The sequence below is a fragment of the Klebsiella sp. CB_Kp196 genome, assembly GCF_040061575.1.
GTDB classification, from domain to species: domain Bacteria; phylum Pseudomonadota; class Gammaproteobacteria; order Enterobacterales; family Enterobacteriaceae; genus Klebsiella; species Klebsiella michiganensis.
In genome coordinates this window covers 1-40,793 of record NZ_JBEAFH010000069.1, presented here as the reverse complement: position 1 = coordinate 40,793, position 40,793 = coordinate 1, and the positions used below count along the sequence as shown (strand labels likewise).

Sequence of the window (40,793 nt, the reverse complement as noted above, 5' to 3'; positions counted from 1 at the left end):
GCGGCCTGAGTTTTTTAAGTGACGTAAAACCGTGTTGAGGCCAACGCCCATAATGCGTGCACTGGCGCGACATCCGACGCCATTCATGGCCATATCAATGATTTTCTGGTGCGTACCGGGCTGAGAGGCGGTGTAAGTGAACTGTAGTTGCCATGTTTTACGGCAATGAGAGCAGAGATAGCGCTGATGTCCGGCAGTGCTTTTGCCGTTACGCACCACGCCTTCAGTAGCGGAGCAGGAAGGACATCTGATGGAAATGGAAGCCACGCAAGCACCTTAAAATCACCATCATACACTAAATCAGTAAGTTGGCAGCATTACCAATCATCTGTTCTCCAATGACTGGTCTAAAAACTAGTATTAAGACTATCACTTATTTAAGTGATATTGGTTGTCTGGAGATTCAGGGGGCCAGTCTAGTGATCTTGACCCTCCATCTCCGAACAGCTTTTGTATCTTAAGTTAACGATGTCCGCTGCCGCCGGTATTCCCTCGGGGAGTGATATCCCAGCGCGCTGTGCGGGTGGTTTTCATTGTAATGCGTGAACGCTACTGCAAGGTTTCGCAGTGCTGTTCTCACATCCGGTTTTGGCATGAACGCGATATAGTCTTCTTTCATCGTTTTCACGAACCGTTCGGCCATGCCATTACTCTGCGGGCTGCTCACCGCTGTTGTGCAGGGCTCCAGATTCAGCTCTCTCGCGAACCTCCACGTTTCATACGCGGTATACGCTGAACCGTTGTCCGTCAGCCACTGCACCGCTGTATCGGGCAACCTGTCGCCGAAGCGCTTTTCCACCGACCTCAGCATCACATCCTGCACGGTTGAACTGTCATAGCCTCCCGTGCTTGCTGCCCAGTCTATGGCCTCACGGTCGCAGCAGTCCAGCGCGAACGTTACCCGCAGTTTTTCGCCGTTGTCGCAGCCGAACTCGAAGCCATCTGAACACCAGCGCATATCGCTTTCTGCCACCGCTATCTTGCCCTTATGTTCACGCTTCGGTCGCTCTGGTTTGTCATGCAACAACAACAGGTTATGCTCGCTCATTATCCTGTAAAGCCGTTTGGCGTTCACAGGTGGCTGTCCCTCTGTGCGACGTTGCTTGCGCAGGATGCCCCACACGCGTCGATAACCATAACTCGGCATATCGCTGATGATGTCGAGGATAGCCGACAGTATTTCTTCGTCTGCTTCGTCATTACGCCGGTTACAGCGCTTGTCCTGCCAGTCGGCAGAACGGTTAATCCGCAGTGACAGCTGCGCACGCGACACGCCCATGGTGCGGCTGACCAGGGCTATTCCCCGTCCTTTGGCAACAAGGGCGCGTGCGCTATCCATTTTCGCGACTGGCCGTACTCCACGGCTTCTTTCAGGATCTCAACTTCCATCGTCTTCTTGCCCAGAAGGCGCTGAAGTTCCCGGACCTGCTTCAGAGCAGCAGTAAGCTCAGAAGCAGGAACGACTTCCTCTCCGGCCGCAACGGCGGTGAGGCTGCCTTCCTGATATTGCTTCTTCCACTTAAACAGCAGGCTGGGCTGGATACCATGCAGGCGGGCGACATGGGAGACATTCATGCCCGGCTCCATCGTCTGCTGGATAATGGCGATCTTCTCCTGAGGAGTTTTACGTTTACGGGCTTCTTGCCCTAACAGGATCCCGGTCATCTCAAAATTGGCGTTAGTGTTAGACATATATTCAAGCCTATCTCTTATCTGGAGATACAGCTACTGTCCGGTGTTTCAGGGGGCTACATCATTATGGGCGTTGGCCTCAACACGGTTTTACGTCACTTAAAAAACTCAGGCCGCAGTCGGTAACCTCGCGCATACAACCGGGCAGTGATGTGATTGTCTGCGCTGAAATGGACGAACAGTGGGGCTACGTCGGTGCTAAATCACGTCAGCGCTGGCTGTTTTACGCGTATGACAGGATACGGAGGACGGTTGTGGCGCACGTCTTCGGTGAACGCACTCTGGCCACACTGGAGCGTCTTCTGAGCCTGCTGTCGGCCTTTGAGGTCGTGGTATGGATGACGGATGGCTGGCCGCTGTATGAATCACGCCTGAAGGGAAAGCTGCACGTTAACAGCAAGCGTTACACTCAGCGCATTGAGCGACATAACCTGAATCTGCGACAACATCTGGCAAGGCTGGGACGGAAGTCACTGTCGTTCTCAAAATCGGTGGAGCTGCATGACAAGGTCATCGGGCATTATCTGAACATAAAACACTATCAGTAAGTTGGGGTCATTACCCAGGCACAGTTAAGCAAAGAAGATCGCATTTACGTCAAAAAGTCCATTCGCTGGCTTACCCTGAAGCGACCCGGCAACCTGACGCCCGCAGAGCAAAAGGCGCTGGAGGTTGTAAAGCAGGCGATCCCAGCACTTGCCATGGCCTATGACTTCAAGGAAGCCTTCTTCTGCATCTACGACGAACCCGACAAGCAGAGTGCTCAGAACGCCTTTGAGGCTTGGAAGAACAGCCTGCCGCCTTATGGCATGGAGCCTTTCAAAAAACTGGTAAAAACGGTACACAACCATTACGACGACATCTTTGCCTACTGGGATGCGCCGTTCTCACTCACCAATGGCTATACCGAAGGGCTCAACGGTTTGATCAAGATGTCCAACCGGTTAGGTCGGGGTTATAGCTATGAGATCATCCGTGCAAAGACGTTGTACTCCAAAGAAGCCCGCAAGGTTGGCAGTGGTATTCGAGCAGGACGAGGCAAGGTCGAGTATGGACCGCACATTCCGACATTGTTGAAGCAGGCAGAAGGTGGAGAGTTGGATTAACGCGAGAGAGGGCGCGTCTGAGAATCCAACCAATGTTAGATTTTCGCAGGGTGGTGAAAAACAGAAAAATCCAACCAGAAGCAGCTTTTTGTCCGACTAAGAATCAAGGGTTAGAATGGATGAATTCCAACCCTAGAATGCAAATAGCCCATATAATAATTCCTTTCAGACAGGTACCGGTTAAGTGTAGCTGAGTCAGACAAAAAAGCCCCCTGACGGGGGGCAAAAATGTAGCAACGTTGTTTCAGGAAAATCTATCAGGGAAAAGGTAACAGCACGGATACTACCGTCGCATTCAGCCTGCATTGATCATGCGGCGGTGCGCTTCGGCCATGGCCTGATGTGGGCCGGATTGCCCGTTATTCATGAATTCATGAGCAACCGCTGCTCTTTCATGCTCATTCATCGCCGCGTAAGACGTTGACGGGACGGTCGTGGATACCGTGTTATTTCCCATCATCTTCTGATGACTTTCCACCATTTTCTGGTGAGCATCCGCCGAGCCGTTCGTCATGGTTTCATGAGCAATAATGGCCTGTTCATGCTGGTCCATACCGGTCATACGAGGAGCAGTCCCCTGGATCCCGACAGGAGCCTCAGCAGACTGCATCTGGTGAGCAGGAGCCTGTGCATTGTTGACGCGATCATGGATATTCACGGTTTCAGTGGCCCAGGCCGATGAAATTAAACCAAAGCCCAGCAAAGATGCTAATACGATATTTTTCATGATAACTCTCCATTTCTGAATTAGTGATGTCCGGGGAAGTACAACCGGTGTTTTCAGTTCCATAACTGAAACAAGTTCGGCAGCGTTTATTTCTCCGGAAGAGGGCTGGATATTCATTTCCTGGCGTACTCTGACGCCGGGTATTGATGAAGCAATCCAGCCTTCCTGATAAGTTGCACTAATTATATCGAATGGCTTCTGTTTGCTGCATGACAGGCTAATGACATCTTTGTCATTTACATCTTTATTTTCAGCATTGGGTTTCCGGGATCATTTTCTCCAGTCTGGGCACGGATAAGATAAAACGCGTGGAGCGTACGTCTGATTCCACCTGCACTCTTCCGTGATGTGCTTCCACGATTGACTTCACAATCGCAAGGCCGATGCCGCTGCCTTCTCCTTTTCGTTGTCTGGATGGATCCACCCGATAAAAACGGTCAAACAGCCTTGATAAATGTTCTTCAGGGATCGGTTTCCCCGGATTTTCAATCACAAGGTCAAAAAAGCTCTCCTGCTCTCTTATTGAGACGGTGATTGCCTGTCCCTCCGGGGTATAACGCAGGGCATTGGATAACAGATTATTGATCGCCCTTCTGAACATTTGTGGATCTCCCTCAACCAGGCAGGGCATCCCGTTAAATTTGAGCGTGATATTGCGTTCTTCGGCCCAGGCTTCGAAAAACTCGAAGACTTTCATGACTTCCGCTCTGAGGTCAAACATGACCCTGTCAGGTATCAGCTGATTATTATCTGCCTGTGCCAGGAACAGCATATCGCTGACCATTTTGGTCATCCGGTTATACTCTTCAAGACTGGAATAGAGGACATCCTCAAGTTCCCTCTGTGTTCGATCCTGACTCAGTGCGATTTCAGTCTGCGTCACCAGATTGGTGATGGGCGTTCTGATCTCATGCGCGATATCGGCAGAGAAATTGGCCTGGCGGGTAAAGACATCCTCAATCTTTCCAATCATATGATTGAACGAGATAACCAGTTGCTCCAGCTCAATGGGAACGCGTGTCGGTTCCAGTCGCGCATCAAGATTCTCGGAGGTGATGTTTTTAATGGCATTGCTGACATTACGAAGGGGCAGGTGCCCCTGACGGACAGCGATTCGAATGATCAGAACAATCAACAGGCTTATCACGACGGCAATCGCAATCAGGTTCTTTTTCAGCGCATCGAGGTAATGGAGATGGAAATTAATGGATAGGCCAGTCAGCATGACATAGTTCTGCTGTTTGCCCTGAAATATCGCCTGACCAGAGGAGGCGATAATCCTGTATGTTTCCATCTTCATTTCGGACCCGGTATCCATCGGTCCCGCAGGATCCTCCACCGTCCAGAGAAAGACATCCCGTGCGCGGCTGTGCTCGCTAAAATCTGCTGAATTCACTGCCGGGCGTAGTGCCGCCCCCTGAGCTGAGCTAAAGAGCACTTCACCCCTGGGATTGAGGAGCAAAAGGGCAACGTTGCGGTAGCTGGCAATTGATTCCTTTATTTTGCTTACTTTTTTTTCATCCGGATCTGCCGGGGACTGGAGTATACGGCTCAGTGTGGTGCTGATTTGTTGCAGATCGCTGACATCCTGCTCGGCAAAATGCTTTTCAACAGAATGCAGCATAAACCAGGTGAAGGCGATAAACGCCAGTATTGTGGACAGGCTGATAAAAAAGGTCAGCCGCAGAGCGAGTGAGAAAGGTCGTCTGGACGGTTTGCTATGCATCCGGGATCTCCAGCATGTAGCCCACGCCCCGCACTGTCTGGATCAGTTTTGTCCCGTAATCGTTGTCTATTTTAGCGCGGAGTCGCTTTACTGCGACATCAATCGCGTTAGTGTCGCTGTCAAAATTCATGTCCCAGACCTGAGAGGCAATCAGGGAGCGGGGAAGAACTTCTCCCTGATGGCGAATGAAGAATTCCAGCAAGCTGAACTCTTTACTGGTGAGCACAATGCGGTTCCCGGCGCGGCTGACTTTTCTGGATACGAGATCAACCGAGAGGTCAGCCACTTTAAGCTGGCTTTCCGTGATCATCGTGTTTCCCCGCCTGAGGAGGGTTCTTACCCGGGCGAGCAGTTCAGCAAACGCAAAGGGCTTCACCAGATAATCGTCCGCACCCAGCTCAAGTCCTTTGACCCTGTGTTCAATCGTGCCAAGGGCCGTCAGCAGTAATACCGGCATCCCCTTTCCGGCACTGCGCAGCATACGGATGATATCCCAGCCGTTTACATCAGGCAGCATGATATCCAGGATGACTAAATCATACTCGGCTGTCATGGCAAGATGATATCCGGTCAGACCATTATCAGCGTGATCCACGACGAACCCCGCCTCTGTCAGCCCCTTGCTGAGATATTCACCTGTTTTAATTTCGTCTTCAACGATTAATATTTTCATCATGCTCCCCGGCTGGCTGCTAATGTCATTTTATTGCGCCCACGATCGTTATCAACGGATTACAGCAAAAATGACAACATTGTCATTATCCTGTCACCCGGCAAACAGAGAGCGTTCGGTAAAGTATCCCTATCAATACTCTGGATTTCGTTTGAACCATTTACCAGGTCTGCCTGTACGAGAAGCGTTATGTTCAAATTAAAATTACTCAGCATCAGTACCATATTCATCCTGGCTGGTTGTGTTTCTCTGGCACCTGAATATCAGCGTCCGCCAGCTCCGGTTCCCCAGCAGTTTTCATTGTCTAAAAACAGTCTGACGCCTGCGGTAAACAGCTATCAGGATACGGGCTGGCGAAACTTTTTTGTCGATCCCCAGGTCAGCAGGCTGATCGGTGAAGCCCTGAATAATAACCGTGATTTGAGAATGGCTGCCCTGAAGGTTGAAGAGGCCCGGGCCCAGTTCAACGTCACGGATGCAGATCGTTATCCCCAACTGAATGCCTCATCCGGGATCACATACAACGGTGGTCTGAAAGGTGACAAGCCGACCACACAGGAGTACGACGCGGGTCTGGAGCTCAGCTATGAGCTCGATTTTTTTGGCAAACTTAAGAACATGAGTGAGGCTGATCGCCAGAACTACTTTGCCAGCGAAGAAGCCCGTCGTGCCGTACACATCCTGCTGGTCTCCAACGTTTCACAGAGCTATTTCAGCCAGCAACTGGCGTACGAACAACTCCGTATTGCGCGGGAAACGCTGAAAAATTATGAACAGTCCTATGCTTTCGTTGAGCAACAGCTCGTGACCGGGAGTACGAACGTTCTGGCACTTGAACAGGCGAGAGGACAAATCGAAAGTACCCGCGCCGAAATAGCCAAACGAGAAGGCGATCTGGCTCAGGCAAACAATGCCCTGCAACTGGTGCTGGGAACGTACCGCGCACTTCCGTCAGAAAAAGGGATGAAAGGCGGGGAGATCGCACCAGTAAAATTGCCACCAAATCTATCTTCACAAATTTTGCTGCAGCGACCGGATATTATGGAAGCGGAATATCAGCTGAAAGCGGCTGATGCCAATATTGGCGCAGCGCGAGCGGCCTTTTTCCCCTCCATTACCCTGACCAGTGGTCTTTCCGCAAGCAGTACGGAGCTGTCAAGCCTGTTTACGTCAGGAAGTGGAATGTGGAATTTTATCCCTAAAATTGAAATTCCTATTTTTAATGCTGGCAGGAATAAAGCCAATCTGAAGCTGGCTGAAATTCGCCAGCAACAATCGGTGGTTAATTACGAACAAAAAATTCAGTCAGCCTTTAAGGATGTTTCCGACACGCTTGCGCTGCGCGACAGTCTTAGCCAGCAACTTGAGTCACAGCAGCGTTATCTTGATTCACTTCAGATAACTCTCCAGCGTGCCAGAGGATTATATGCAAGTGGTGCTGTCAGTTACATCGAAGTGCTGGATGCAGAACGTTCCCTCTTCGCTACGCAGCAAACCATTCTCGATCTTACCTATTCCCGACAGGTTAACGAAATTAATCTGTTTACCGCGCTGGGTGGCGGTTGGGTAGAGTAAATTTATTTAATTAATCAGGAAATTAAAAATGCGTAATTCACTTAAAGCCGTTTTATTTGGTGCCTTCTCTGTCATGTTTTCTGCCGGTCTTCATGCTGAAACACATCAGCATGGCGATATGAATGCTGCCAGTGATGCTTCGGTACAGCAGGTTATCAAGGGCACCGGTGTCGTTAAAGACATTGATATGAATAGTAAAAAGATTACCATTTCGCACGAAGCAATCCCTGCTGTGGGCTGGCCTGCAATGACCATGCGCTTCACTTTTGTTAATGCAGACGACGCTATCAATGCCCTGAAAACCGGCAACCATGTCGATTTCTCGTTTATTCAGCAGGGCAATATCTCCTTACTCAAAAGCATTAACGTTACGCAATCCTGATTATCAGTCCGGAGCGAATACATCCAGTGCGCCTGAACATTCATTAAGGGATTACTGTGAATGAATGATCGGGCGCATATGCCAGGTGTTTTGATTTTTCAGCGAGAAATTGTATGGCTTCTTTAAAGATAAAATATGCTGCAATAATTATCAGCAGCCTCATAGCAGGGGGGCTGATATCGGTTACTGCCTGGCAGTATGTAAACTCATCACAAAAAACAGTACAAACCGAACAAAAGGCACCGGAGCGAAAGGTACTTTTCTGGTATGACCCGATGAAACCGGATACCAAATTTGATAAACCCGGAAAATCTCCCTTTATGGATATGGACCTGGTGCCGAAATATGCTGATGAAAGTGGCGATAAAAGCAGTGGCGGGATCCGTATCGATCCAACGCAGGTTCAGAATCTGGGATTAAAAACGCAAAAAGTCACGCGAGGAATGCTGAATTATTCCCAGACAATCCCGGCTAATGTCAGTTACAACGAGTATCAGTTTGTCATTGTGCAGGCGCGCTCTGACGGTTTCGTCGAAAAAGTGTATCCCCTGACGATTGGCGATCATGTGAAGAAAGGCACTCCGCTTATCGATATCACCATTCCTGAATGGGTTGAGGCACAAAGTGAGTTCCTGCTGTTATCCGGTACAGGCGGTACGTCAACCCAGATAAAAGGGGTTCTGGAGCGACTTCGTCTGGCTGGTATGCCGGAAGAGGATATTCAAAGGCTGCGTTCAACCCGCACAATCCAGACCCGTTTTACCATTAAAGCACCTATTGATGGTGTCATTACTGCGTTTGACCTGCGCACCGGCATGAATATTTCGAAAGATAAAGTAGTGGCTCAGATTCAGGGGATGGACCCGGTCTGGATCAGCGCTGCAGTGCCAGAATCTATCGCATATCTGCTGAAAGATACGTCGCAGTTTGAAATTTCGGTACCGGCTTATCCGGATAAAACATTCCATGTCGAAAAATGGAACATTCTTCCCAGCGTGGATCAGACAACCCGTACGCTTCAGGTCCGTCTCCAGGTTTCTAATAAGGATGAGTTTCTCAAGCCGGGCATGAATGCCTATCTGAAACTGAATACCAAGAGCCAGGAGATGCTGCTGATACCAAGCCAGGCCGTTATCGATACCGGCAAAGAACAGCGCGTGATTACTGTTGATGATGAAGGCAAGTTTGTGCCGAAACAGATCCACGTTCTGCATGAATCACAGCAACAGTCCGGCATCGGTTCCGGCCTGAATGAAGGCGATACCGTGGTGGTCAGTGGCCTGTTCCTCATTGACTCCGAAGCCAATATTACGGGCGCGCTGGAACGTATGCGCCACCCTGAAAAAACAGAAAGCAGTATGCCAGCAATGTCTGACCAGCCTGTAAATATGCATTCAGGGCACTGAGGAGACGACGATGATTGAATGGATTATCCGGCGCTCTGTCGCCAACCGTTTCCTGGTCATGATGGGGGCCCTGTTTCTCAGCATCTGGGGTACATGGACGATTATTAACACGCCGGTCGATGCCTTGCCTGACCTGTCAGATGTACAGGTCATTATCAAAACCAGCTATCCCGGCCAGGCCCCGCAGATTGTAGAAAACCAGGTCACCTATCCACTTACCACCACCATGCTGTCCGTACCTGGCGCAAAAACCGTGCGTGGTTTTTCACAGTTCGGGGATTCGTATGTGTATGTCATTTTTGAAGACGGCACCGATCTGTACTGGGCCCGTTCCCGCGTGCTGGAATATCTGAATCAGGTTCAGGGAAAACTGCCTGCCGGTGTGAGTTCTGAAATCGGTCCTGATGCCACGGGTGTGGGCTGGATTTTTGAATATGCCCTTGTCGATCGCAACGGAAAACACGACCTTTCAGAACTGCGCTCTCTGCAGGACTGGTTCCTGAAATTTGAGCTGAAAACCATCCCGAACGTGGCTGAGGTCGCTTCGGTTGGCGGCGTGGTGAAACAGTACCAGATTCAGGTCAATCCGGTAAAACTGTCCCAGTACGGTATCAGCCTGCCCGAAGTGAAACAGGCACTTGAATCGTCTAACCAGGAGGCCGGTGGCTCATCCGTTGAAATGGCCGAAGCGGAGTATATGGTCCGTGCCAGCGGTTATCTTCAGAGCATTGATGATTTTAATAACATCGTCCTGAAAACAGGTGAGAACGGCGTGCCGGTTTATCTGCGGGATGTTGCCCGCGTGCAGACCGGGCCCGAAATGAGGCGTGGTATTGCCGAGCTGAACGGCCAGGGAGAAGTCGCTGGCGGCGTGGTGATCCTGCGGTCGGGTAAAAATGCGCGCGACGTTATCACGGCAGTGAGGGATAAACTGGAGACGCTGAAGGCCAGCCTGCCGGAAGGCGTTGAAATCGTGACCACCTACGATCGCAGCCAGTTAATCGACCGGGCGATTGATAACCTCAGTTACAAGCTTCTTGAAGAGTTTATCGTTGTTGCTGTCGTTTGCGCACTGTTCCTCTGGCATGTCCGTTCTGCCCTGGTGGCGATTATTTCTCTGCCACTTGGCCTGTGTATCGCCTTTATCGTCATGCACTTCCAGGGACTGAACGCCAATATCATGTCGCTGGGAGGGATAGCGATTGCCGTCGGTGCGATGGTGGATGCCGCCATTGTGATGATTGAAAATGCGCACAAACGGCTTGAGGAGTGGGATCATCAGCATCCGGGTGAGCAGATTGACAACGCCACCCGCTGGAAGGTGATTACCGACGCCTCCGTGGAAGTGGGACCCGCGTTGTTCATTAGCCTGCTGATCATCACCCTGTCCTTTATTCCTATCTTTACCCTGGAAGGGCAGGAAGGTCGTCTGTTTGGCCCGCTGGCATTCACGAAAACGTACTCCATGGCGGGAGCGGCCGCACTGGCCATCATCGTCATTCCTATTCTGATGGGATTCTGGATCCGGGGGAAAATTCCTGCCGAGACAAGTAACCCCCTGAACCGGGTGCTGATCAAAGCGTATCATCCTTTGCTGCTGCGGGTCCTCCACTGGCCAAAAACAACCCTGCTGGTTGCGGCCTTGTCCATTTTCACGGTTATCTGGCCACTGAGTCAGGTGGGCGGTGAATTTCTGCCGAAGATTAACGAGGGCGATCTGCTGTATATGCCGTCGACCTTGCCTGGCGTCTCTCCGGCAGAAGCTGCAGCGCTCCTGCAGACAACAGACAAGTTAATCAAAAGCGTTCCTGAAGTGGCTTCTGTATTTGGCAAGACCGGTAAAGCAGAGACCGCAACGGATTCCGCGCCGCTCGAAATGGTGGAAACCACGATCCAGCTCAAACCTGAGGATCAGTGGCGTCCCGGCATGACAATTGACAAGATTATTGATGAACTCGACAGGACAGTCCGTTTACCGGGTCTGGCAAACCTCTGGGTGCCGCCTATCCGTAACCGTATTGATATGCTCTCAACCGGGATCAAAAGCCCGATAGGTATCAAAGTGTCCGGGACTGTTCTGTCCGATATCGACGCGACGGCGCAGAGTATCGAGGCGGTAGCCAAAACCGTGCCTGGCGTGGTGTCTGTCCTGGCTGAGCGACTTGAGGGCGGGCGCTACATCGATATCGATATCAACCGGGAGAAAGCTTCCCGGTACGGGATGACTGTGGGCGACGTCCAGCTGTTCGTCTCTTCAGCAATCGGTGGGGCTATGGTGGGTGAGACGGTTGAAGGCGTGGCCCGGTACCCTATTAACATTCGCTATCCGCAGGATTACCGTAACAGTCCGCAGGCGTTGAGAGAGATGCCAATCCTGACCCCAATGAAGCAGCAAATTACGCTGGGCGATGTTGCCGATATTAAGGTCGTTTCCGGACCAACCATGCTGAAAACCGAAAATGCCCGGCCAGCCAGCTGGATTTATGTTGATGCCCGCGGCAGGGACATGGTGTCGGTGGTGAACGATATTAAGACGGCCATCAGTGAGAAAGTGAAACTGAGACCGGGGACCAGTGTGGCATTCTCAGGACAGTTTGAATTACTCGAGCACGCCAATAAGAAATTAAAACTGATGGTACCGATGACGGTGATGATCATCTTCATCCTGTTATATCTGGCATTCCGCCGGGCTGATGAGGCCTTACTTATTCTGATGAGCCTGCCGTTTGCCCTGGTTGGCGGGATATGGTTCCTGTACTGGCAGGGCTTCCATATGTCAGTGGCGACCGGAACCGGGTTTATCGCCCTGGCCGGGGTGGCAGCAGAGTTTGGCGTGGTCATGCTGATGTATCTGCGTCATGCCATTGAAGCGCACCCGGAATTGTCCCGTAAAGAGACGTTCACACCGGAAGGCCTTGATGAAGCCCTCTATCATGGTGCCGTACTGCGTGTCCGGCCGAAAGCCATGACCGTGGCGGTGATCATTGCGGGTCTGCTGCCAATACTCTGGGGAACCGGTGCAGGTTCAGAAGTCATGAGCCGTATCGCGGCACCCATGATTGGTGGGATGATCACGGCTCCGCTGCTGTCCCTGTTCATTATTCCTGCCGCCTACAAATTAATCTGGCTGCGCAGACATAAAAAAAGCGTGTCCTGAACCTGAAAGGGCACCCCCTGTGGGTGTCCTTCTTTACTGATTCACCCTGACGTCAGGGTTTATATCGATAATATACAGAGGTGAGTATGAAAAAAGTGGTTCTAATGGCGCTGGCTCTCGGCCTTTCACTACCCGCGATGGCGAGTGAAAAAGTGATTGATATGTACAAATCTGAAAACTGTGGCTGTTGTTCCCTGTGGGGCAAAGCGATGGAAAAAGACGGGTTTGAAGTACGAACTCACGTCATGAATGATCAGGCGCTGTCAGCCCTGAAAGAAAAGCATGCTATTCCTGCAGGACTACGAAGTTGTCATACCGCGGTTGCCGGTAATTTGATCATTGAAGGCCATGTGCCTGCGACAACGATACATAAGGCAATGCAGTCTGGTTCGGGTATATACGGTCTCGCCACCCCCGGTATGCCAGCAGGAAGTCCTGGAATGGAGATGGGAGCCCGAAAAGAGGCTTACGATGTTATCGCATTCTCACCGGATGGAAGTAAAAAAGTCTTCCAGCGAATCGAATAGTCAGCGGAACGGCTGATAACGGGACGCCGGTAGCAGGCACTCCTGTGCCGGCGATATTCGTGGTAATCGCATCCATGACATACCCTGAAGACAGAAGATGCTTCGGTATGCATAAGGAGAGTTACTGTGAAAAATGACAATGCAGTGCAACACAACAACCAGACTGCTTCTGAGCAGACATTATCCCCGGACGAGGGCCACGTATTGCATAAGGTGAGAGATCCCGTGTGCGGGATGGCCATCCTGCCCGACAGGGCGCACAGCAGCATTCGATACCAGGACCACCAACTTTATTTCTGCTCCGCCAGCTGTGAGAGTAAATTTAAAGCCCATCCCGATCGTTATCTTACCGAAGATGCCAGTGAACATTCCCATCACCATCACCATCACCACGATCATCACGAAGTCAGCCCTGATCAGATAAAACAGCCTCACAACCAGGCGGAAAAAGAGAATTCTGAAGGTGTGTGGACATGTCCGATGCACCCGGAGATACGCCGCAGTGGTCCCGGAAGCTGTCCTGTCTGTGGAATGGCACTGGAGCCGCTCGTAGCTACGGCATCCACGGGGCCGAGTGATGAACTTCACGACATGACAAGACGCTTCTGGCTGGGGTTGTTGCTGGCGTTTCCGGTTCTGGTACTCGAAATGGGATCTCATCTGTTTCCCGACTTGAGGAATACAGTACCGCCACAGTACAACACATGGCTGCAGTTGCTTCTGGCCTCCCCTGTCGTGTTGTGGTGTGGCTGGCCATTCTTCGCCCGGGCCGGAATGTCGTTACGTAACCGCTCCCTGAATATGTTTACCCTTGTTGCAATGGGGACCGGCGTAGCCTGGGTTTACAGCGTCATTGCAACCGTCTTCCCCTCCTGGTTTCCTGCATCGTTCAGAAACATGGATGGCCTGGTGGCCGTTTATTTTGAAGCCGCAGCAGTTATTACGGTGCTTGTTCTGCTGGGACAGGTTCTTGAGCTGCGGGCACGGGAACAAACCTCAGGCGCCATTACTGCGCTTCTGAACCTTGCCCCCAAAACCGCCAGACGGCTGGATCATGACGGTCATGAAACGGATATTAATGCGGAAGATGTCCTGCCTGGCGATAAGCTCCGCATCAGACCTGGAGAGAGTATTCCGGTCGACGGTATCGTGATCGAAGGCAAAACAACCGTTGATGAATCGATGGTGACCGGGGAGTCTATGCCGGTTACCAAAACGAAGGGTGACCCTGTCATTGGGGGGACGATTAATCAGACAGGTAGTCTTATCATCCGTGCAGAGAAAGTCGGTGATGAAACGATGCTCTCACGAATTGTTCAGATGGTCGCTGATGCACAGCGTTCGCGTGCCCCCATCCAGAGAATGGCAGACAGCGTTTCAGGCTGGTTTGTTCCTCTGGTGATACTTATCGCGGTTGTTGCTTTCTTGATCTGGTCTCTCTGGGGGCCCGAGCCCAGGATGGCGCACGGTCTCATTGCGGCTGTGTCGGTCCTGATTATTGCCTGTCCCTGCGCGCTGGGACTGGCCACGCCGATGTCGATAATGGTGGGGGTGGGCAAAGGCGCCCAGGCCGGGGTGTTAATCAAGAATGCCGAAGCCCTTGAGCGTCTTGAAAAAGTGGACACGCTGGTTGTCGACAAAACAGGCACGCTCACGGAAGGTTCGCCTACGGTGACAGGGATTATCAGTCTCAGTCCGGGTGGGGAAATATCTCTTTTACGTGTAACAGCTGCAGTGGAAAAAGGTTCGCAGCATCCGTTGGGTATGGCTGTTGTCAGAGCCGCGCATGAAAAGGGGATCGTGATACCTGCCGTCAGTAATTTCAATGCCCCGTCGGGGAAAGGTGTCTCAGGCGATGTCGAAGGTCAACGGGTTGTTATTGGTAATGAACTGGCTATGCAGGAAAACAGTATCGTTATTGATAATCAAAAGGCCGTTGCGGATACGTTGCGGATGGAAGGCGCTACCGTTATCTATGTGGCCACAGACGGGAACCTTGCAGGCCTGATAGCTATCTCGGATCCCGTGAAAGCAACCACGCCGGATGCGCTTAAAGCTTTGCGTCAGGCGGGGATCCGCATTGTTATGCTCACCGGGGATAACCAGCTTACTGCTGAAGCAGTCGCACGGAAACTGGGAATAGATGAGGTTGAAGCCGGGATTCTGCCGGATGGCAAAAAAGCAGTGATAACCCGACTGAAAGCGTCTGGCCATGTGGTTGCGATGGCCGGAGACGGTGTGAATGATGCCCCGGCGCTGGCAGCGGCTGACGTGGGTATAGCCATGGGAACGGGTACAGATGTGGCAATAGAAAGTGCTGGCGTTACCCTTCTCAAAGGCGATTTGATGATACTCAACAGGGCCCGTCATCTGTCAGAAATCACCATGAAAAATATCCGGCAGAATCTGTTTTTTGCGTTTATCTACAATGCTCTTGGGGTGCCTGTAGCTGCAGGTCTGCTTTATCCTGTGTATGGAATACTGCTGTCGCCAGTTATTGCGGCGGCGGCTATGGCCCTTTCCTCCGTTAGCGTCATTGCAAATGCGTTGCGTCTGAAAAGTGTCAGGCTCGGGAAATAACCCTGAATGAAGGGTCTGTTACTAACAGAAGGAGTCCGGTATGAAAAGTACCACCTATGCGCTTATTGCTGTCGCCGCGATTGCGGCATTTGCCCTCCTGCGCGAACACTGGTCACATGTGGCAGGTTACTGGCCATATCTGTTATTGCTGGTCTGCCCGCTAATGCATCTTTTCCACGGCCACGGAGGGCATGGAGATCATCAACATCAAGGAAGTGAAAACGATAAAAAAAATTAATCCGGCAGACGGGGCCGCGTCGCGGCCCCGTTATCATTCCAGGTATCGTTCGTAGTCTCTGGCATGCGCAAAGGCATGCTGTTCAAGTTTGTTATCAGCGGGTGCCGCTGCCCGGAACGCCAGTGAGTTAACAGGATTGTTATTGATGACCAGCTCGTAATGCAGATGAGGACCGGATGAACGTCCGCTGTTACCGGATAACGCAATAGCGTCTCCCCGGGTAACCCTGGCCCCTTTAGTAACGAGTATTTTATTGAGGTGGAGATAGCGAGTTTTAACACCGGCTTTTCCCGTTACTTCAACAAAATATCCCATGGTACTGTTGTATTCGGCCCGGGTGATTTTTCCGTCGATGACGCTGACTATTTTCGTGTTCATGGGCATGGAATAATCAATGCCATTATGGGGACTCACTTTTCCCGATACCGGGTTAAGTCTTGCAGGATTGAAAGGCGAACTGAGTCTTGCTGTGGCCGGTAACGGATAATCGAGACTGCCTTTCCCGGAAGTATCGGAAAGGTTATAGAACTTTTTATCTGATATACGATACGCCGTGTAATTAAATGAACCGGACGTAAATTTATAGGCCACGACACGTGATTTTCCCGCTTTCTTTTGCAGTACGAGTTTTAATGATTCATTTTTTTTCAAATGCCGCAGATTAAACCGGGAAGGCAAGGAGCGCTGAAGAGTAGCGATCTCGTTCGATTCCAGCCCCGAGCGGGTGGCTGAAAGGTAGGCATTTTCTTTTACGACATCGGTAGAATACATTTACTGGAATTCGCCGTTAGCATGAACACTGCGGCGTATGCTAGGGGTTTTCAGGAGGCGTGTCATCTGTCAGTTAATCGGGAGCACCGTTGATGGTCGTCATTTTTGTAACATATCTTGTTTCCCGTTTGCTCCTGAAGCTCTGGGAACTGTATGACCAGCCCGACGGTGATGATTAACGGGACTGAAACAGGTTACGGCAGAGCAATATGGGGCTCATGTCCTGCTACGTAACCCGTCAGTAAAGCCCTGCTGCGCACCTGACGCTAAGCACTAACCCGCCTGCAGTTACCTGGTCGAATACAGCCCGCGAAGCTTTCTTGCCTGCGTCTGATGTGCTTCCGCACCGGCATTATTGACCTGCTCATGCACGAGAGCGGCTTTTTCTCCGGCATTCAGTTCGTTAAAAGAAGAAGACGAGGTCTTTGAATTTGCATCACTGCCGGACAGCATTTTTTTATGTTCCTCAATCATTTTCTGATGCGCATAGGACGCGCTGTTGTTCATAAATGAATGAGCAACAATGGCCCTTTCATGTTCATTCATTTCAGAGAATGAGGGCGTGTTGTTTTTATTAACCCTGTCCGGTAAGTTTTCATGCGTCGAGGAGTTCACATGACTGACGGCTGAGGCATTATTAACAAATCGATGTGCTTCATGGGCAATATCACTGGACTGAGCAAAAGCTGCCCCACAAAATAAAGCTGTAAACGCAGTGGTCGTGATTAATATATTCATGTGTAATTACCTTCTGAGGTACATAAAAGATGTCCTTATGATCATATATAAAAAAATCAACCTGTGGAGAAGATGACGTAAATGTAATACAGCCACGTACATTACACGATTGTAATGAATTTGTTTCTTAAGGTGTGCTAGATTCATTTCATTGTAAGTGGATGAACCAGTAATTTAATTTAAATCGGTTCTCGAATTCTGTCAGTAACCATACTTTAAATAAGGGAATGCGCATGCTGTTGAAAACGTCTCGACGAACTTTCCTGAAGGGGTTAACCCTCTCTGGCGTAGCCGGAAGTCTTGGCGTATGGAGTTTCAATGCGCGTTCCAGTCTGAGCCTGCCAGTTGCCGCATCCCTGCAGGGTACTCAGTTTGACCTGACCATTGGTGAAACGGCCGTCAATATCACGGGCAGTGAGCGTCAGGCCAAAACAATCAATGGAGGCCTGCCGGGGCCCGTTCTTCGCTGGAAAGAAGGTGACACCATTACCCTGAAGGTCAAAAACCGTCTTAATGAACAGACGTCCATTCACTGGCACGGCATTATTCTTCCGGCCAATATGGATGGTGTTCCGGGGCTGAGTTTTATGGGCATAGAGCCTGATGATACCTACGTTTACACCTTTAAGGTTAAGCAGAACGGGACTTACTGGTACCACAGCCATTCCGGTCTGCAGGAACAGGAGGGGGTATACGGTGCCATTATCATCGATGCCAGGGAGCCAGAACCGTTTGCTTACGATCGTGAGCATGTGGTCATGTTGTCTGACTGGACCGATGAAAATCCTCACAGCCTGCTGAAAAAATTAAAAAAACAGTCGGATTACTACAATTTCAATAAACCAACCGTTGGCTCTTTTTTCCGCGACGTGAATACCAGGGGGCTGTCAGCCACCATTGCCGATCGGAAAATGTGGGCTGAAATGAAAATGAATCCGACTGACCTCGCGGATGTCAGTGGCTACACCTACACCTATCTCATGAACGGGCAGGCCCCGCTGAAAAACTGGACCGGACTGTTCCGTCCCGGTGAAAAGATACGCTTACGGTTTATCAACGGCTCGGCAATGACCTATTTCGATATCCGTATCCCCGGGCTGAAAATGACGGTCGTGGCTGCAGATGGCCAGTATGTAAACCCGGTTACCGTTGACGAATTCAGGATTGCCGTTGCCGAAACCTATGATGTCATTGTGGAGCCTCAGGGTGAGGCCTATACCATCTTCGCACAATCCATGGACAGGACCGGTTACGCTCGAGGGACACTGGCCACGAGAGAAGGGTTAAGTGCTGCCGTTCCCCCCCTCGATCCCCGTCCTCTGTTGACCATGGAAGATATGGGTATGGGGGGAATGGGACATGATATGGCAGGAATGGACCACAGCCAGATGGGAGGCATGGATAACAGCGGAGAGATGATGTCTATGGACGGTGCTGACCTTCCGGATAGCGGGACATCCTCCGCGCCCATGGATCACAGCAGCATGGCCGGTATGGATCATTCCCGGATGGCCGGAATGCCGGGTATGCAAAGTCATCCTGCGTCAGAAACGGATAACCCACTGGTTGATATGCAGGCGATGAGCGTCTCTCCGAAATTAAATGATCCGGGTATTGGTCTTCGAAATAACGGAAGAAAGGTTCTCACGTACGCGGATTTGAAAAGCCGCTTTGAGGATCCTGACGGACGTGAACCTGGCCGTACCATAGAACTGCATTTAACCGGCCACATGGAAAAGTTTGCCTGGTCATTTAACGGAATCAAGTTTTCAGATGCCGCACCGGTGCTGCTGAAATACGGTGAGCGGCTCAGGATCACGCTGATCAACGATACCATGATGACTCACCCCATTCACCTGCATGGTATGTGGAGCGATCTGGAAGATGAAAACGGTAATTTCATGGTTCGTAAACACACAATAGATGTTCCCCCTGGTACAAAACGCAGTTACAGAGTGACAGCAGATGCGCTTGGCCGCTGGGCGTATCACTGCCATTTGCTCTATCACATGGAAATGGGAATGTTTCGTGAAGTCCGGGTGGAGGAATGATGCGAATGAAGAGAAATTTGAAGGCCATACCTGTTCTGGTCGCCGGTTTGTTTACCTCACAGCTTTCTATTGCGGCGGGCTCCGTCTCTGCAGATCCCCACGCCGGGCACGACATGTCTGCCATGCAGATGCCAGCAGATGAGAATTTCACTGAGATGACGTCAATGGAGCCCATTGTAACTGAGAGCAGAACGCCAATTCCGCCTGTTACCGATGCCGACCGGAAGGCTGCATTCGGCAATTTACAGGGGCATGCGATTCACGACAGTGCGATTAATTATCTGGTTCTGCTGGATCAACTGGAATGGCAACGGTCGGATAACACCAACAATTTCAGCTGGAGTGTTAACAGCTGGATTGGAGGCGACACAGATCGGATTTGGCTAAAGAGTGAAGGTGAACGAAGCAATGGGGAAACGGAGGCGGCTGAAGCGCAGTTACTCTGGGGACATGCGGTTGGCCCATGGTGGGATTTGGTTGCGGGTGTCAGGCAGGATTTCAGACCTGCTTCTGCCCGGACCTGGGCTGCTGTCGGTTTTCAGGGGCTGGCACTCTATAATTTTGAGTCTGAAATTACGGGTTTTGTCAGTAATGGCGGAAAAGCAGCCCTTCGTCTGGGAGGAGAATACGACGTTTTACTGACTAACCGGCTCATACTCCAGCCATCCTATGAGGTGAATTTCTACAGTCAGGATGATGAATCGCGGGGTCGCGGCAGGGGACTGACTGACACAGAGCTGGGGCTCCGACTGCGCTATGAAATACGCCGTGAGTTTGCACCCTATATAGGCGTTTCCTGGAATCAACTTTACGGGAAAACATCCGATATGGCGAAAAGAGAAGGTGAGAAAGACCATCAGGTAGTATTCCTGGCGGGAGCCAGAATCTGGTTTTAACGCACTGATATAAAACACTCAACTAAACAGGTAAATAAAATGTCGATTTTAAATAAAGCCATTCTTACAGGTGGCCTCGTTATGGGCGTTGCTTTCTCTGCTATGGCCCATCCGGAATTAAAAAGCTCTGTGCCACAGGCTGATTCAGCCGTAGCGGCCCCGGAAAAGATTCAGCTTAATTTCTCGGAAAATCTGACCGTGAAATTCTCAGGTGCAAAATTAACGATGACGGGTATGAAAGGCATGTCATCACATTCTCCGATGCCGGTCGCGGCAAAAGTGGCGCCAGGCGCTGACCCTAAATCGATGGTCATTATTCCGCGAGAGCCTTTACCCGCTGGCACTTATCGTGTTGACTGGCGCGCGGTTTCTTCAGATACGCACCCTATTACCGGTAATTACACCTTTACAGTGAAGTAATATTATGAACGACCTGATTATGATTGTTATTCGTTTTCTTCTTTATCTGGATTTGATGGTAATATTTGGATTGCCATTTTTTCAGATATATGGAATAAGCGGTGTCAGACATGAAACCTATAACCTGACTAATTTCAGGTCGTTTATAACCTTTGCTGTTGTTACAGGCATCATTCTTACTGGCATTAATATGCTCCTGGTATCTAATGCCATGAGTGGAGTAACTGACCTCAGAGAATTATCCATCCATGTTATCGAGATGGTGATAGAAGAAACTGATGTGGGTATTAGCTGGATTGTCAGACTCTGTGCCCTGTTTACCACACTCGGTGCTTTGTTCCTTTACACTAATAAGAGAGTATTGTCCTGCCTGCTGATGACGATGAGTGGGGGCGTGGCGCTGGCTACACTTGCCTGGGGAGGACACGCCGTTATGCATGACGGTCTGCATTACTATCTCCATTTACTGAGCGATCTGACCCATCTCGGCGCTGCAGGTGCCTGGACAGGTGCTCTGGTTGCATTTGCTATCCTGCTGATGCGCAGAAACGAGCATAATGCACAGAGCGTCATTGTGATATCTGACTCCCTGGCAAAATTTGCCACGGCAGGAACGGTGATTGTTGTAGCCCTGATCCTGAGTGCGCTGGTCAACTATCTGTATATTGCTGAGGGTAACTTAACTCCCTTATTCAACAGTTCCTGGGGGAGGATATTGCTTGCCAAGACGGCTCTGTTTGTTCTGATGCTTCTTCTGGCTGCAGCAAACCGGTTTCACCTGGGTCCCCGGCTTGAAGTTATGGTCAGGGAAGGGAATTATGATCGCAGCGTTGCCCTGATGCGAAACAGCATCCTGACAGAATTCGTTGTTGCGATTATCATTCTGGGCGCCGTAGCGTGGCTTGGAATGCTTGCTCCGTCTCAGATCAGCTAGGGGACAGCCAAAGCTCATGCGTGAGATTTTTACTTTCATATCAGCGAGTTGACCATGCAGCGTATTTTAATCGTTGAAGACGAACAAAAAACAGGTCGTTACCTGCAGCAGGGACTGGTTGAGGAAGGCTATCAGGCCGATCTCTTTAATAATGGCCGCGATGGTCTCGGGGCCGCGTCGAAGGGACAGTATGATTTGATAATACTGGACGTGATGCTGCCTTTCCTCGACGGGTGGCAAATCATCAGCGCACTGAGGGAGTCCGGGCACGAAGAACCGGTCCTGTTTTTAACCGCAAAGGACAACGTGCGGGACAAAGTGAAAGGACTGGAGCTTGGCGCAGATGACTACCTGATTAAGCCCTTTGATTTTACGGAGCTGGTTGCACGTGTAAGAACCCTACTGCGCCGGGCACGCTCGCAGGCCGCAACAGTCTGCACCATCGCCGATATGACCGTTGATATGGTGCGCCGGACCGTGATCCGTTCGGGGAAGAAGATCCATCTCACCGGTAAAGAATACGTTCTGCTTGAGTTGCTGCTGCAACGCACCGGAGAAGTGTTACCCAGGAGTCTTATCTCGTCCCTGGTCTGGAACATGAATTTTGACAGTGATACGAATGTGATTGATGTCGCCGTGAGACGTCTGAGAAGTAAAATTGATGATGACTTTGAGCCAAAACTGATCCATACCGTTCGCGGTGCCGGATATGTCCTGGAGATCAGAGAAGAGTGAGGTTCAAAATTTCCCTGACCACACGCCTGAGCCTGATTTTTTCTGCGGTGATGCTTACGGTATGGTGGTTATCAAGTTTTATCCTGATTAGCACCCTGAATGGCTATTTCGATAATCAGGACCGCGATTTTCTGACAGGTAAACTTCAGCTCACCGAAGAGTTTCTTAAAACAGAGACGTTCAGGAACAAAACGGATATTAAGTCATTATCAGAAAAAATAAACGATGCGATGGTGGGGCACAATGGCTTATTCATTTCTATAAAAAACATGGAAAATGAAAAAATTGTTGAACTCTATGCCAAAAATTCTGTTGTTCCAGCGGTCCTGCTTAATAAGTCGGGTGATATTCTCGACTATATGATCCAGACGGAAGAAAATAACACCGTGTACCGCAGTATCTCGCGGCGGGTTGCCGTGACGCCGGAACAGGGTAAAAGCAAACATGTCATCATTACGGTTGCCACGGATACTGGGTATCACACCCTGTTTATGGACAAACTCAGTACCTGGCTGTTCTGGTTCAATATCGGTCTGGTCTTTATTTCTGTTTTTCTGGGCTGGCTGACCACACGTATTGGTCTGAAACCGCTACGGGAAATGACCAGTCTGGCTTCCTCCATGACCGTACACAGCCTGGATCAGCGTCTAAATCCCGATCTGGCTCCGCCGGAAATCTCTGAGACCATGCAGGAGTTCAATAATATGTTTGATCGCCTGGAGGGGGCATTCCGGAAACTGTCAGATTTCTCGTCTGACATCGCGCATGAGCTGCGCACACCAGTCAGTAATCTGATGATGCAGACGCAGTTTGCACTGGCTAAGGAAAGGGATGTTTCGCATTACCGCGAAATTTTATTCGCTAACCTGGAAGAACTGAAAAGGTTGTCACGAATGACCAGTGACATGCTTTTTCTGGCACGTTCAGAGCATGGTCTGCTGCGGCTGGATAAACATGATGTGGATCTGGCAGCCGAACTGAATGAATTACGTGAGTTGTTCGAGCCCCTGGCAGACGAAACAGGAAAGACAATCACGGTTGAAGGAGAGGGCGTTGTTGCCGGAGACAGCGATATGCTCCGACGTGCTTTCAGTAACCTGCTTTCCAATGCAATCAAGTATTCTCCCGATAACACCTGTACAGCGATACACATTGAGCGTGACAGTGACTGTGTGAACGTGATGATTACGAATACGATGTCCGGCCAGGTTCCCGCTAATCTGGAACGTTTGTTTGACCGGTTCTATCGCGCAGACTCATCAAGGTTCTACAACACGGAAGGCGCGGGGCTGGGATTATCAATTACAAGGTCGATCATTCATGCTCACGGCGGCGAGCTGTCAGCAGAACAGCAGGGGCGGGAAATTGTGTTCAGTGTGCGTCTGTTAATGGATTAATACCGTTATTCAGGAGAAACCCGGAAGGTGACAAAAATGTCATCGTTCAGTCACGCGATAAACAGAGGCGGTTTTTTATAATCAGCCATAAATCAGGACAGCGTGATAATTCAATCGCCCGGTTCCTGGCGTGATGATCAACCAGCCCTGAGATCAAATGCTTTCTCTGTTATAAGCCGTTGATTGTTTGGGTATGAAAACACCGGAGACCCAACCATGAAAAAGATCCTTGTATCATTTGTTGCCATTATGGCTGTCGCTTCATCCGCCATGGCTGCAGAGACAATGAACATGCATGACCAGGTAAATAATGCCCAGGCACCCGCCCATCAGATGCAGTCAACCTCTGAAAAAAGCGCTGTTCAGGGAGACAGTATGACAATGATGGATATGAGCGGTCACGATCAGGCTGCAATGACCCATGAAATGATGCAAAACGGCAACGCTTCTGCCCATCAGGACATGGCTGAAATGCATAAAAAAATGATGAAATCCAAGCCAGCAGCTTCTAACGAAACAGCAAAATCATTTTCCGAAATGAACGAGCATGAGAAAGCCGCTGTTGTACACGAGAAGGCGAATAATGGTCAGTCTTCAGTGATTCATCAGCAGCAGGCTGAAAAGCATCGCAGCCAGATCACCCAGAATTAACCCGCAGCTCCACTTGTCAGACCCTCATTTGACGCCGAAGTCACTGGCTTACGCTCCCGCCGGGAGCGTTTTTTTTCGTAATTAATAAGTGTCATCAAAAGCATCCATCACCATTATCATAATTGGCCCTGATCAAATAAAATTTAACTTATGTTGCGCGAGAATTCAGTTCATGAAAAAAATATCAGTATCATATTGTTTTTAATTATTATTTTCGTTCCCGGTTATATCCTATATCCAGGGTTCATGCCGCGCCGTATCCTGAGACTGGCTGAGAATACGAATGATCATAACCACCGAATGTGATGACACAAAATAGATCATGTGCTGTTCCACCGGCAGCGAGCAGATATTGTCTCCCAGCTCCGCGCGATGCGTGCCTATGTCATGCATGGCCAGAACGTCAAACACCGCTGCTATACTGTTACCAACGGTGCAAAACTGGGTCTTCCGCAACTTAGGTGGAGTTGTTTAAGCCAGAGGGCTCATGACTCGTCGTCGCAGTAACTCGAAGCCAGCTCGACCGTACATCTGCCGTTTCAGCATCTTCAGGCGGTTTACATGGCCTTCCACAACGCCATTACTCCATCTGCTGCTTATCGCTTCGTGTATTGCTGTTGCATCCGCTTCCATACCGGCCGCAACACGCTGAAGGTCAATGAGCCCACTTTGACTGACGTCAGAGAACCATTGATTTAACTGCGATTTATTCTTCGTTTTCAACATTCGATAGAAGTCGAGCGACAGCTGTTGCGCCATTTTCAGTTGCGGTTCTTTCTGGCACATCGATTCGATGAAGCGGGATGCATAGTTTTCTTCTCCTCTGATCATTCGCCAGGGCATTAACCAGCGGCTTACTCTGGATGCTGAGGGGAGTCGAACTGGGGCGATAACGGGACTGTTAACCTGCTTACGCCACTTAGCCACAGCATCCCTGACCGTCGTTTCGCTCCCGGTGAAGCCAGCATTTACCATCTCCCGCCATAGCTGCCCGGCATTATGGTTACCGTTTATCCGTTGTTCTTCCAGCCATTCCTGCCATGGTTCAAGTAACCCGGGTCTGGGTGGCTTAGTTGATATTTCAGGGAACGCTTTTGACTGTATCCACCGGCGAACCGTCACCCGGGACAGTCCGGTGATACGCGATATTTCTCTTATCCCACAACCCTTTTTATGAAGAGAGTCTACCTCAGCCCAGCGCTGATACCGTTTGTCACGTCGCTCTCGTTTAATACGTTCAGGGCGACGTAACGTTGACGTTGGCACCAAAGACGCTTCAGCATTCTGTTTTTTGGGGGGATAACTCGGTGGCCACCAGTCGTATCAATGGCATGTGTCTGTACATCATGCGCTCCAGCGCATCACCAATATTCTTCAGCAGATGCCAGCGATCGGCCACCTGTATTGCCTGCGGTGCACCATCGCGAGCAGCTAACGCATAGATCCCCCCACGATCGCGTGAGACGACCTGTATTTCTGGGTATTTTTTGAACCATGCCGCCAGAGTGCGTTGCTCCCGGCCTGGCAGTAACACCAGGGGGCGATGGGTATCAAGATTTACGATCAGTGTGCCGTACCTGTGGCCCCGATGCCATGCCCACTCGTCAATACCAACATGCCTGGTCCGGTTCTCTGTTTGTTCCGGAGCTTGAACCACTCTGCGCAGTAAAGTATCCGCGCTGATCTGTATTCCTGAAGCTACTGCAGCTCGTCTCCCTGCTTCACCACCTGCGATAAGCCCCAGCTGATGCTGCAGATTTTTCAGCAATGCAGAAGACTGCTGCTGCGGGCCTGCAAAGGGAGCAAGCGATTCAGCAAAAATTTTACGTGAACAGGAAGGGTTACGACAGTACCAGTGCCGGATGGCGAAGACTAACCAGAGGGCCTGGCCTGAGCATGGAAGATGCTGTACTCGCCTCCGCCGGCAACTATGAACAGAATGACTGTGCGTGAGGCACTCAGGACATGATGCCGTTTTACGTGTGGCGCGGAGATGGAGGGTTATTCCATCAGTACCAGTAATCTGTCGGCAGGTTTGCCACCCGCGCGGTAGCTGTAAAAGTCTCTTAAGTGAGGCCATTTTGTTATACATAACTTAAAACAGCTTAGATCCTTGTTAACTAAAAAGTTTCATCAATTTTTGTCCACCTAAGTTGCGGAAGACCCACTTTTTACCCGTTGTTGACAGCGGAGCACACCTTAACCCCGTGGTAAGCCTGATTTTTTATCTGATCGGGGCCTGCTCTTTCAGGGCAACCATGAATTACATCGTGGCTCAGTTGTTAGGGGCCGGCGCTGCTGCACTGTGCCTGAAGGCTGTCTTTGGCCACTCCCTGCTGGCCGGGGTGACCCGGGTCCATATGGGGGTATCACTGTACAATGCCTTTTTCATCGAAGGTGTCATGACTTTTATTCTGATTATGAGCATCCTAACGACCAGAAACCCCGCGATTATCAGCATTGCTGTTTTTCTTGATGCTTTTATTGGCGGGCCGCTGACGGGGGCAAGCATGAACCCGGCCCGTAGCTTCGGGCCGGCATTGGCCATGGGATACTGGGATAATCAGTGGCTGTACTGGGCCGCTCCGCTGTCTGGCGGGCTTGTAGCTGTTGCGTGCTGCCAGCTGTTTATGCCGCAACTGAAGTCACCCTCACCGGAATAAAGTCCCTTCCAGGACAGAATGCCTCTGATGAACAGAGGCATTCTTTTTTTCAGCAACCCACTGTCCGGCTACGCCTTTCCAGAATGAGAACATCTCTCCATTTTCCGTTCATTTCACCCACTTTTTCCCGGCAGCCGACTTCCCTGAATCCCTGGCTGCGATGTAAAGCAACACTGGCCTGGTTTTCCGGAAAGATGCCAGCAAGTAGCGTCCAGAAACCCGCACTTTCCGAGCCCTTTATCAGCCCGGAGAGCAAAGCCCTGCCCGCGCCTTTTCCCTGAAAATGAGTACTGACATAAATGCTCAGCTCTGCGACACCGCGGTATGCATGCCGGCGGGAAAAAGGAGATAGCGCAGCCCATCCCACCACTCTGTTATCAACAGTGGCGACGTAGCGGCAGTCCTGAAGATGCCCTTCATTCCATTCCAGCCACTCAGGTGCTGCGGTCTGAAAGGTGGCGTTCCCTGTTGCAATTCCTTCCTGATAAATTTCCCTGACTGCACACCAGTCCTCTTCGTGCATTTTTCTAATGATGATCTCTGCCATTTCTCTGTACCGTATGTTTGCTGTATTCATAGGCAGTCAGAAAACGAGCCTGCCTGGGCTTCCCGGCGGCGGGACATAATGCGCCCGTCAGCAAAGGATGAAGGTCATTTTATTTTTAGCGGGAATCGGTTTCTACTGTGACGGATTCATATGCATTTTTCCATATATATTGTGACGTACCTCATTTCTGAGAGGTATAAACACCGATCATGTTTTCTCCATGCCGCGTAAGTGTAAGGCCCCGGAGATGGAGTCATATTATGGACGTGGTTGCGCTCACTATATATTTCTATTATTCTGGAAATATAGAAATAAAATTACGAGGAATGGGATGGAGCTGAAAATCGCCGCGATGGTGCTGAAAGAACTTGGCCACACCACTCGTCTCGATATTTACAAAACACTCGTTAAGGCCGGACGTCAGGGACTGCCCGTGGGGGAACTGCAGCAACATCTCGCCATTCCGGCCTCGACCCTGAGTCATCATCTTTCATCGCTGATATCCGTCTCACTGGTTCGCCAGGAAAGGCAGGGGAGAACACTGTTCTGCCACGCCTGTTATGACAACCTTGCTGCATTGATTGCCTTTCTGACAGAAGAGTGCTGTGCAGACGAATATGCCCCGCCTGGTTTTATGTCACCACCGGAGAAAAAATGATTGCTGAACTGAAAAATGTTGTTCCTGAGCTGTTTGATACAGGTCTCACCGGGGTCCGCCTGGGTGTAAAGACAGTTGACCATCCTCCCCGGATCCTGATGTTGTACGGTTCCGTTCGAGAGCGGTCCTACAGCCGTCTGGCCACCGAAGAGGCTGCCCGGCTTCTTACCGCCATGGGTGCGGATGTCCGCATCTTTAATCCTTCCGGTCTCCCTCTGCCGGATGATGCAGCGGATACGCATCCCAGGGTTATGGAACTTCGCGAAATGGTGCGCTGGTCTGAAGGGATGGTATGGTGCTCTCCTGAACGTCATGGTGCGATGACCGGCATTATGAAAGCCCAGATTGACTGGATACCACTATCAGAGGGCGCAGTACGCCCTTCTCAGGGAAAAACCCTGGCCGTCATGCAGGTCTGCGGAGGCTCCCAGTCTTTCAATGCGGTAAACCAGATGCGTATTCTTGGCCGCTGGATGCGAATGATTACTATACCTAATCAATCCTCGGTAGCGAAAGCCTGGCAGGAGTTTGATGAAGACGGACGGATGAAACCATCCCCGTACTACGACCGTATTGTGGATGTAATGGAAGAGCTGATGAAGTTTACCCTGCTGACCCGGGAGTATGCAGCGTATCTCGTCGATCGCTACAGTGAACGTAAAGAGTCGGCAGAAGCACTTTCCCGGCGGGTGAATCAGAGCAAAATCTGAGGGCTGGTATGAGTGATGTAACGGCATTCAACAACTGCATGAGCGTGTTCTGGCAACAGCATGAAGCAGAGCTCTCCCGTTTTCTGGCATCAAGGACAGGCGATCGGGAGCAGGCAGCCGATCTGCTTCAGGAAGTCTTCCTGCGCGCCCGGGCCTGTGCAGACCGCTTCTGTGAAATGGAGAACCCGCGGGCCTGGCTGTACCGGACGGCGAGGAATCTGCTGACGGATGAGTACCGTGCCGCCAGAGACGTCGTGGTGCTGGAAGACGAGATCCCGCTGCCTGACGCCTTCCATGAGGCGGTTTCAACGCTGGAGATTTGCCTGCCTGAAACCCTGCAGGCCTTACCTGACGAGGAAAGATGGCTGATAGAAGAGGCCGATCTGAACCGGCGTCCCCAGCAGCGCCTGGCCGACGAGCTGGGGATCACGCTGACGGCGTTTAAGTCGCGCCTGCTTCGCGCCCGGAAACATCTGAAGAAGACGATGACGGAACTCTGCCAGGTGGAAGTGGATGATGCGTCTTCCGTCTGCTGCCATAAAAAAATGGATTAACCGCGCATCTTTTTCCCGCCTCACTCGTTTACCTCAGTGTAAAGCCCCATCATTCAACACTGAGGTAAACAGTCCATGTCAAAAATTGAGATCTTTGAAGCCGCAGGCTGCTGTGCGACCAGCAGCGTCGTGGTCAGCGATGAAGCCGTCAAATGGAACGCCAGCGCCGAATGGGCGAAAAAGCATGGTGTGAATATTCAGCGTTACAGCTTGGCAAAGAACCCGCAGCAGTTCCTGAATACGCCCGTCATCAGGGCCTTCCTGAACACGTCAGGAATGGAGTCCCTTCCCGCTACCCTGCTTGACGGCCAGCTGGTGATGGCGGGCAAGCTCCCGTCCCGGGAAGATATCGCCCGCTGGGCCGGTATTTCCCTCACGCAGGACTGGAATGAAGACAGCACGCAGCCGCGCTGCTGCAGCATTCCCCGTATGCCTTAATCCCGGAGGAGCTCAACAATGACGATGCCATTTTTACAGAATATCCCCCCGTTTATCTTCTTCACCGGCAAAGGCGGCGTGGGGAAAACCTCTCTGGCCTGCGCGACGGCGGTATGGCTGGCTGACCAGGGCCGGAGAACGCTTCTGGTCAGTACCGATCCGGCCTCCAATGTCGGTCAGGTCTTCAGCCAGACTGTGGGCCACCGGATCACTGGTATCCGCACCGTGGAAAACCTTGCGGCAATGGAAGTTGACCCGATGGCGGCCGCGCAGGCTTACCGCGATCGCGTGCTCGATCCTGTTCGTGAACTGATGCCTGCCGATGTCATCAGCAACATTGAAGAACAGCTTTCCGGTTCATGTACCACGGAGATCGCGGCGTTTGATGAATTTACCGCGCTGCTGACCAGTCATGAACTGCGCGAAAAATATGATCATATCGTCTTTGATACTGCACCAACCGGACACACCATCCGTATGCTTGAGCTGCCGGGCGCCTGGAGCGGGTACCTCGATGCACATCCTGATGCTGCGGCGAACCTCGGCCCTCTGGTGGGGCTGGAGAAACAACAGGACCAGTACGCTGACGCAGTGAAAGCCCTCTCTGATACGGCACTCACGCGACTGGTTCTGGTTGCCCGCGCACAGGCGTCGACCCTGAAAGAGGTCTCCCATACCCACGAGGAGCTGTCGGCTATCGGTCTGCAGCATCAGCACCTTGCCATCAATGGCGTGCTGCCTCCCTTTGCCGGTGAACAGGATCCGCTGGCGCACAGTATTCTGGCGCGGGAGGAACGGGCCTTACGGGCCATGCCTGAAAACCTCGCGCATCTTCCCCGGTCGATGCTGTATCTGAAGCCTTTTAATCTGGTTGGTCTGGAAGCCCTGAGGGCGCTGTTTACAGAGAGCACACTTGTTCTGCCGGATCCGGGAGCCACGCTCACGACGGTCGATTTACCGGAGCTTGCCTCCCTGGTGGAGGACCTCAGCCGAGCGGGAAAAGGGCTGGTCATGACGATGGGAAAAGGGGGCGTGGGGAAAACCACGGTGGCGGCTGCGGTCGCGGTCTCGCTGGCCAGACGCGGTCATAAAGTCCACCTGACCACCTCCGATCCGGCAGCCACCTGTCTTACACCCTGGATGGCTCGCTGCCAGGCCTTCAGGTCAGCCGTATCGATCCAAAAGCAGAGACTGAGCGCTATCGTCGCTTTGTGCTGGAAAATCAGGGAAAAGGTCTGGATGAAGAGGGACTGGCGGTACTGGAGGAAGATCTCCGTTCCCCCTGCACCGAAGAGATTGCCGTGTTTCAGGCATTCTCCCGGATCATCAAAGAGGCCAACGACCATTTTGTCATTATAGACACTGCGCCCACCGGGCATACGCTGCTGTTGCTGGATGCAACCGGGGCCTATCACCGGGAAATGGTGCGCCAGATGGGGCAGGCTCACGATCACGTGATAACGCCAATGATGCAGCTGCAGGATCCGGAGAAGACCAGAGTCATTATCGTGACGCTTGCCGAAACCACGCCGGTACTGGAAGCGGCCGGGCTGCAGCAGGACTTACGCCGGGCCGGGATTGAACCCTGGGCGTGGGTCATCAATAACAGCCTCGCGGCCGCGAAGCCGTCCTCCCCGTTCCTGGTCACCCGTGCCCGTCGCGAACTGCCGCTGATCGACGACGTTGCCGGGCATTATGCACAGCGCATTGCCCTGACGCCACTGCTGAAGGACGACCCGGTAGGCGTGGACCTGCTGGCTGAAATGGCGGGCTGACAGGTGGGGCGACGCCCTACCTCCACTTAAAACATTTCCTTATACAGGTCATAAGATGAAGCGCTTAATCTGCCGTCGCGAATTCCGGTAGTGTGTCAGTCAACGTCACAGGAGTCATACAATGCACATTATCAATGCTGAAGAGCAGCACATTCCCGCCATACGGCGCATTTACGCCCATCATGTCCTGCACGGCACAGGCAGCTTCGAGACGGAACCCCCGGACACGCAGGAAATGCTTGCCCGGGTGAAAAATGTTCAGTCACGTGGATTTCCCTGGTATATCGCCCTGCAGGGGGAGACGGTCATCGGCTACTGTTATCTCTCCCGCTACCGCGAACGCCATGCCTACCGGTTTACGGTTGAAAATTCGGTGTACATCGATCCGGCTTATCAGCGGCAGGGGGGCGGAAAAGCCTTACTCGATCATGCCTTAACATGGGCCCGGTCTCAGGGATACCGCCAGATGATAGCGGTTGTGGGGGACAGTGCGAACGTCGCGTCTGTAGCGCTGCATCTTCGCGCCGGATTTACTGAAATCGGCACGCTGAAGGACATCGGTTTCAAGCATGGCCGCTGGCTGGACACGGTGTTGCTGCAGCGTCAGCTGGGAAAAGGGAGCTGTACGCTGCCGGACAGTCCGGTACCCGGACGCTGAGGCAGGAGAAAGGGGGCATCGCCCCCTTTCGGTTATTTCAGCCGTTTCCCTGCCTCATCTACTACTTTCTCGCCGTCTTCCTTAGCAAATGCGCCTTTTTGCGCATCCGGAAGAATATCCAGTACCACTTCGGAAGGGCGGCACAGACGCGTTCCCAACGGTGTCACCACAATCGGACGGTTAATCAGGATCGGATGCTGAAGCATAAAATCGATTAACTGATCGTCAGTAAACTTATCTTCCTCAAGCCCCAGTTCTTCATAAGGCTCGACGTTTTTGCGCAGCAAAGCCCGGACTGAAATGCCCATATCTGCAATGAGTTTGACCAGCTCATCGCGTGACGGTGGATTTTCAAGGTAATGAATAACGGTCGGTTCATTACCACTGTTGCGGATCATCTCCAGCGTATTACGCGACGTGCCGCAGGCCGGGTTGTGATAAATGGTGATGTTGCTCATATCAGTATCTCATTACAAAGTGAAAGAGAGACGTAGCGCCAGCGCTGCCAGCGTTACAAACAGCACAGGCAGAGTCATGACGATCCCGGTGCGGAAATAGTATCCCCAGGTGATGGTCATATTCTTCTGTGAAAGGACATGCAGCCAGAGCAGCGTTGCCAGGCTACCAATAGGTGTAATTTTAGGTCCCAGATCGCAGCCAATCACGTTGGCGTAGATCATCGCTTCTTTGATAACGCCTGTTGCGGTGCTTCCATCGATAGAAAGAGCGCCAACCAGCACGGTAGGCATGTTGTTCATGATGGAAGACAGGAAAGCCGTCAGGAAGCCAGTACCCAGCGTTGCAGCCCAGAGTCCTTTATCCGCAAGTACATTCAGCACACCTGAAAGGTATTCGGTTAGCCCGGCGTTGCGCAGACCGTAGACCACCAGGTACATCCCCAATGAGAAGATGACGATCTGCCATGGCGCACCGCGCAGCACTTTGCCAGTTTTAATGGCATGGCCTCGTTTAGCTACTGCAAACAGGATCACAGCTCCAACAGCCGCAATCGCGCTAACGGGAATACCAAGCGGCTCAAGGACAAAGAACCCAACCAGCAGAAGTATTAAAACTATCCAGCCGGTTCTGAAGGTTGCCAGATCTTTAATCGCTTTTGCCGGTGCTTTCAGAAGAGCCAGGTCGTAAGTCGGTGGGATATCCTTGCGGAAGAACAAATGCAGCATAACCAACGTGGCAACAATGGCTGCAATATCCACCGGCACCATTACCGACGCATACTCGGTGAAGCCCAGTCCAAAGAAGTCTGCAGAAACGATGTTAACCAGGTTGGACACGATAAGCGGCAGGCTGGCTGTATCGGCAATAAACCCGGCAGCCATGACGAATGCCAGTGTCGTGCCTTTGCTGAACCCTAATGCCAGCAGCATGGCGATGACTATCGGCGTCAGAATAAGTGCCGCACCATCGTTGGCAAACAGTGCCGCCACCGCTGCACCAAGCAGAACGATATACGTAAAGAGCAAACGGCCACGACCGTTACCCCAGCGCGAAACATGCAATGCCGCCCATTCGAAAAAGCCGGACTCATCAAGCAGCAGGCTGATAATAATCACGGCAATAAAGGTCGCCGTCGCGTTCCAGACGATATTCCACACCACCGGAATATCGCCCACATGCACAACGCCAGATATCAGAGCCAGTCCCGCGCCCAGCATTGCACTCCAGCCGATCCCTAATCCCTTTGGTTGCCAGATAACCAAAACAATGGTCAGGACAAAAATAGCGCCTGCCAGTAACATAAAACCTCCTGACAGGGCGACTTTGTCGCCCTGTAGATGTCAAAAAATTAACTCATCAACTCTCTGAGCTTTTCAATACCGGCGGGCTCTGACGCCAGCACCGGAACAAGCGCTATACGGTCAGCATGCTGATTCTTAACAGCCTCAATCTGAGGCAGTTCCTGTTGAGCACGCTGACAAAGCAACGGAGAACGCGTATCCGCAATGGAAAGGCTGTTATTGATAATCCAGCCCCACGGATGAATCCCCGCTCTTTCAAGGTCAGCCTGCAGGTTTGCCGCTTCCAGCACCGGTGTGGTTTCAGGAAGCGTAACCAGCAGAACTTTGGTTCTATCCGGGTCCTGAAGCTGCATCATGGGGGTAGTAAAATGACCTTTACTCCCCATTTTTTTGGCAATCTCTCGGTGATAAGCCCCGGTCGCATCCAGCAACAGCAGCGTGTGTCCGGTAGGGGCGGTATCCATGACAACAAAGCGCTTACCCGCTTCACGAATCACACGGGAGAAGGCCTGAAACACGGCAATTTCTTCAGTACAGGGAGAGCGTAAATCCTCTTCCAGTAACCGTTTCCCTGCTTCGTCCAGATCTCTTCCCTTCGTCTCAAGAACATGCTGGCGATAGCGTTCGGTTTCATCGTGAGGGTTGATGCGGCTGACCTGCAGGTTTTTGAGGCTGCCGTTCAGCGTTGTACTCAGGTGCGCAGCAGGATCAGAGGTCGTGAGATGCACGTCAAATCCCATGTCGGCCAGCCTGACGGCGATGGCGGCAGCCATCGTGGTTTTCCCTACACCACCTTTGCCCATCAGCATAATCAGGCCGTGTTCACTGCGAGCGATATCATCGACCAGGCCAGAGAGTGATAAGTTTTCAGGCGTGTACAGGATGTTCGTTACCGGGAGCGGTAATGCCTCAGAACGGGTAGCCAGCAGTCCCTTCAATGCTGAAACACCAACCATATTGACTGGCTGGAGTAACAGGGTATCTGTCGGTAGCTCAGATAAACCGGCAGGAAGATTTGCCAGTGCCTCCTGCTCACGTTGCCATATCGCCGCGGCCAGGGCGTCATGTTCAGCTTCGGCTTCAGGCAGCACACCATTAATCACCAGATATTGATTTTTCAGGCCAATCTCAGCCAGTTCCTCATGAGTGCGGGCGACTTCCTGCAGCGTAGAATTTTGCAGTCGTGCAACCAGAACCAAGCGGGTACGTTCAGGGTCGGATAACGCCTCTACCGCATGAGCATACTGCTCACGCTGCTTTTCCAGCCCGGCCATCGGGCCAAGACAGGAGGCACCATCTGGATTGCTTTCAATAAAGCTACTCCAGGCACCAGGAAGCTGGAGAAGGCGAATCGTGTGGCCCGTCGGCGCGGTATCAAAAATGATGTGATCGAAACGGGTCAGCAGGGAAGCGTCTGTCAATAAGCCGGTGAACTCATCAAACGCCGCAATCTCAGTGGTGCAGGCTCCTGAAAGCTGCTCGCTGATACTGTTAACAACGTCATCAGGCAGAAGACCTTTGATAGGATCAACGATTCTGGCCCGATATTGCCGGGCGGCTTCCTGCGGGTCAATCTCCAGAGCAGAAAGCCCAGGAACTGCTGTCACAGGGCGAATCGTGTTACCGATAGCCAGATCGAATACCTGACCGACATTGGAGGCCGGGTCGGTACTGACCAGCAAAACCCGCTTACCCTGTTCGGCAAGGTGGATAGCCGTCGCGCAGGAAATGGAAGTTTTTCCTACACCACCCTTGCCAGTAAAAAACAGGTAAGGCGGGATATTCTGTAATAATTTCATATGTCCTCCTGACATATTCAGCAACAGGAAGTATTACCACCACAGCAACTGGTGGGAGCTAACCCTACCTTCTCCAGCGGAATACCGAACCAGCGAGCCAGCTCAGCGCGTTTTGGGTATCGCCCAGCCATCACCGTTTCGCCGTCCAGCAACAGCAGCGGAAGCCCTTCTGCGCCGGATGCATCGAGGAAGGCTTTCGCTTTCTCATTGTGAACAAAGCTCATGGGCTGCTGCGCCAGGTTGTAACGTTCAACCTGTACGCCACGTCCTTTCAGCCACTGCATATCAGCAGAAAAATCAACCAGAACCTGATCGACATCTGAACCACATACACCGGTACTGCAGCACATTGCCGGGTCAAACACCGTTAACGTCTTCATTCTGAATACCTCATACATTCGAAAAAACACATATGTTCAGGCAAATTTTTTAGATGCAAACAGCCTTACCGCTACCAGAGCAGTTTGCCGATGCCAGCTTACGGGCGATGGCCTGTACGTCGTCCTGTTGGCTTAACCAGGCCTGCTCAATCACCTGAGCAGCCCAGGAAGGAATATGCGGGGATAAGCGATAATGAACCCATTTCCCCTGCTTGCGATCCAGCAATAGACCGCTTTCCCGGAGCATTGCCAGATGACGGGAGATCTTGGGCTGGGACTCATCCAGCGCCGTGCAGAAATCGCAGACGCACAGTTCTCCCAGCTCCCTGAGCAGCAGGACAATACCCAGACGGGTTTCATCGGACAGGTTTTTGAAAAGCTTAAGGGCTGTAAGGGGCATTATTCCTCCTGTTCGGTTGCGTAAAGCATACGCCCGAAGACAAAAAAAACAACCATATATTCGGAAAATCGAATGTGTGAAAGTGTCAGATGACGCTGTCACGCTGGTATACGTCCATTACTTTCCGGGGAAAATACATGTGTGTTACAGAGATCCGACTTAGCCAGAAATCGGATCTGCGCGGCGGGAAACCGGTAAGTGATATGATAATTAAGTCACACTCACAAAATCATACTTGATATGATATTTATCATTAACCGCATAATAATATCTGATATGATGTTTAAATGATGAATAACAAATCATATATAATATGATTTATCTTCTTTAATCACATAATCAGACGGAGCGTGCAGGATGGATGAGAAAGTATTCTTTCACCTGAGTTATGAAACCATGCTTGGCGACACGGAAGATTTTATTAACGCGTGTCTTGAACGGGCAAACCGTGCGGACTGCAATGATGCCGATGCGGAGATTGCCCGGGCACGCAGCGCGATCGAACTCTGGTACCACCTGGCGATGGCGGGCCGTGCCCCGGAAGACGTCGCCGACAGGGACCATCTGCGCCTCACCGGAATGCTCCTGCGCGCTCCCACAGCAGAACAACGTTCATGGCAGCAGTAACAACCTCCCGCAGGCCGTCGCCGCTGCAGCGACGGGTACTGATTGTGCTGGCCGCCCTCGATGCGAAACGTCCGGGGCCGGTGGCGACGCGGGATATCGAGCGGGTGCTGGAGCAGGGCGGGGACGCCCCGGTGTACGGACCGAACCTGCGCGCCTCCTGCCGGCGCATGGAAGCCGCGGGCTGGCTGCGCACCCTGCGCGCGCCGAACCTGCAGCTGGCCGTCGAGCTGACGGAGGCCGGTCGCGGCATTGCAGAACCGCTCTTCCAGGCAGAACGCGAGGCTGAAACGGCACGACAACGACTGACCGACGTCCGGCGTCTGCCGTTACGCCAGACGGCTGCCGGTGACGCGGTGGAGCTGCAGCTGGGTGACGGCCATTACACCATCAGGGAAGCGGCCTACGTGATCCGTCTGGACGGTACCACCTGCCTGCAGCTGACGGATGCCGGCGGCATACGCCGGATAAAAGAGGGCGATCCCCTGCAGGTGGCCAGCTGGTATCAGGCCTGTTTTGATGCAGGCCTGCCGGTCATCGTTCAGGTGAATGAGAGCCGGGACTGATCGCCACCACACAAGGAACAGGAGCATAAAATGAAAGTCACTGAACCCGGACTGAATACGCTGATCGATAACCTGAACACCCTGATTTGTGAGGACAGCCTGCTCACGCGCCAGGAGCGTGAAACCCTGGTGCGGGCCGTGGCGGCCATCGGCGCCATGAAAGCACGCGTCAGCATGAAAAAAGGCGAAGCGCCGACCGTTGCCAGACGGGAAAAAAGGGAGAAAAAAGACCGCCAGCCTGATCCGCGTTTTCCGCGAGCCGGTCATCCCTGGCAGGAAGACGAAAAAACCTTACTGAGTGATGCGCTTGAACCGGTCCCGGATGAAGAGATCGGTACGCATCTTTTCTGGCTTTCCGAGAAACTGGGCAGAACGCCTTTCAGTGTTGCTTTCCAGATCGCGGCAATCAGGGAGCTGCAGGACGGCTGGGAGGAGCAGTTCAGGGAGATTTCGGATAAAATTCGCTTGTCCGGCCTGAGCATCAGTGATTATCTGAAGCAGAACGGCACGGGCCATAACGCCTGAAGAAATTTGCGTTACAGAAAAATTATATAACTGAGGGGCAGTGATGAAAACAGCGATATGGGTGGTGGTGTATTTCACGATGTGTTTTCTGCTTTTCACAGGCTGGATTTTCGCCTTTGCGCAGTATGCGCCCTATAACGGGCAGGAACACGCGTTTTCTCTGACGTATCTGCTTAATTTATTTTTTCTTCATGTAGTGATGGTACCTTACTACGAGTTTTTTCAGACTGAAATATACAGCAATGTATTAATGAGTCTGGCAGATGAATCCGGTCAGATGATACGTTTTCATCACGTGGTACCTGTTCTAGGGATATATAGTCTGTCCGCACTCTTAACTTTTGTAGGTTACATCATATATGCAAAATGGTTCACTCATAACCGGCTGAAAGGAAATCTTCTTCCAAAATGAAATTACCGGGACACCTCAGGATATAAAAAACCAATGACGAAACAGGAATGGATTTTAAGACTACGCCGCTGTACATCTAAGGAAACTCTGGAAAGGATAATAGAAAAAAATAAATATTCCCTGACGGATGACGAACTTGAGCACTTTAATGCCGCAGTGGATCACCGGCTGGCGGAAATGGCAATGGGGAAGTTTTATGATAAAATTCCTGCAGGCGTCTGGAAATATGTTAAATAAAACAGCCAGCATCAGTCTGTTCGCAGTTATCTCACCTGGAGCGCAATCATGAATATGATATTTGAACTGATTGGATTGTTACTTGTAGTCGGATGCGCATTCTTCACCACTTTTTTCTTAGCCGCAGTAGCAGGCACTATGGTAGTTATTTTTGGGTGGGGAATTTCTATTGTCACCCCGAAGTTGGTTACCTGTACTAATGATTGCATCACTACTGTTTTTGATGCCAAACCCTTTGGCTGGCTTCTGATTGTGTTTTCATTAACCATGATGTTCTTTATTATCAGAGGTATGATTAAACGTTAGATTGCCTTTAGTGTGTAGTTAAATCATCATCATAACAGCGTTAATCTGAAACTGATATTGCCGGAGGGGATCATCATGACGGGAAGAGGCATTAACACAGTACGTATCGGCGATGAAGTGAAGCACATCACCGAGCTCGATGCACTAACACTCATGCATGAATGGTCAAAGCTTAAAAAAGAAAATGCAGACCTGTATGACTATAACGGTCAGGTTAACCGGGGGTGGCGCGGCTTTATTCTTCGCATGATGGGTATCCATTTGCCTGATAACGACCGTGTTCGTCTTCAGGGCATTAATGCCAGAAAAGACTCCATCTATCCAGAATGAAGCCACGCCTGCAGCGATAATGAGCTGACTATTGCAGAAGATCAGCCATCATCTTTCATTAAATGTATGATATTTAACATAAAACGCATTATCGGTACTTTGAAGTGTATAGCATTTGCTATACGTTCGTGTTGTGTTATTCTTGTATATCAATTGCTATACAAGAGAGGTGTGTATGAAATCAGATGTTCAACTCAACCTAAGAGCTAAAGAGTCTCAGAGAGCACTCATCGATGCTGCTGCAGAGATCCTTCATAAATCGCGAACCGACTTTATCCTGGAGATGGCCTGCAAGGCTGCGGAGAATGTGATCCTTGATCGCCGTGTTTTCAATTTTAACGACGAACAGTATGCAGAGTTCATCGATATGCTCGATGCACCAGTCGAGGATGAGCCCGCCATTAATAAACTACTGGCAAGGAAACCTCAGTGGGACGTATAACCACGCCCGAGCCGTTATCCAGCTCTCATCAGCTGGCTGAGTTCGTCAGTGGAGAGACAGTCCTCGATGAATGGCTAAAACAGAGAGGTTTAAAAAATCAAGCTCTTGGCGCTGCCCGAACGTTCGTTGTTTGCAAGACGGGTACGAAGCAAGTAGCTGGTTTTTACTCTTTGGCCACCGGTAGCGTTAACCATACGGAAGCGACAGGTAGTCTTCGGCGTAACATGCCAGATCCTATACCGGTGATTATACTCGCTCGCCTGGCGGTAGATGTCTCATTGCACGGAAAAGGGGTTGGCGCCGATTTACTCCACGATGCAGTTCTACGGTGTTATCGCGTAGCTGAGAACATTGGGGTTCGTGCGATAATGGTTCATGCGCTTACTGAAGAAGCCAAAGGTTTCTATGCTCACCATGGATTTAAGGCATCACAAACTCATGAGAGGACTCTGTTTCTAAAGCTTCCATGACTGGTTGCTGGAATGGGAAAGTAGCTGGTTACCGTCTTAACATATTGATTTTTATGTTATTTATTTTAATATTTAACATAATCTTTGTTATGCGCACCTGTATTGTAATGGCTCAATAGTAATGTCCGCCTGTGGCTCAATTCAGATGTCCGCGCTA

The 40,793-nt window shown here is 51.2% G+C and carries 43 protein-coding genes and 4 pseudogenes; 32 read left to right on the top strand and 15 right to left on the bottom strand.

Annotated elements, in window-relative coordinates; translation table 11 throughout:
- Together ABLU87_RS24720 and ABLU87_RS24715 are read right to left on the bottom strand one after the other, a co-directional pair.
- Positions 1-267, bottom strand: a 267-nt coding sequence (locus ABLU87_RS24720; protein WP_032270943.1) for an IS1-like element transposase, incomplete at its 3' end; no start/stop codon positions are given.
- A 190-nt stretch (positions 268-457) separates the two neighbouring features.
- Positions 458-1,665, bottom strand: a protein-coding gene (locus ABLU87_RS24715; RefSeq protein ID WP_085955172.1) for an IS3 family transposase whose coding sequence is annotated in 2 segments (ribosomal slippage) — positions 458-1,344 and positions 1,344-1,665 — 1,209 coding nt in all. Because the reading frame shifts where the segments join, the coding sequence is not laid out codon by codon here.
- A 90-nt stretch (positions 1,666-1,755) separates the two neighbouring features.
- On the opposite strand from ABLU87_RS24715, the pseudogene ABLU87_RS24710 reads away from it, so the two are divergent.
- Positions 1,756-2,240 (top strand): annotated as a pseudogene (locus ABLU87_RS24710) (IS1-like element IS1X2 family transposase); the annotation flags it as partial.
- 15 nt (positions 2,241-2,255) lie between these two features.
- Positions 2,256-2,798: pseudogene (locus ABLU87_RS24705) on the top strand (ISL3-like element ISKpn25 family transposase); the annotation flags it as partial.
- Between the two features lie 295 nt (positions 2,799-3,093).
- Here the strand turns inward: ABLU87_RS24705 and silE are convergent.
- The 3 genes from silE to silR all read right to left on the bottom strand — a co-directional run bounded on the left by silE (position 3,094) and on the right by silR (position 5,924).
- Entirely contained in the window at positions 3,094-3,525 is a 432-nt protein-coding gene (gene silE / locus ABLU87_RS24700; protein ID WP_004178091.1) for a silver-binding protein SilE, read from the bottom strand.
- Between the two features lie 250 nt (positions 3,526-3,775).
- Positions 3,776-5,251 carry a copper/silver sensor histidine kinase SilS gene (gene silS / locus ABLU87_RS24695; RefSeq protein WP_003032875.1) on the bottom strand — a complete coding sequence of 492 codons (1,476 nt, stop codon included), beginning with the start codon at positions 5,249-5,251 and terminating at the stop codon, positions 3,776-3,778.
- Entirely contained in the window at positions 5,244-5,924 is a 681-nt protein-coding gene (silR, locus tag ABLU87_RS24690; protein ID WP_001572351.1) for a copper/silver response regulator transcription factor SilR, read from the bottom strand. Before silR ends, silS begins: the two co-directional genes overlap by 8 nt.
- 189 nt (positions 5,925-6,113) lie before the next feature.
- On the opposite strand from silR, the gene silC reads away from it, so the two are divergent.
- The 7 genes from silC (at position 6,114) to ABLU87_RS24655 (ending at position 15,789) form a co-directional block, all read left to right on the top strand.
- The gene (silC, locus tag ABLU87_RS24685; RefSeq protein ID WP_000475512.1) at positions 6,114-7,499 is read left to right on the top strand and encodes a Cu(+)/Ag(+) efflux RND transporter outer membrane channel SilC; all 1,386 of its coding nucleotides are present in this window, start codon (positions 6,114-6,116) and stop codon (positions 7,497-7,499) included.
- A 28-nt stretch (positions 7,500-7,527) separates the two neighbouring features.
- Complete coding sequence (gene cusF / locus ABLU87_RS24680; RefSeq protein ID WP_001246153.1) at positions 7,528-7,881, top strand: cation efflux system protein CusF; 354 nt, start codon at positions 7,528-7,530, stop codon at positions 7,879-7,881.
- Between the two features lie 113 nt (positions 7,882-7,994).
- Positions 7,995-9,287, top strand: a complete 1,293-nt coding sequence (gene silB, locus ABLU87_RS24675; RefSeq protein ID WP_004098959.1) for a Cu(+)/Ag(+) efflux RND transporter periplasmic adaptor subunit SilB — start codon at positions 7,995-7,997, stop codon at positions 9,285-9,287.
- A 10-nt stretch (positions 9,288-9,297) separates the two neighbouring features.
- Entirely contained in the window at positions 9,298-12,444 is a 3,147-nt protein-coding gene (gene silA, locus ABLU87_RS24670) for a Cu(+)/Ag(+) efflux RND transporter permease subunit SilA (protein WP_004098958.1), read from the top strand.
- A gap of 86 nt (positions 12,445-12,530) precedes the next feature.
- Positions 12,531-12,971 carry a DUF411 domain-containing protein gene (locus tag ABLU87_RS24665; protein ID WP_000758228.1) on the top strand — a complete coding sequence of 147 codons (441 nt, stop codon included), beginning with the start codon at positions 12,531-12,533 and terminating at the stop codon, positions 12,969-12,971.
- Positions 12,972-13,097: 126 nt separating this feature from the next.
- Positions 13,098-15,551, top strand: coding sequence for an Ag(+)-translocating P-type ATPase SilP (silP, locus tag ABLU87_RS24660; protein WP_023317528.1), 2,454 nt, complete (start codon positions 13,098-13,100; stop codon positions 15,549-15,551).
- A gap of 40 nt (positions 15,552-15,591) precedes the next feature.
- Positions 15,592-15,789, top strand: coding sequence for a DUF2933 domain-containing protein (locus ABLU87_RS24655; protein WP_000843497.1), 198 nt, complete (start codon positions 15,592-15,594; stop codon positions 15,787-15,789).
- Positions 15,790-15,822: 33 nt separating this feature from the next.
- On the opposite strand, the gene ABLU87_RS24650 is transcribed toward ABLU87_RS24655, so the two are convergent.
- Positions 15,823-16,560, bottom strand: coding sequence for a peptidoglycan DD-metalloendopeptidase family protein (locus ABLU87_RS24650; RefSeq protein ID WP_004182013.1), 738 nt, complete (start codon positions 16,558-16,560; stop codon positions 15,823-15,825).
- Positions 16,561-16,848: 288 nt separating this feature from the next.
- Positions 16,849-17,298, bottom strand: coding sequence for a copper resistance protein (locus tag ABLU87_RS24645; RefSeq protein ID WP_001023257.1), 450 nt, complete (start codon positions 17,296-17,298; stop codon positions 16,849-16,851).
- Between the two features lie 233 nt (positions 17,299-17,531).
- Between ABLU87_RS24645 and pcoA the strand changes: the two genes are divergently transcribed.
- From pcoA to pcoE, 7 genes are all read left to right on the top strand, one after another.
- The gene (pcoA, locus tag ABLU87_RS24640; protein ID WP_000925242.1) at positions 17,532-19,349 is read left to right on the top strand and encodes a multicopper oxidase PcoA; all 1,818 of its coding nucleotides are present in this window, start codon (positions 17,532-17,534) and stop codon (positions 19,347-19,349) included.
- Between the two features lie 5 nt (positions 19,350-19,354).
- Positions 19,355-20,245 carry a copper resistance outer membrane transporter PcoB gene (gene pcoB / locus ABLU87_RS24635; protein ID WP_001378118.1) on the top strand — a complete coding sequence of 297 codons (891 nt, stop codon included), beginning with the start codon at positions 19,355-19,357 and terminating at the stop codon, positions 20,243-20,245.
- 39 nt (positions 20,246-20,284) lie between these two features.
- Positions 20,285-20,665, top strand: a complete 381-nt coding sequence (gene pcoC, locus ABLU87_RS24630) for a copper resistance system metallochaperone PcoC (RefSeq protein WP_000025662.1) — start codon at positions 20,285-20,287, stop codon at positions 20,663-20,665.
- A gap of 55 nt (positions 20,666-20,720) precedes the next feature.
- Positions 20,721-21,599 (top strand): copper resistance inner membrane protein PcoD, encoded by an 879-nt coding sequence (gene pcoD, locus ABLU87_RS24625; RefSeq protein ID WP_080821469.1) that lies wholly within the window; start codon positions 20,721-20,723, stop codon positions 21,597-21,599.
- Between the two features lie 54 nt (positions 21,600-21,653).
- Positions 21,654-22,334 carry a copper response regulator transcription factor PcoR gene (gene pcoR, locus ABLU87_RS24620; RefSeq protein WP_001188930.1) on the top strand — a complete coding sequence of 227 codons (681 nt, stop codon included), beginning with the start codon at positions 21,654-21,656 and terminating at the stop codon, positions 22,332-22,334.
- On the top strand, positions 22,331-23,731 hold the full coding sequence (gene pcoS / locus ABLU87_RS24615) for a copper resistance membrane spanning protein PcoS (RefSeq protein ID WP_004152084.1): 1,401 nt from the start codon (positions 22,331-22,333) through the stop codon (positions 23,729-23,731). Before pcoR ends, pcoS begins: the two co-directional genes overlap by 4 nt.
- A gap of 216 nt (positions 23,732-23,947) precedes the next feature.
- On the top strand, positions 23,948-24,382 hold the full coding sequence (gene pcoE / locus ABLU87_RS24610; RefSeq protein ID WP_004152085.1) for a copper resistance system metallochaperone PcoE: 435 nt from the start codon (positions 23,948-23,950) through the stop codon (positions 24,380-24,382).
- Between the two features lie 231 nt (positions 24,383-24,613).
- Here pcoE and ABLU87_RS24605 read toward each other — a convergent pair whose 3' ends face one another.
- Positions 24,614-24,793 (bottom strand): type II toxin-antitoxin system RelE/ParE family toxin, encoded by a 180-nt coding sequence (locus tag ABLU87_RS24605; RefSeq protein WP_024623170.1) that lies wholly within the window; start codon positions 24,791-24,793, stop codon positions 24,614-24,616.
- A 60-nt stretch (positions 24,794-24,853) separates the two neighbouring features.
- Positions 24,854-26,474 (bottom strand): annotated as a pseudogene (locus tag ABLU87_RS24600) (ISL3 family transposase).
- 61 nt (positions 26,475-26,535) lie between these two features.
- Between ABLU87_RS24600 and ABLU87_RS24595 the strand changes: the two are divergent.
- Positions 26,536-27,045, top strand: a complete 510-nt coding sequence (locus ABLU87_RS24595; RefSeq protein ID WP_004196769.1) for an aquaporin — start codon at positions 26,536-26,538, stop codon at positions 27,043-27,045.
- Between the two features lie 49 nt (positions 27,046-27,094).
- Here ABLU87_RS24595 and ABLU87_RS24590 read toward each other — a convergent pair whose 3' ends face one another.
- Entirely contained in the window at positions 27,095-27,592 is a 498-nt protein-coding gene (locus ABLU87_RS24590) for a GNAT family N-acetyltransferase (protein ID WP_004196778.1), read from the bottom strand.
- Between the two features lie 331 nt (positions 27,593-27,923).
- Between ABLU87_RS24590 and ABLU87_RS24585 the strand changes: the two genes are divergently transcribed.
- The 6 genes and pseudogenes from ABLU87_RS24585 to ABLU87_RS24560 all read left to right on the top strand — a co-directional run bounded on the left by ABLU87_RS24585 (position 27,924) and on the right by ABLU87_RS24560 (position 32,385).
- Complete coding sequence (locus tag ABLU87_RS24585; protein WP_004152092.1) at positions 27,924-28,250, top strand: metalloregulator ArsR/SmtB family transcription factor; 327 nt, start codon at positions 27,924-27,926, stop codon at positions 28,248-28,250.
- Positions 28,247-28,960: an arsenical resistance protein ArsH gene (arsH, locus tag ABLU87_RS24580; RefSeq protein ID WP_004182006.1), complete on the top strand. Its 714-nt coding sequence runs from the start codon at positions 28,247-28,249 to the stop codon at positions 28,958-28,960. Before ABLU87_RS24585 ends, arsH begins: the two co-directional genes overlap by 4 nt.
- Positions 28,961-28,968: 8 nt before the next feature.
- Positions 28,969-29,514 (top strand): sigma-70 family RNA polymerase sigma factor, encoded by a 546-nt coding sequence (locus tag ABLU87_RS24575; RefSeq protein ID WP_004182005.1) that lies wholly within the window; start codon positions 28,969-28,971, stop codon positions 29,512-29,514.
- A 75-nt stretch (positions 29,515-29,589) separates the two neighbouring features.
- Positions 29,590-29,952 (top strand): arsenic metallochaperone ArsD family protein, encoded by a 363-nt coding sequence (locus ABLU87_RS24570; RefSeq protein WP_004152095.1) that lies wholly within the window; start codon positions 29,590-29,592, stop codon positions 29,950-29,952.
- Positions 29,953-29,970: 18 nt separating this feature from the next.
- Positions 29,971-31,727: pseudogene (gene arsA / locus ABLU87_RS24565) on the top strand (arsenical pump-driving ATPase).
- A 121-nt stretch (positions 31,728-31,848) separates the two neighbouring features.
- Positions 31,849-32,385 (top strand): GNAT family N-acetyltransferase, encoded by a 537-nt coding sequence (locus ABLU87_RS24560; protein WP_004152096.1) that lies wholly within the window; start codon positions 31,849-31,851, stop codon positions 32,383-32,385.
- A 32-nt stretch (positions 32,386-32,417) separates the two neighbouring features.
- On the opposite strand, the gene arsC is transcribed toward ABLU87_RS24560, so the two are convergent.
- The 5 genes from arsC to arsR are packed head-to-tail and all read right to left on the bottom strand — an operon-like array spanning position 32,418 to position 36,724.
- Positions 32,418-32,843, bottom strand: coding sequence for a glutaredoxin-dependent arsenate reductase (gene arsC, locus ABLU87_RS24555; protein WP_004152097.1), 426 nt, complete (start codon positions 32,841-32,843; stop codon positions 32,418-32,420).
- 12 nt (positions 32,844-32,855) lie between these two features.
- On the bottom strand, positions 32,856-34,145 hold the full coding sequence (arsB, locus tag ABLU87_RS24550) for an arsenite efflux transporter membrane subunit ArsB (protein WP_004152098.1): 1,290 nt from the start codon (positions 34,143-34,145) through the stop codon (positions 32,856-32,858).
- 47 nt (positions 34,146-34,192) lie between these two features.
- Positions 34,193-35,944 (bottom strand): arsenite efflux transporter ATPase subunit ArsA, encoded by a 1,752-nt coding sequence (gene arsA / locus ABLU87_RS24545; RefSeq protein WP_004152099.1) that lies wholly within the window; start codon positions 35,942-35,944, stop codon positions 34,193-34,195.
- Between the two features lie 17 nt (positions 35,945-35,961).
- Positions 35,962-36,324, bottom strand: a complete 363-nt coding sequence (gene arsD, locus ABLU87_RS24540) for an arsenite efflux transporter metallochaperone ArsD (protein ID WP_004152100.1) — start codon at positions 36,322-36,324, stop codon at positions 35,962-35,964.
- 49 nt (positions 36,325-36,373) lie between these two features.
- Entirely contained in the window at positions 36,374-36,724 is a 351-nt protein-coding gene (arsR, locus tag ABLU87_RS24535) for an As(III)-sensing metalloregulatory transcriptional repressor ArsR (RefSeq protein ID WP_004152101.1), read from the bottom strand.
- Between the two features lie 357 nt (positions 36,725-37,081).
- Between arsR and ABLU87_RS24530 the strand changes: the two genes are divergently transcribed.
- The 9 genes from ABLU87_RS24530 (at position 37,082) to ABLU87_RS24490 (ending at position 40,636) form a co-directional block, all read left to right on the top strand.
- Positions 37,082-37,351 (top strand): hypothetical protein, encoded by a 270-nt coding sequence (locus ABLU87_RS24530; protein WP_004152102.1) that lies wholly within the window; start codon positions 37,082-37,084, stop codon positions 37,349-37,351.
- Positions 37,339-37,914 (top strand): hypothetical protein, encoded by a 576-nt coding sequence (locus ABLU87_RS24525; protein WP_004152103.1) that lies wholly within the window; start codon positions 37,339-37,341, stop codon positions 37,912-37,914. The genes ABLU87_RS24530 and ABLU87_RS24525 overlap by 13 nt, the downstream gene beginning before the upstream one ends.
- Before the next feature lie 30 nt (positions 37,915-37,944).
- The gene (locus ABLU87_RS24520; protein WP_004152104.1) at positions 37,945-38,439 is read left to right on the top strand and encodes a DNA-binding protein; all 495 of its coding nucleotides are present in this window, start codon (positions 37,945-37,947) and stop codon (positions 38,437-38,439) included.
- 43 nt (positions 38,440-38,482) lie between these two features.
- The gene (locus tag ABLU87_RS24515) at positions 38,483-38,851 is read left to right on the top strand and encodes a hypothetical protein (protein ID WP_004152105.1); all 369 of its coding nucleotides are present in this window, start codon (positions 38,483-38,485) and stop codon (positions 38,849-38,851) included.
- 33 nt (positions 38,852-38,884) lie between these two features.
- Positions 38,885-39,088, top strand: coding sequence for an HHA domain-containing protein (locus ABLU87_RS24510; RefSeq protein ID WP_004152106.1), 204 nt, complete (start codon positions 38,885-38,887; stop codon positions 39,086-39,088).
- 48 nt (positions 39,089-39,136) lie between these two features.
- Entirely contained in the window at positions 39,137-39,394 is a 258-nt protein-coding gene (locus ABLU87_RS24505; protein WP_004152107.1) for a hypothetical protein, read from the top strand.
- Between the two features lie 75 nt (positions 39,395-39,469).
- Positions 39,470-39,724: a hypothetical protein gene (locus ABLU87_RS24500; RefSeq protein ID WP_004152108.1), complete on the top strand. Its 255-nt coding sequence runs from the start codon at positions 39,470-39,472 to the stop codon at positions 39,722-39,724.
- Between the two features lie 175 nt (positions 39,725-39,899).
- The gene (locus ABLU87_RS24495) at positions 39,900-40,166 is read left to right on the top strand and encodes a DUF1778 domain-containing protein (RefSeq protein ID WP_003026799.1); all 267 of its coding nucleotides are present in this window, start codon (positions 39,900-39,902) and stop codon (positions 40,164-40,166) included.
- A complete protein-coding gene (locus ABLU87_RS24490) occupies positions 40,154-40,636 on the top strand; it encodes a GNAT family N-acetyltransferase (protein ID WP_003026803.1) in 483 nt (160 codons plus the stop codon). The genes ABLU87_RS24495 and ABLU87_RS24490 overlap by 13 nt, the downstream gene beginning before the upstream one ends.
- The last annotated feature ends 157 nt before the right edge of the window (positions 40,637-40,793 follow it).

Coding starts and splice junctions, on each gene's coding strand:
- silE (WP_004178091.1), bottom strand. CDS start 3,525: ATGAAAAATATCGTATTAGCATCTTTGCTGGGCTTTGGTTTAATTTCA.
- silS (WP_003032875.1), bottom strand. CDS start 5,251: ATGCATAGCAAACCGTCCAGACGACCTTTCTCACTCGCTCTGCGGCTG.
- silR (WP_001572351.1), bottom strand. CDS start 5,924: ATGAAAATATTAATCGTTGAAGACGAAATTAAAACAGGTGAATATCTC.
- silC (WP_000475512.1), top strand. CDS start 6,114: ATGTTCAAATTAAAATTACTCAGCATCAGTACCATATTCATCCTGGCT.
- cusF (WP_001246153.1), top strand. CDS start 7,528: ATGCGTAATTCACTTAAAGCCGTTTTATTTGGTGCCTTCTCTGTCATG.
- silB (WP_004098959.1), top strand. CDS start 7,995: ATGGCTTCTTTAAAGATAAAATATGCTGCAATAATTATCAGCAGCCTC.
- silA (WP_004098958.1), top strand. CDS start 9,298: ATGATTGAATGGATTATCCGGCGCTCTGTCGCCAACCGTTTCCTGGTC.
- ABLU87_RS24665 (WP_000758228.1), top strand. CDS start 12,531: ATGAAAAAAGTGGTTCTAATGGCGCTGGCTCTCGGCCTTTCACTACCC.
- ABLU87_RS24655 (WP_000843497.1), top strand. CDS start 15,592: ATGAAAAGTACCACCTATGCGCTTATTGCTGTCGCCGCGATTGCGGCA.
- ABLU87_RS24650 (WP_004182013.1), bottom strand. CDS start 16,560: ATGTATTCTACCGATGTCGTAAAAGAAAATGCCTACCTTTCAGCCACC.
- ABLU87_RS24645 (WP_001023257.1), bottom strand. CDS start 17,298: ATGAATATATTAATCACGACCACTGCGTTTACAGCTTTATTTTGTGGG.
- pcoA (WP_000925242.1), top strand. CDS start 17,532: ATGCTGTTGAAAACGTCTCGACGAACTTTCCTGAAGGGGTTAACCCTC.
- pcoB (WP_001378118.1), top strand. CDS start 19,355: ATGAAGAGAAATTTGAAGGCCATACCTGTTCTGGTCGCCGGTTTGTTT.
- pcoC (WP_000025662.1), top strand. CDS start 20,285: ATGTCGATTTTAAATAAAGCCATTCTTACAGGTGGCCTCGTTATGGGC.
- pcoD (WP_080821469.1), top strand. CDS start 20,721: ATGGTAATATTTGGATTGCCATTTTTTCAGATATATGGAATAAGCGGT.
- pcoR (WP_001188930.1), top strand. CDS start 21,654: ATGCAGCGTATTTTAATCGTTGAAGACGAACAAAAAACAGGTCGTTAC.
- pcoE (WP_004152085.1), top strand. CDS start 23,948: ATGAAAAAGATCCTTGTATCATTTGTTGCCATTATGGCTGTCGCTTCA.
- ABLU87_RS24590 (WP_004196778.1), bottom strand. CDS start 27,592: ATGGCAGAGATCATCATTAGAAAAATGCACGAAGAGGACTGGTGTGCA.
- ABLU87_RS24585 (WP_004152092.1), top strand. CDS start 27,924: ATGGAGCTGAAAATCGCCGCGATGGTGCTGAAAGAACTTGGCCACACC.
- arsH (WP_004182006.1), top strand. CDS start 28,247: ATGATTGCTGAACTGAAAAATGTTGTTCCTGAGCTGTTTGATACAGGT.
- ABLU87_RS24575 (WP_004182005.1), top strand. CDS start 28,969: ATGAGTGATGTAACGGCATTCAACAACTGCATGAGCGTGTTCTGGCAA.
- ABLU87_RS24570 (WP_004152095.1), top strand. CDS start 29,590: ATGTCAAAAATTGAGATCTTTGAAGCCGCAGGCTGCTGTGCGACCAGC.
- ABLU87_RS24560 (WP_004152096.1), top strand. CDS start 31,849: ATGCACATTATCAATGCTGAAGAGCAGCACATTCCCGCCATACGGCGC.
- arsC (WP_004152097.1), bottom strand. CDS start 32,843: ATGAGCAACATCACCATTTATCACAACCCGGCCTGCGGCACGTCGCGT.
- arsB (WP_004152098.1), bottom strand. CDS start 34,145: ATGTTACTGGCAGGCGCTATTTTTGTCCTGACCATTGTTTTGGTTATC.
- arsA (WP_004152099.1), bottom strand. CDS start 35,944: ATGAAATTATTACAGAATATCCCGCCTTACCTGTTTTTTACTGGCAAG.
- arsD (WP_004152100.1), bottom strand. CDS start 36,324: ATGAAGACGTTAACGGTGTTTGACCCGGCAATGTGCTGCAGTACCGGT.
- arsR (WP_004152101.1), bottom strand. CDS start 36,724: ATGCCCCTTACAGCCCTTAAGCTTTTCAAAAACCTGTCCGATGAAACC.
- ABLU87_RS24530 (WP_004152102.1), top strand. CDS start 37,082: ATGGATGAGAAAGTATTCTTTCACCTGAGTTATGAAACCATGCTTGGC.
- ABLU87_RS24525 (WP_004152103.1), top strand. CDS start 37,339: ATGGCAGCAGTAACAACCTCCCGCAGGCCGTCGCCGCTGCAGCGACGG.
- ABLU87_RS24520 (WP_004152104.1), top strand. CDS start 37,945: ATGAAAGTCACTGAACCCGGACTGAATACGCTGATCGATAACCTGAAC.
- ABLU87_RS24515 (WP_004152105.1), top strand. CDS start 38,483: ATGAAAACAGCGATATGGGTGGTGGTGTATTTCACGATGTGTTTTCTG.
- ABLU87_RS24510 (WP_004152106.1), top strand. CDS start 38,885: ATGACGAAACAGGAATGGATTTTAAGACTACGCCGCTGTACATCTAAG.
- ABLU87_RS24505 (WP_004152107.1), top strand. CDS start 39,137: ATGAATATGATATTTGAACTGATTGGATTGTTACTTGTAGTCGGATGC.
- ABLU87_RS24500 (WP_004152108.1), top strand. CDS start 39,470: ATGACGGGAAGAGGCATTAACACAGTACGTATCGGCGATGAAGTGAAG.
- ABLU87_RS24495 (WP_003026799.1), top strand. CDS start 39,900: ATGAAATCAGATGTTCAACTCAACCTAAGAGCTAAAGAGTCTCAGAGA.